Origin of the sequence: Bartonella jaculi (assembly GCF_039543045.1) — a bacterium.
GTDB classification, from domain to species: Bacteria; Pseudomonadota; Alphaproteobacteria; order Rhizobiales; family Rhizobiaceae; genus Bartonella; species Bartonella jaculi.
The window spans coordinates 115,344-173,014 of record NZ_BAABIZ010000001.1 but is presented as its reverse complement, the minus strand read 5'-3'; the positions used below and the strand labels follow the sequence as shown (position 1 = coordinate 173,014).

Annotated in this window: 50 protein-coding genes (2 of these 50 cut by a window edge); 19 read left to right on the top strand and 31 right to left on the bottom strand. The window is 38.9% G+C overall.

Going from position 1 to position 57,671, the window contains the following annotated elements:
* The 3 genes from ABD915_RS00705 to cysS all read right to left on the bottom strand — a co-directional run.
* Nucleotides 1-541 carry the 5' end (the start) of an ABCB family ABC transporter ATP-binding protein/permease gene (locus ABD915_RS00705; RefSeq protein WP_345113722.1) on the bottom strand. 1,343 nt of this gene lie to the left of the window's left edge, so 541 of the gene's 1,884 nt are visible here — the first part of the coding sequence; the start codon lies at nucleotides 539-541; the stop codon falls past the left edge of the window.
* 124 nt (nucleotides 542-665) lie between these two features.
* On the bottom strand, nucleotides 666-1,337 hold the full coding sequence (locus ABD915_RS00700; protein ID WP_345113719.1) for a DUF421 domain-containing protein: 672 nt from the start codon (nucleotides 1,335-1,337) through the stop codon (nucleotides 666-668).
* Nucleotides 1,338-1,379: 42 nt separating this feature from the next.
* On the bottom strand, nucleotides 1,380-2,888 hold the full coding sequence (gene cysS / locus ABD915_RS00695; protein ID WP_345113716.1) for a cysteine--tRNA ligase: 1,509 nt from the start codon (nucleotides 2,886-2,888) through the stop codon (nucleotides 1,380-1,382).
* 497 nt (nucleotides 2,889-3,385) lie between these two features.
* Here cysS and ABD915_RS00690 point away from each other — a divergent pair, with 497 nt between their 5' ends.
* Nucleotides 3,386-3,757, top strand: coding sequence for a TIGR02301 family protein (locus ABD915_RS00690; RefSeq protein ID WP_345113713.1), 372 nt, complete (start codon nucleotides 3,386-3,388; stop codon nucleotides 3,755-3,757).
* Between the two features lie 205 nt (nucleotides 3,758-3,962).
* Here the strand turns inward: ABD915_RS00690 and ABD915_RS00685 are convergent, their stop codons facing one another.
* Complete coding sequence (locus ABD915_RS00685; RefSeq protein WP_345113711.1) at nucleotides 3,963-5,291, bottom strand: dihydroorotase; 1,329 nt, start codon at nucleotides 5,289-5,291, stop codon at nucleotides 3,963-3,965.
* Between the two features lie 64 nt (nucleotides 5,292-5,355).
* Here ABD915_RS00685 and ygfZ point away from each other — a divergent pair, with 64 nt between their 5' ends.
* Both ygfZ and ABD915_RS00675 read left to right on the top strand, forming a co-directional pair.
* Nucleotides 5,356-6,222 (top strand): CAF17-like 4Fe-4S cluster assembly/insertion protein YgfZ, encoded by an 867-nt coding sequence (ygfZ, locus tag ABD915_RS00680; protein WP_345113708.1) that lies wholly within the window; start codon nucleotides 5,356-5,358, stop codon nucleotides 6,220-6,222.
* The gene (locus ABD915_RS00675) at nucleotides 6,222-6,842 is read left to right on the top strand and encodes a YfbR-like 5'-deoxynucleotidase (RefSeq protein ID WP_345113706.1); all 621 of its coding nucleotides are present in this window, start codon (nucleotides 6,222-6,224) and stop codon (nucleotides 6,840-6,842) included. The genes ygfZ and ABD915_RS00675 overlap by 1 nt, the downstream gene beginning before the upstream one ends.
* A 464-nt stretch (nucleotides 6,843-7,306) precedes the next feature.
* Here ABD915_RS00675 and panB read toward each other — a convergent pair whose 3' ends face one another.
* The 11 genes from panB to rpoZ all read right to left on the bottom strand — a co-directional run bounded on the left by panB (nucleotide 7,307) and on the right by rpoZ (nucleotide 16,678).
* Nucleotides 7,307-8,128 carry a 3-methyl-2-oxobutanoate hydroxymethyltransferase gene (gene panB / locus ABD915_RS00670; RefSeq protein WP_345113703.1) on the bottom strand — a complete coding sequence of 274 codons (822 nt, stop codon included), beginning with the start codon at nucleotides 8,126-8,128 and terminating at the stop codon, nucleotides 7,307-7,309.
* The gene (gene panC, locus ABD915_RS00665) at nucleotides 8,115-8,984 is read right to left on the bottom strand and encodes a pantoate--beta-alanine ligase (RefSeq protein ID WP_345113700.1); all 870 of its coding nucleotides are present in this window, start codon (nucleotides 8,982-8,984) and stop codon (nucleotides 8,115-8,117) included. Before panC ends, panB begins: the two co-directional genes overlap by 14 nt.
* A 27-nt stretch (nucleotides 8,985-9,011) precedes the next feature.
* A complete protein-coding gene (recO, locus tag ABD915_RS00660) occupies nucleotides 9,012-9,758 on the bottom strand; it encodes a DNA repair protein RecO (protein WP_345113698.1) in 747 nt (248 codons plus the stop codon).
* Between the two features lies 1 nt (nucleotide 9,759).
* Nucleotides 9,760-10,665, bottom strand: coding sequence for a GTPase Era (era, locus tag ABD915_RS00655; RefSeq protein WP_345113696.1), 906 nt, complete (start codon nucleotides 10,663-10,665; stop codon nucleotides 9,760-9,762).
* Nucleotides 10,658-11,365 (bottom strand): ribonuclease III, encoded by a 708-nt coding sequence (rnc, locus tag ABD915_RS00650; RefSeq protein ID WP_345113694.1) that lies wholly within the window; start codon nucleotides 11,363-11,365, stop codon nucleotides 10,658-10,660. Before rnc ends, era begins: the two co-directional genes overlap by 8 nt.
* Nucleotides 11,346-12,158 (bottom strand): signal peptidase I, encoded by an 813-nt coding sequence (gene lepB / locus ABD915_RS00645; protein WP_345113691.1) that lies wholly within the window; start codon nucleotides 12,156-12,158, stop codon nucleotides 11,346-11,348. Before lepB ends, rnc begins: the two co-directional genes overlap by 20 nt.
* Nucleotides 12,159-12,239: 81 nt before the next feature.
* On the bottom strand, nucleotides 12,240-12,641 hold the full coding sequence (gene acpS, locus ABD915_RS00640) for a holo-ACP synthase (RefSeq protein ID WP_345113688.1): 402 nt from the start codon (nucleotides 12,639-12,641) through the stop codon (nucleotides 12,240-12,242).
* Complete coding sequence (locus tag ABD915_RS00635) at nucleotides 12,638-13,240, bottom strand: DUF2062 domain-containing protein (protein WP_345113685.1); 603 nt, start codon at nucleotides 13,238-13,240, stop codon at nucleotides 12,638-12,640. The genes acpS and ABD915_RS00635 overlap by 4 nt, the downstream gene beginning before the upstream one ends.
* 95 nt (nucleotides 13,241-13,335) lie before the next feature.
* Nucleotides 13,336-13,914, bottom strand: a complete 579-nt coding sequence (gene pyrE, locus ABD915_RS00630; protein WP_345113941.1) for an orotate phosphoribosyltransferase — start codon at nucleotides 13,912-13,914, stop codon at nucleotides 13,336-13,338.
* 26 nt (nucleotides 13,915-13,940) lie between these two features.
* Entirely contained in the window at nucleotides 13,941-16,169 is a 2,229-nt protein-coding gene (locus tag ABD915_RS00625) for a RelA/SpoT family protein (protein ID WP_345113682.1), read from the bottom strand.
* Between the two features lie 110 nt (nucleotides 16,170-16,279).
* A complete protein-coding gene (rpoZ, locus tag ABD915_RS00620) occupies nucleotides 16,280-16,678 on the bottom strand; it encodes a DNA-directed RNA polymerase subunit omega (protein WP_345113680.1) in 399 nt (132 codons plus the stop codon).
* A 588-nt stretch (nucleotides 16,679-17,266) separates the two neighbouring features.
* On the opposite strand from rpoZ, the gene ABD915_RS00615 reads away from it, so the two are divergent.
* Nucleotides 17,267-17,935: a uracil-DNA glycosylase gene (locus tag ABD915_RS00615; RefSeq protein WP_345113938.1), complete on the top strand. Its 669-nt coding sequence runs from the start codon at nucleotides 17,267-17,269 to the stop codon at nucleotides 17,933-17,935.
* A 53-nt stretch (nucleotides 17,936-17,988) separates the two neighbouring features.
* Here the strand turns inward: ABD915_RS00615 and smpB are convergent, their stop codons facing one another.
* Nucleotides 17,989-18,465, bottom strand: a complete 477-nt coding sequence (gene smpB / locus ABD915_RS00610) for an SsrA-binding protein SmpB (protein ID WP_345113677.1) — start codon at nucleotides 18,463-18,465, stop codon at nucleotides 17,989-17,991.
* Nucleotides 18,466-18,482: 17 nt separating this feature from the next.
* Nucleotides 18,483-19,367 (bottom strand): 4-hydroxy-tetrahydrodipicolinate synthase, encoded by an 885-nt coding sequence (dapA, locus tag ABD915_RS00605; RefSeq protein WP_345113675.1) that lies wholly within the window; start codon nucleotides 19,365-19,367, stop codon nucleotides 18,483-18,485.
* 227 nt (nucleotides 19,368-19,594) lie between these two features.
* Between dapA and ABD915_RS00600 the strand changes: the two genes are divergently transcribed.
* Nucleotides 19,595-21,724, top strand: coding sequence for a lytic transglycosylase domain-containing protein (locus tag ABD915_RS00600; RefSeq protein WP_345113672.1), 2,130 nt, complete (start codon nucleotides 19,595-19,597; stop codon nucleotides 21,722-21,724).
* 119 nt (nucleotides 21,725-21,843) lie between these two features.
* Here ABD915_RS00600 and ABD915_RS00595 read toward each other — a convergent pair whose 3' ends face one another.
* Nucleotides 21,844-22,656 (bottom strand): TonB family protein, encoded by an 813-nt coding sequence (locus tag ABD915_RS00595; RefSeq protein WP_345113935.1) that lies wholly within the window; start codon nucleotides 22,654-22,656, stop codon nucleotides 21,844-21,846.
* A 245-nt stretch (nucleotides 22,657-22,901) separates the two neighbouring features.
* On the opposite strand from ABD915_RS00595, the gene ABD915_RS00590 reads away from it, so the two are divergent.
* From ABD915_RS00590 to ABD915_RS00570, 5 genes are all read left to right on the top strand, one after another.
* The gene (locus ABD915_RS00590; protein ID WP_345113670.1) at nucleotides 22,902-25,076 is read left to right on the top strand and encodes a TonB-dependent hemoglobin/transferrin/lactoferrin family receptor; all 2,175 of its coding nucleotides are present in this window, start codon (nucleotides 22,902-22,904) and stop codon (nucleotides 25,074-25,076) included.
* A gap of 271 nt (nucleotides 25,077-25,347) precedes the next feature.
* Nucleotides 25,348-26,391, top strand: a complete 1,044-nt coding sequence (locus ABD915_RS00585; protein WP_345113668.1) for a hemin-degrading factor — start codon at nucleotides 25,348-25,350, stop codon at nucleotides 26,389-26,391.
* A gap of 17 nt (nucleotides 26,392-26,408) precedes the next feature.
* Nucleotides 26,409-27,311 (top strand): heme/hemin ABC transporter substrate-binding protein, encoded by a 903-nt coding sequence (locus ABD915_RS00580; RefSeq protein WP_345113665.1) that lies wholly within the window; start codon nucleotides 26,409-26,411, stop codon nucleotides 27,309-27,311.
* Between the two features lie 5 nt (nucleotides 27,312-27,316).
* Nucleotides 27,317-28,414 carry a FecCD family ABC transporter permease gene (locus tag ABD915_RS00575; RefSeq protein WP_345113663.1) on the top strand — a complete coding sequence of 366 codons (1,098 nt, stop codon included), beginning with the start codon at nucleotides 27,317-27,319 and terminating at the stop codon, nucleotides 28,412-28,414.
* Nucleotides 28,411-29,205 carry a heme ABC transporter ATP-binding protein gene (locus ABD915_RS00570; RefSeq protein WP_345113661.1) on the top strand — a complete coding sequence of 265 codons (795 nt, stop codon included), beginning with the start codon at nucleotides 28,411-28,413 and terminating at the stop codon, nucleotides 29,203-29,205. The genes ABD915_RS00575 and ABD915_RS00570 overlap by 4 nt, the downstream gene beginning before the upstream one ends.
* Before the next feature lie 483 nt (nucleotides 29,206-29,688).
* Here the strand turns inward: ABD915_RS00570 and ABD915_RS00565 are convergent, their stop codons facing one another.
* Nucleotides 29,689-30,669 (bottom strand): phage tail protein, encoded by a 981-nt coding sequence (locus tag ABD915_RS00565; protein WP_345113658.1) that lies wholly within the window; start codon nucleotides 30,667-30,669, stop codon nucleotides 29,689-29,691.
* A gap of 867 nt (nucleotides 30,670-31,536) precedes the next feature.
* Nucleotides 31,537-31,710: a hypothetical protein gene (locus ABD915_RS00560; protein WP_345113655.1), complete on the bottom strand. Its 174-nt coding sequence runs from the start codon at nucleotides 31,708-31,710 to the stop codon at nucleotides 31,537-31,539.
* A 908-nt stretch (nucleotides 31,711-32,618) separates the two neighbouring features.
* On the opposite strand from ABD915_RS00560, the gene thiC reads away from it, so the two are divergent.
* The 9 genes from thiC (at nucleotide 32,619) to ABD915_RS00515 (ending at nucleotide 43,973) form a co-directional block, all read left to right on the top strand.
* Complete coding sequence (gene thiC / locus ABD915_RS00555) at nucleotides 32,619-34,454, top strand: phosphomethylpyrimidine synthase ThiC (RefSeq protein ID WP_345113652.1); 1,836 nt, start codon at nucleotides 32,619-32,621, stop codon at nucleotides 34,452-34,454.
* Entirely contained in the window at nucleotides 34,451-35,401 is a 951-nt protein-coding gene (locus ABD915_RS00550) for an FAD-dependent oxidoreductase (RefSeq protein ID WP_345113649.1), read from the top strand. Before thiC ends, ABD915_RS00550 begins: the two co-directional genes overlap by 4 nt.
* 3 nt (nucleotides 35,402-35,404) lie before the next feature.
* Nucleotides 35,405-35,602 (top strand): sulfur carrier protein ThiS, encoded by a 198-nt coding sequence (gene thiS, locus ABD915_RS00545; protein ID WP_345113645.1) that lies wholly within the window; start codon nucleotides 35,405-35,407, stop codon nucleotides 35,600-35,602.
* A 4-nt stretch (nucleotides 35,603-35,606) separates the two neighbouring features.
* Complete coding sequence (locus ABD915_RS00540; RefSeq protein ID WP_345113642.1) at nucleotides 35,607-36,380, top strand: thiazole synthase; 774 nt, start codon at nucleotides 35,607-35,609, stop codon at nucleotides 36,378-36,380.
* Entirely contained in the window at nucleotides 36,377-36,982 is a 606-nt protein-coding gene (locus ABD915_RS00535; RefSeq protein WP_345113638.1) for a thiamine phosphate synthase, read from the top strand. Before ABD915_RS00540 ends, ABD915_RS00535 begins: the two co-directional genes overlap by 4 nt.
* Complete coding sequence (locus ABD915_RS00530; protein ID WP_345113932.1) at nucleotides 36,973-37,731, top strand: hydroxymethylpyrimidine/phosphomethylpyrimidine kinase; 759 nt, start codon at nucleotides 36,973-36,975, stop codon at nucleotides 37,729-37,731. Before ABD915_RS00535 ends, ABD915_RS00530 begins: the two co-directional genes overlap by 10 nt.
* A gap of 108 nt (nucleotides 37,732-37,839) precedes the next feature.
* On the top strand, nucleotides 37,840-38,658 hold the full coding sequence (locus ABD915_RS00525; protein WP_345113635.1) for a uracil-DNA glycosylase: 819 nt from the start codon (nucleotides 37,840-37,842) through the stop codon (nucleotides 38,656-38,658).
* A gap of 78 nt (nucleotides 38,659-38,736) precedes the next feature.
* Nucleotides 38,737-41,364, top strand: a complete 2,628-nt coding sequence (gene pepN / locus ABD915_RS00520) for an aminopeptidase N (RefSeq protein ID WP_345113632.1) — start codon at nucleotides 38,737-38,739, stop codon at nucleotides 41,362-41,364.
* 287 nt (nucleotides 41,365-41,651) lie between these two features.
* Nucleotides 41,652-43,973 (top strand): ATP-binding protein, encoded by a 2,322-nt coding sequence (locus ABD915_RS00515; protein WP_345113629.1) that lies wholly within the window; start codon nucleotides 41,652-41,654, stop codon nucleotides 43,971-43,973.
* A 7-nt stretch (nucleotides 43,974-43,980) separates the two neighbouring features.
* On the opposite strand, the gene ABD915_RS00510 is transcribed toward ABD915_RS00515, so the two are convergent.
* The 11 genes from ABD915_RS00510 to ABD915_RS00460 form a co-directional block, all read right to left on the bottom strand.
* Nucleotides 43,981-44,505, bottom strand: a complete 525-nt coding sequence (locus ABD915_RS00510; protein WP_345113626.1) for a methylated-DNA--[protein]-cysteine S-methyltransferase — start codon at nucleotides 44,503-44,505, stop codon at nucleotides 43,981-43,983.
* A 698-nt stretch (nucleotides 44,506-45,203) separates the two neighbouring features.
* The gene (locus ABD915_RS00505; protein ID WP_345113623.1) at nucleotides 45,204-46,022 is read right to left on the bottom strand and encodes an outer membrane protein; all 819 of its coding nucleotides are present in this window, start codon (nucleotides 46,020-46,022) and stop codon (nucleotides 45,204-45,206) included.
* A gap of 498 nt (nucleotides 46,023-46,520) precedes the next feature.
* Nucleotides 46,521-49,445, bottom strand: a complete 2,925-nt coding sequence (locus tag ABD915_RS00500) for a bifunctional [glutamine synthetase] adenylyltransferase/[glutamine synthetase]-adenylyl-L-tyrosine phosphorylase (RefSeq protein ID WP_345113620.1) — start codon at nucleotides 49,443-49,445, stop codon at nucleotides 46,521-46,523.
* Between the two features lie 92 nt (nucleotides 49,446-49,537).
* Nucleotides 49,538-50,920, bottom strand: a complete 1,383-nt coding sequence (locus tag ABD915_RS00495) for a sensor histidine kinase (protein ID WP_345113617.1) — start codon at nucleotides 50,918-50,920, stop codon at nucleotides 49,538-49,540.
* A complete protein-coding gene (locus ABD915_RS00490) occupies nucleotides 50,917-51,603 on the bottom strand; it encodes a winged helix-turn-helix domain-containing protein (protein WP_345113612.1) in 687 nt (228 codons plus the stop codon). Before ABD915_RS00490 ends, ABD915_RS00495 begins: the two co-directional genes overlap by 4 nt.
* Before the next feature lie 76 nt (nucleotides 51,604-51,679).
* A complete protein-coding gene (locus ABD915_RS00485; protein ID WP_345113609.1) occupies nucleotides 51,680-53,191 on the bottom strand; it encodes a Do family serine endopeptidase in 1,512 nt (503 codons plus the stop codon).
* A gap of 162 nt (nucleotides 53,192-53,353) precedes the next feature.
* Nucleotides 53,354-53,836, bottom strand: coding sequence for a cytochrome c-type biogenesis protein (locus ABD915_RS00480; RefSeq protein WP_345113606.1), 483 nt, complete (start codon nucleotides 53,834-53,836; stop codon nucleotides 53,354-53,356).
* On the bottom strand, nucleotides 53,833-55,818 hold the full coding sequence (locus tag ABD915_RS00475; RefSeq protein WP_345113603.1) for a heme lyase CcmF/NrfE family subunit: 1,986 nt from the start codon (nucleotides 55,816-55,818) through the stop codon (nucleotides 53,833-53,835). The genes ABD915_RS00480 and ABD915_RS00475 overlap by 4 nt, the downstream gene beginning before the upstream one ends.
* Before the next feature lie 7 nt (nucleotides 55,819-55,825).
* Complete coding sequence (gene ccmE, locus ABD915_RS00470) at nucleotides 55,826-56,305, bottom strand: cytochrome c maturation protein CcmE (protein WP_345113600.1); 480 nt, start codon at nucleotides 56,303-56,305, stop codon at nucleotides 55,826-55,828.
* Between the two features lie 192 nt (nucleotides 56,306-56,497).
* Complete coding sequence (locus ABD915_RS00465) at nucleotides 56,498-57,235, bottom strand: tetratricopeptide repeat protein (protein WP_345113597.1); 738 nt, start codon at nucleotides 57,233-57,235, stop codon at nucleotides 56,498-56,500.
* Between the two features lie 286 nt (nucleotides 57,236-57,521).
* Nucleotides 57,522-57,671: the final stretch of an ATP-binding protein gene (locus ABD915_RS00460; protein WP_345113594.1), read on the bottom strand. The gene runs 1,263 nt beyond the window's last position; only the last 150 of its 1,413 coding nucleotides appear in the window; its start codon lies beyond the right edge, outside the window; its stop codon occupies nucleotides 57,522-57,524.

Here is a 57,671-nt window from a genome sequence, read left to right as displayed (position 1 = left end):
ATACAAATGCTGTCAAAACAAATTCCAAAACCGTTGGTACTGTATTAAGAATTGAAAACCTAACGATAGATTCAATTCCTTTCGTACCACGCTCAATCACACGAGAGAGACCCCCTGTTTGCTTTTCTAAATGAAATCGCAAAGATAACCCATGAATATGCACAAAGGTCTTATAGGCTAATTGACGAATTGCATGTTGACCAACGGTTGCAAAAAGGGAATCGCGTAACTGATTTAATCCAGCCTGAACAATACGTGCAACATTGTACGCCAAAACAAGCATGATAGGAAAAATCCAACTGGATGGAAACCATACGGGAAGCTTAAAGCTCTTATCAAGGGCATCTGTAGCGTATTTAAAGAAAAAGGGTACAGATATGAGAATCAGCTTAGCTAAAACGAGGTAAAATATAGCCCATACTACACGCATTTTTAGATCGCGCCGATCTGCTGGCCACATATAAGGCCATAAGTTATAAAGTGTGCGTAGAGTTTGACCTGTATCTGACGATACGGTTTTTATCACTTCATTCCGTTTCATAAAATCCTTACTTTTCTATTATCTACTCAACAGATGCTATAACACTCCCCCTTGTTGCCCGTTTACAGGCAACATCATCTCTTCTCTACGCTTTCAGTAAGCCATACATATTCGTCATCTAAAGTTAGACTGTTTTTGAAAAAGGAACAAGAAATAATCCACTGTAAAATTTATTATTTTGGTCTGTATGTTCATACCATTCTGCTGCAAATAAATTCTCAGCTTTGACATGCTTTTTTTTCAATTCTGCTTGAAGCCATTTTTTTGATTTACCAATCTCTTTAAGTCCTTCATCAATAACTTCACCATTTTCTACTAAAATAGTAGACTTCTTACCTTCTTCCTTCTTTATAACGGTGCAATCGCCATTGGTTTCTAAACGAACAAAAGCAGCTTCATGTAAACTGCAACCTTTAATACGCAACATTGTAATTAAATCATTGACGCTGATACCCAAACCCTCAATCTTATCTATTTGAAATGCACCATCTAAAACAAGTGTGACATTTCGTCCTGCAACGAGGCGACGAAAAAAAACTGAATAGCGTGCAAAAAAATTAAGAATTGTGACCAAAGTTTGCCAAATAAATAAAACAAGCAATAATTGAATACTGCTAATATTCGGACTATAAATAACGCCTCCAATGATACTCCCCATAACAAAATTACTTACTAAATCAACTGGTGTCATTTGACTAAGACTACCGCGACCTGTTGTTCTTAAAATCAAGAGAAAAGCGATAAGGCCTACAACCAATTTAAGTGTGACATACCCGTAATGATATAAAAATTCCATCAGACTTTCTCCCTTGTTATGAAAGCTGCTAGAATATAGGAATTAAAACCGTTTTATTTCCCACGTGGTTATACGCTCGCCAGTCTGTGGATCCTTGCTATCTTTCAGTGAGACCCCCTCAGCTGCAAGCTCATCACGAATTGTATCCGCAGCTGCCCACTCTTTATTATGGATAAGCTGTAACCTTTCGGCAATGCGCTGTTCAATAAATTTTGAATCAAGAGAAGTTTTTTTCATAAATAATGGACATTCTATATCTCTAATCCAGTCTTGACGCAAAAGCCCAAATAAATACATCCCATTTGCGAGAGCTACAGCATTTTCTGCTTTATAAAATTTTCGCAAGAGAGCAATTGCACTCGGAGTATTAAGATCATCGCTTAATGTATTTATCAAAGAGTCATCTAAAACTTCATCCTGCTCCAAACACCCTCTTTTACAGCGAAGTAACTCATACCAACGATACAATTCGCTACTGGATTGCTTTAAACGCTGAGCTGTCCAATTTAACGGTTCGCGATAATGCGTTTGTAACATCGAAAAACGCGCAGATAAACCAGCCCAACTCTGTTTCACTTCATTTGTTAAAACATGATTGAATTCAAAAAAATCACTTTCTAAGAGTGAGCGAATAGTGATAAAATTACCTAGGCTTTTAGACATCTTCTTGCCTTCAACCTGTAAAAAACCGTTATGCATCCAAAGATTAGCCATTCGTTCAGTTCCAAAAGCTGAACAACTTTGTGCAATCTCATTCTCATGATGAGGAAAAATCAAATCAATACCGCCACCATGGATATCAAAAATATTCGCTGTCGGATCATCACAGGTCAAACCACCGCCATAGGGTACTAACAGTTTTGCCATAGACATTGCAGAACATTCAATGTGCCAACCTGGACGCCCTAAAACAGGAATTCCTGCAGGTGATACCCAACCTGGTTCTCCCTCCGCAGAGGGCTTCCATAAGACAAAATCCATCTCCTCCCTTTTATACGCAGCAACATCAACACGCGCACCCGCTCTCATTTCGTCTAACGAACGTTTTGCAAATGCCCCATAATGGGGAGTTTTTTTTATGCTACTTACAGAAAACAATATATGATTTTCTGCTTTATAAGCATGCCCTTTTTCAAGCAATCTTTCAATCAAAGAGCGCATCTCCCCTAAATGATCGGTTGCGCGCGGTTGACTGGTTGGCAATAAACAACCAAGTGCCACTGTATCTTGCTGAAACTGAGAATATGTACGCTCAGTCAATTGGCGAATAGCATCGTTAAGTGCTAATTCTGGATATTCGCAAGCTGCTCGGGCATTAATTTTATCATCTACATCTGTAATATTACGTGCGTATATAACATGATCATTTCCATAAATATGACGCAATAAGCGAAATAAAACATCAAAAACAATTACAGGACGTGCATTACCTATGTGCGCATAATCATAAACTGTCGGACCACAAACATAAAGACGTACTCTCGTAACATCTATCGGTGTAAAATTTTCTTTTTTACCTGTAAGCGTATTATAAAATCGCAACTCTCTCATAATTATACTCCGTTAGCGATATTACTCGCCGCTTGCCTGCCCAAAATCATCGTATTATTCCAATTTAAATCAAAATTTACACATATCTCATATAAAATTCTCATTACTCCCCATTGCATCTAAGCTGTATCCATCATCTCATACAAAAAGAATTCATTTTATTGAATTAAGCAAGAACATTCTCTGGATAAAAGTCATCCCTCTATTCTTGATGAAAAAACTGTCAGAGGAGAAAATCTTGAATGTGCAAAGACAATACACGCAAACAAATTGCATACAAAAAATCTAAAATTTTTAACCACACAAAGCTTAATCAGAGTTTTTAATATTCCCATGATTATTCCCTTACTGCCTCTCATGCCCTAAATTTTATAACACGTCCGTTGTTGGTAATAATGAATAAATGCGTCATATTTCCTTCAACATATGCTTAATAACCAAACCATTTTTTGCGATTGTATTCGTAGAGAAGTTTATTAAAAGAGAGAAATAAAAAAATGCGTAATATATTGATAAAAATCATTATTTTAACATTTTTTTTAACTTCAACAGCAGCCCTTGCACAACAATCTCTACCATACGATAGAAAATTGCTGCGACTGGCAGAAATTTTAGGATCCCTGCACTCTTTGCAAAATCTTTGTGGCCCCCCAACAAACCAATGGTATAATCACATGACTGTACTGATCGAAGCAGAAAACCCAAACCCACGAAGACGTGCTTATTTTTACGAAGCGTTTAATGAAGCTTATCGTGCTTTTTCAGAAAATTATCATCATTGTACACCGTCAGCAATTGAAGCCAACCAAAGATACGTCAAAGAGGGTAGAGTCTTATCGGAAAGCCTTATTATGAACCTTAACAATTGATCCGTACAAAACTTATCAAGCCATTATTTGTGCTCTACTTAATGGCGATAAACTCAAAAATGAACAGCCTGATCAGCAAAATCCCATTAAGTATGATCGCTTCAATTACTGAAAATAAATTTCCGCAAAATGTTCTGATAAAAGCATTATGAGTGCTTTTTATACGCACAAAATCATTCCACATGACTTACCAATTTTAATCAGATCATACCAAAGTTTCTATAAATTTAACAGGTTCACCTTGTGAAGGTATGACAATTTCACCTTCCCACATAACTCGTATACCACGAATAATGGTTCCGACAGGCCAACCTTTAACCTTTTTACCATCATAAGGTGTCCAACCCGCACGCGAACCAATCAAGGCATTTGTCAGAATCTCTTCCCGTTTAAGATCAACAATAGTCAAGTCAGCATCATATCCAACAGCTAGGCGTCCTTTACGGCTTATGCCAAAAATGCGACTAGGACCATGCGAAGTAAGATCAACAAAGCGTTCAAGAGATATCTTTCCTGCATTCACATGCGTTAGCATAATTGCTACCGTTGTTTGTACTCCTGTCATCCCTGAAGGTGACGCAGGATATGGTTTGCGCTTTTCTTCAAGCGTATGAGGAGCATGATCAGATCCTAAAACATCAACAATGCCCTGTTGAACACCATACCAAAGAGATTCACGGTGGCGACTCTCACGGATAGGTGGATTCATCTGAATCAAGGTGCCAAACTGCTGATAATCATCAGCAGTCAAAGTCAAATGATGCTGCGTGACTTCAATCGTTGCTACATCCTTATGATTTTTCAGAAAATCAATTTCTTCCGCTGTAGAAAGGTGTAACACATGGATGCGTGCTCTCATTTCATGCGCAATTTTTACTAAACGTTGTGTACATTTCAATGCAGCAATTTCATCACGCCAAATCGGATGTGATGATGCATCTCCCTCAATACGCAATATTTTACGCTCTTTGAGCCGTATCTCATCTTCAGAATGAAAAGCTGCACGACGGCGTGTATTTTTTAAAATAAGGCGCACACTCTCATCATCATCCACCAAAAGATCGCCAGTAGAAGACCCCATAAAGACTTTAATTCCAGCAGCTCCAGGAAGTTTTTCTAATTCAGCCAATTCACGTACATTTTCACGCGTTCCTCCAACCCAAAATGCAAAATCACAATGCATCCGGTGAAATCCGCGTCTCACTTTATCGGTCAGCGCCTCTTCTGATATGGTTAATGGATTGGTATTAGGCATTTCAAACACTGCTGTAACTCCCCCCAAAACCGCAGAACGAGACCCACTTTCCAAATCCTCTTTATGTTCATTTCCTGGTTCACGAAAATGGACTTGACTATCAATAACACCAGGCAAAATGTGAAGTCCTGTACAGTCAATTACCTCACCAGCAGATGCACGTGTAAGATCACCAATTTCAGCAATACGGCCATTTGTAACACCAATATCACGCTTGCTGATTCCATCATGATTAACAAGCATTGCACCTTTAAAAATTGTATCAAATGTTTTAGACATAACCGTACTCCTTACTTGTTATCTCTTTACCGATTATGTAACTCTGAGCAGAAAGGCAAGGACCATGATCGAAAAACAATGTGCTATTTGCTTAAAAAATCGTAGAATTATTAAAGTTACGGGTGAAGAAGCAAAAGATTTTCTGCAATCCCTTATCACAACAGATCTGAGAAAAATTCACCCAAAAGAAATTTTCCCTGGTGCTCTTTTATCCCCACAAGGAAAAGTTATCGCCGATTTTCTCATCACTGAAATAAATCAAGGCTATATGTTTGATATTGCTGAATCCTTAGCCGATAACTTCCAAAAACGCCTTCTGCTCTATAAGTTGCGTAAAAAAGTGAAAATTACACAACCAATACAAGAACTTGTTACAGTTTCTTGGAATAATGATTCAGATACTTTAAATTTTGATTCAAGTTTTATTGATAAGCGTTTTCCAGAAAAGGAAAAAATCGTACGAACTTATGGAAAAGTGCCTTTTTCTATTCCAAAATATAATGATAATTGGAATCGACTGCGTGTCCGTTATGCAATCGCTGAAAGCGATCAAGACTACGAAATAGGTAAAGTCTTCCCCCATGATATTAATTACGATCAAATCAATGGACTAGCATTTGATAAAGGCTGCTATATCGGGCAAGAAGTTGTTTCACGAATGCATCACCGTCGCGCAGCACGCCGCCGCGTTTTAGTGGTAAGAAGCCAACATGAATTGACTTCCAAATCTAGTGTTGAAGCAGGAACTAAAGTACTGGGTCACTTGGGTACATGTGCTGCAAACGAAGCTCTCGCTCTCATGCGTATCGATCAGGTCAAAGATGCTATGGATAACAATATCTCATTTACAGTAGATAATGTCCCCGTCACAATAAGCATTGCTGAAAATATGAATTTTACCTTTCCTGAAAGCACTATGGAAACTGATTAATGGCAAAAACTGAATTATCACAAAATGGAGAAGCACGCGCTTGGCAAAGAATGCTTTCTGGCCGACGACTTGATTTATTGAATCCTTCTCCTCTTGATGTCGAAATTGAGGATATTGCGCATGGTCTTGCCCGCGTTGCACGTTGGAACGGTCAAACACAAGGAGAGCATGCCTATTCTGTCGCACAACATTCACTTTTAGTAGAGCAAATATTTCAAAAGCTTTTTCCGCAATCACAGAACAATGAGTGTCTCTGTGCTCTTCTCCATGATGCACCGGAATATGTCATCGGTGATATGATTTCACCCTTTAAGGCTGTCATAGGAAAACAATATGAGTTCATTGAAAAACGCATACAAGACGCTATTCACATGCGTTTTTCTCTCCCCATTACCCCAAATCGAAAGCTCTTAAAAAAAATCAAACAAGCTGACCGTATTGCTGCTTTCTATGAAGCCATCACTCTTGCTGGTTTTAGTACAGAAGAAGCCCTTCGCTATTTTGGTCATCCAAGTGATATCTTACCAGATGAACTTAATTTGAAACCATGCTCCACACAGCAAATTGAAAATGCCTTTTTAATACGTTTTAAGGAGATCGATACTCAGAGACTCTCTTAACAATCCTTTTTGTCACTTATCCTTTGTTATCGCTGGAAAAATCACACAGTACCCTCCCTTTAGGATCACATTCCTTTGATGAAAATATATCATGCAATTATTTATATATTTATAACTTTAGCAGACTACTCTTTCAGCTTTACAAGCAATAATATCCTAAAAGTACACTGAGTCTATTAAAGCATTGCTCTCCTTATAAAACTCTTTGCATACAACTTATGAAAAGAATTTTCATCCTTTCAGGCTCTACCATCCTTCAAAAGAAAACATCACTAAGCGCAAACATTCTCTACAATACGCCATCAATAATACCAAAAAACATTATGATCCCATTGGCCATTACATGGACCATATAAAAAATTAATAAATCAAATTGGGCATAAGAAAAACGTGTATAAAAAAACCTGCTTATATTAAGCTTCAGTAAAAAACACTCTTTCTCATAAAAACCTTTTATCTTAGTCTTACTTTTGTTTAAGCTTATAAATTTCTGCCTCAGAGGGAAAAGCACGTGATTTAACATCATTGGCATAATTTTTGATCGCCGTCTCCATTTCCTGTTCAAGAGCACCATAACGGCGTACAAATTTAGGAACCCAAGCGCCGTAACCCAACATATCTTCCATAACCAATATCTGCCCATCGCATTGATTAGATGCCCCAATACCAATAGTAGGGAGAGAAAGCATCTCTGTAAGCTTTACCGCTAGTGGTTCCACAACCCCTTCTACAACAACAGCAAAAGCACCGGCTTCTTCAATCGCTGCTGCGTCCGCTTCAATCTGCCGCCAATTACTTTCATCGCGTCCTTGCGTCTTAAAGCCACCAAAACGATTCACTGCTTGGGGTGTGAGACCAATATGGCCCATAACGGGAATCCCGCGTTTACACAAAAAATCAATCGTTTCCGCTACATAAACACCACCTTCAAGCTTAATTGCACCACATCCTGTCTCCGCAAGAATACGTGACGCATTAGAAAAAGCTTGTTCTGGACTTTCCTCATAAGAACCAAAAGGCATATCAACAACCACTAATGCCCTCTTAGAGCCACGCATCACTGCCTGCCCATGCAAAATCATCATATCCACGCTAACAGGCAGCGTTGTATCAAACCCATGCACAACCATGCCAACGCTATCACCAACCAAAAGCACATCGCAATATGGATCAGCAATGCGCGCACTATAAGCCTGATAAGCCGTTAAAGAAACAATCGGTTCTTGCCCTTTTCTTGACCGTATTTCAGAAGCAGTAATACGCTTTATGGTTTTATGTACACTCATTTCGAGCCTTCTCTTGCAATATATATTGATCAATAAGTCTCACTGTACCAAAACGGACAGTTAATAATAAAACTGCAGGTTTATCTAAGGTTCCTTTCATTACCGATAAAGTTTCCATATCTCGTAAATCTATTGATTCAATAATCGCACGCGATTCACGCTGTAAAATATTACGAATACTCTTACATAATTTATCAACAGAGCGCTCCCCTTGATGATAAAGCCTTTCAGCAGCTTTACCACTTTCGGGAATAATTTTTGCCGCTTTGCGATCTTCTAATGTTAAAAGCTGATTACGTGAAGAATACGCTAAACCATCCGCTTCGCGTAAAATAGGCACTCCAACAATTTCAATAGGAAAAGCTAAATCCTCAACCATCCGACGAATAATCAAGATTTGTTGAAAATCTTTTTCCCCAAAAAAAGCCTTATCTGGCTGAACAATATTAAAAAGCTTAGCAACAACACTGGTCACACCGCAGAAATGTCCTGGGCGCAATCTTCCCATCAAAATACGTGATAATTTTTCCACCTTTACAATGGTCTCATTTCTCGGTGACCACATTTCTTCTACAGAAGGTGCAAAAACATATTCAACACCTGCTTTTTTCAACAAAGCACAATCGCCCACCAAATCTCTTGGGTATTTATCAAAATCCTCATGGGGACCAAATTGCTTTGGATTAACAAAAATAGAGACCACTACTCGATCACACATTGCCTTTGCCTGCTCCACCAATGCGAGATGACCATTATGCAATGCCCCCATGGTCGGCACAAAACCAATAGATCGTCCTAAATGTCGTTCTTCTCTCATAGAGCGGTGAACTTCAGCAATTGTTTTTAAAAGTTGCATATTTACATTTATCCATTCTCATCAAAATCAACAAACTAATGCTTGCGTGCGAAATCGCCGTTCAAATAATTCTATCAAATGAGTGCGAACTGATGGCTGTTTTATCCCTCGTGGCTCCCAAACATGACGTGTTAAAAAAAAGTCTGTTAAAATAAACCCATTTTTTATGTCACTAAAATCAACAGGGCGACCAGTTCTTTGTACGAGAAATTGTGGTAAACGTAAAAGCTTCTCTCTCCAAGGATAACCTGCTTCCTCACATACAGAACGCCCGGATTTTGGTGAAACATAATGAAGCCTTTCCTGACGGCCCGTTGCAGCACAACGAGATAAATCAAGGCCAAAACCAAGCTCTTCAAGAAGCCGCATCTCAAAACGCACCAATAATTCAGCATTTATAATCGGCTCATCAAAATGCTGCATAAAAAGATGTAAAATATCATATAAAATAGGATGAGGATCACGCTCAGGAAGAAGACGTAAATAAAATGCCATTAACTGCAAAGCATAAAGGGCCTCTGGTAAGAGTATTAATCGCGCAGCATAGTGCTCAAGTGCTTCAATTCTGAAAAGCCCCAAATGTTCATCTAAACGCGCCCACCACTCAGCTTGAACAAAATTTCCAAGTTGGAGAACAGCAGCCATACGACGTGAACGTCCCCCTTTTACTACCCCCATGTAACGACCATGTTCACGCGTCATAATTTCAAGAATAACACTTGTTTCACCATGCTGACGCGTACCAAGAATAATCGCTGTTTCTTTCCATTTCATTTTATTTTAAAAAATCTAATCCCATTTCACGGTAACGTTCTGGATCGGTATCCCAATTATCTCGGACTTTTACAAACAAAAAAAGATGAACCTTCTGAGCTAGAATTTCCATTAATTCCTTACGCGCAGCTTGACCAATTGTTTTAATTGTATCGCCTTTTGCCCCCAAAACAATTTTTTTCTGGCTATCACGCTCTACATAAATAACCTGATTAATTTTAACCGAACCATCTGGACGTTCTTCCCAATTTTCTGTTTCAACTGTTGAAGAATAAGGGAGTTCATCATGGAGGCGAAGGAAAAGTTTTTCACGCGTAATCTCAGCAGCAAGATGACGCATAGGCATATCAGAAATCTGATCTTCTGGATAATACCATGGTCCCTTTTGCATCATCATACTCAACGCGTGAAGCAAATCCTTACAACCAGAACCATTCAATGCCGAAATCATAAATGTCTGCGAAAATTTTACGCGCTCATTAATTTTTGCGGTTAATGCTAAAAGGGATGATTTAACAACTGTATCAACTTTATTAAGGACAAGAATTTTATCTTTTCTGATATTTTTTACAATATCTAACATCATACAAACTTCATCTGACAGACCATTCTGAGCATCAATCAAAACTAAAAGGACATCGGCATGCTTAGCGCTCCCCCAAGCCGCAGATACCATGGCCCGCTCTAACCGTTTGTGGGGACGAAAAACACCTGGTGTGTCAATCAATACAATTTGCGTATCATCATGCATGACAATACCGCGGATTAAAGCTCGTGTCGTTTGCACTTTATGGGTTACAATTGAAACCTTCGTTCCAACTAGCTGGTTAACCAATGTCGATTTGCCAGCATTAGGCATCCCAATAAGTACAACAAAACCAGAACGCGTGTTGATAACGTCATCCATGATTATTTTTTTCCATTTTTTCCCATATACCCTCTCGTCGTAAAATTTTTTCAGCTGCTATTCTTTCAGCATAGCGTTTAGAGCTACCCTGCCCAATTTCCGGAGCAAACCCCAAAATACTTACTTCTACCATAAAAATAGGATCATGATCTGGACCAGAACGCTTTATTACCCGATACTGTGGCTGTACACCGCCTTGTACATGCGCCCATTCCTGCAATTCTGTCTTGGCATCACGCCGACCAGCATCCATCTGCTTTGCTCGACTTTGCCAATATTTTTGAATGAAGGGCCGAACACTTTTCAATCCTCCATCAAGGTATATGACAGCAATCAAAGCTTCAATCACATCAGCATACATATTCGTGAGCCGACGACCCTTTAAGTTTTTCATCTCAAAACCAACGTGGATCACATCAGGCAAACCCATTTCTAGCGCTATATCAGCACATGTCTGCGCATTTACCAAGCCATTCAAACGTACTGACAATTCACCTTCACTTGCCTGTGGAAACAATTTATACAGCATTTCCGCAATCAAAAGCCCCAGAACACGATCACCTAGGAATTCTAACCGTTCATAATTGCCCTGTTCCGAATCATGTACACTGGAATGTGTTAATGCTTCTTTTAATTTCTCTTCATTTTTAAAACGATGCCCCGTTAGTCTTTCAAGCTGATCAATGACTAGATGATTCATCATTGGTTCCTTGCTTGATAAGCGGCAAATCATGAACAGTATTGATAAAAGAGAATAAACGACTCCAACGTACATCAAACGGCCAGCGCCAAATCTGCCAAGCACTTGAACCTTTGCTAATAGAGAAAAAAATCAAACTTGCGCGACCAATAAGATTCTCTTCTGGAACATAACCTACATCCAAACGACTATCATCTGAATTGTCACGGTTATCTCCCATCATAAAATAATGCCCTAGTGGAACTTCAAAGACTTTTGTGTCATCAACTCGCGGGATAAAAGCTAAATCAAGTGTATCGTAGCTAACACCGTTATCCATCGTCTCACGATAAACATCAACAGGATAGTTAGCCTCTGTTATATCAAAATTATCAATCTTTCCCATAAAGTGGCGTGAAACAGCTTCATCATTGATATAAAGAACACCTTGACGGACCTGTATACGATCACCGGGAAGACCAACAACGCGCTTTATATAATCAATATCCGGATTACTCGGTAAACGAAAAACCACAACATCTCCACGCTGAGGTTGAGATGCCCAAATACGTCCCGAAAAAATAGGCGGCGAAAAGGGTATGGAAAAATGAGAATACCCATACGCGTACTTAGAAACAAATAGATAATCCCCCACAAGCAAGGTAGGACGCATCGAACCGGAAGGAATACTGAAAGGCTGGAAAAGGAGTGTACGAATAAGTGCTGCTAAAAAAAGAGCCTGTATCAAAACCAAAATAAATTCAAAAATTCCGCCTTTTTCTTTCTTTTTATGCATTTTCTCTTTCTGGATCATCACCAAATACCTTCCCATCACAGATATAACTTTTTTTCATCATAATGTTCAAATAGTAAAAGCACAATCTCCCCCCAATATCTATCCCCGTGGAAGTGCTTCGATAATAACGAATGCCTGTGCCCAAGGAAAATCATCCGTTATGCTAAGATGGATGACAGCATCGTGATGAGGAGGCAATAACTTTTGAAGTTGCATTTGCGCACGATTCGTTAATTTCATCATTGGTTTGCCGGAAGGTAAATTAACAACTCCCATGTCTTTCCAATTTATACCGCAAGCAATTCCCGTACCCAGAGCTTTAGCACATGCTTCTTTGGCAGCAAATCTTTTCGCATAAGAAGAAGATTTTTTTTTGAGATTTTCAGACTTATTTTGCTCCATATCCGTGAAAATACGTTGAACAAAACGGTCACCATAACGAACCAACATTCTTTCAATACGTCTTACATCAATCAAATCATTTCCAAGACCAACAATCATAAGATATCACCCGAATTTTCCTTGCAAAGACGCTTTTTTTGTATAATCTTTTGATATCGTTTTTGTTGAAAACGGGCAATTGCTCTGTAAACACCTATATAAGATAACCCTGCAAAAATAAAACCTAAAAGAGTACCACCTAAAATCATCGGTCTCATGATTGATTCCCATGCACCCTTAAAAAGAAGAGGTACGTTTGAAAGCGTCAAGCCATCAAAAAGAGTGCGAATTTGAGAAAGAGAAATCTCATTCACATCGCTAAAAAGTGATAAACAAAGGTAGCCTATCTTATAATCAGCCATAACAATCAACAAAAATGTAAGTGGATTAGAAAAAATCGTTCCGATGATTGCTGCTGCAAAATTGCCACGCAAAATCCAAGAAAAAAATATTGCCAAGACAATATGCATGCCAAAAAGAGGAGAACAGGCTAAGAATATGCCGATAGCAAACCCTAACGCTACTTTATGCGGCGTTGCCGATATCCGCAAAATACGTTTACGTATGTAAGAAAATGAACGAGAAAATGAACGACGTGGCCATAACCAAAGCCGAATACGCTTTACAAAATCTACTGGTTCTCGACGACGAAAAAGCATATGACTCTCATACATACTGTGACAATGAAATAATCCATATCATTCAAATTAATTGCGCCAAGTCTTTGCACAAAAACAAAAAAAGATAAAGAAAATTAAATATTTCGACTTCCTGGTTTGACTGCTGGAAGCACAGCAAGTTCAGCAGGGAGCTCATCACTCGCATAAGATGCTATCTCATATTCAGCAAGCGCAATCAACGGAACTCCGACATCAACCTTACCACCAGAACGATCAAGAATACATGCACTTGCTAGAACATCTGCTCCTGCTGCAACCAGAGCCTCAATGGTCTCACGAATAGAAAGACCTGTTGTCATAATATCTTCAACAATTACAACTCGCGCGCCCTTCTTGATTTCAAAACGACGCAACTCAAATACGCCATTCACACGCTCTACCCAAAGAGAAGGAACACCAAGATGACGTGAAGTTTCATACGAAGGAATAAGACCACCAATCGCAGGACCAACGACATAATCAATTTTTCCATCGACAGATTTTTTGATTTTCTCAGCCAACCCACGACATAACTTTTCCGTCAAGTCAGCATGCATGAATACTTTTGCCTTCTGCATATAAGTAGCACTATGACGACCTGATGTCAAAATAAAATGCCCTTCCAGAATAGCATCTGCTTTTTTAAAAATATCAATCACATCTTGTGTATTCATCGCAAAGTCTCTCTTTTTCATCCATTTCATCCATGAACCCGACGCACTGTACTAACCGAGCCTGCTTCTTTTAACTGAGAAAAAATACGATTCAAATGTTTTAAATCCCAAACTTCCAGATCAATCATAATTTCTGTGAAATCTGGTGCTGTATGGATAAAAGATAAATTTTGAATATTGGCATCATTGGCAGAAATCACTTGCGTAATTTCAGCTAAAGAGCCAGGACTATTAACAGCTAAAATATTAATCCGAGCAGGAAAACGTTCACTCATCTGAGCATCTATATCCCAGCGGACATCAATCCACCGTTCTGGTTGATCATCATATGCCATCAAAGCCGAAGATTGTATCGGATAAATAACAATCCCCGCACCTGGTTGCATAATGCCAACAATCCGATCCCCTGGTACAGCCCCTTCAGGAGAAAACCGTACGGGAATATCTCCATGCGTTCCTCGGATAGGTAATGCTTTGGATTGATGACTCTCCTCTGAAGCTATACCCTTTTCATTTTCTGGAACTTTAAAAATCATCCCTTGCGCATTTTCAATGTTGAACCAACCTTCTTCCCCAGGCCTAAAAGATGACTTCTGCACCACACGATGATCTTGATAATCAGGATAAACCGCTTTAATCACATCGCTAGAGGGCAATTCACCACGCCCAACAGCTGCCAATACGTCTTCAACATCTTTGCGTGCCAAACGGGGCAAAACTTGCTTCAAAACATCATTTGAAAATTGTTTTCCCATATATTCAAATGAACGTTCGAGTATACGATATCCCAAACCCGAATATTGTTTACGTACCGCTGCACGGGTTGCTCGACGAATGGCTGAACGCGCTTTTCCGGTTACGACAAGAAATTCCCACGCCGCTGGTGGAATTTGAGCTTGTGAACGTATAATATCAACTTCGTCACCATTTTTTAATTTGGTCATCAAAGGCATAATACGCCCATTGATTTTTACCCCTACACAAGAATCACCAATATCAGTATGAACGGCATAAGCAAAATCAATAGGTGTGGCGCCCTTTGGAAACGCAATTAACCGGCCTTTCGGAGTAAAACAAAAAACTTGATCTTGAAAAAGCTCAAGCTTTGTGTGTTCTAAAAACTCTTCAGGATTATCTCCATCTGATAAAGATTGAATCGTCTGACGCAACCATGCATACGCATTCGTCTCGTTTGATAATCTCGAAGCAGAATAATTGGAACCTCGCTCTTTATAAATGGAATGTGCCGCAACGCCATATTCAGCAATTTCATCCATAGCAGCAGTTCTAATCTGCAGTTCAACGCGTTGTCTCGATGGTCCCACAATCGTTGTATGAATAGAACGATAATCATTTTGCTTTGGTATAGAAATATAATCTTTAAAACGACCAGGTACCATCGGCCATGTCGTATGAATAACACCAAGAGCACGATAACAATCATTCACTGTTTCAACAATCACGCGAAATCCAAAAATATCAGATAATTGTTCAAAAGAGAGTGCTTTACTTTCCATTTTACGAAAAACTGAATAAGACTTTTTCTGACGACTTTTGACATCCGCTTTAATGCCATACCGAAGAAAAAGTTTTGTTAATTCGTTTTCAATTGTGGAGAGCAAATCGCGGTTGCGTTTTGATAATTCCGAAAGACGATTGGTTATCGTGCGATAACCTTCTGGATTTAAATAAAAGAAAGAGAGATCTTCTAATTCCTCGCGCATGTCTTGCATACCCATACGACCAGCAAGCGGCGCATAAATATCCATTGTCTCCTCAGCAATTCGCCGACGCTTATCATCACGCATAACACCAAGAGTGCGCATATTATGAAGACGATCAGCAAGTTTGACTAAAAGAACACGCACATCATCAGAAATAGCGATAAGAAGCTTACGAAGATTTTCTGCTTGTACCGCCTTCTTCGATACAAGATCAAGCTTATTAAGCTTTGTAAGCCCCTCAACCAACTTACCGATTTCAGAACCGAAAAGTTGATCAATTTCTGCTCGTGTAGCGCTCGTATCTTCAATTGTATCATGGAGAAGAGCAACAGCAATTGTTGCCTCATCCAACCGCATATCTGTTAAAATAGCGGCTACCTCTAAAGGATGAGAAAAATAAAGATCACCCGAAGCACGCTTTTGATGAGCATGCTTTCGCATCGCATAATCATAGGCCTTATTTAATAAAGCCGCATCCACGTCAGACTTGTAACGTTGAACACGCCCAACAAGTTCACACTGACGCATCATACGAGCATATCCTCTATCTTTTCACAATCTAACCCTTATTAAAAAAGACAAGAAAAATAATCACCACCGCATGACAACGTATATCCATTGCCAAAATATAATCGCCGGAATTAATAATCGTCGCTTTTCTCCGGAACCACCAAACCCTCGATACCAGCTAAAAGATCTTCTTCTGACATATAATCGAAAGAAGAGCCCTCTTCTTCCGATGATGTACCCAAAACACTTTCAGATTCACCTGAATGAGAAATAAATTCATTTGCCATTTCTGGCTCATCCACTTCCACATGCTTCTGCAACGAATGAATAAGGTCTTCTTTTAAATCAGCAGGAGACAAAGTTTCTTCTGCTATTTCACGCAAAGCAACAACGGGATTCTTATCATTATCACGATCAACAGTAATCTGTGCGCCCTGTGAGATCTGACGAGCTCGATGCCCCGCTAAAAGCACTAACTCAAAGCGATTATCGACTTTATCAATACAATCTTCTACCGTTACGCGGGCCATTTATGTCTCTTTCTTAAAGATTAAAAAATTTCACAGTGGGTATGAAGTATATACAATAATCAAAATAAAACACAAGAAAAACAATACAACCTTTAATATTTTTTTTCTTAAAGAGCTTATTGAAGAAAATCCTTGGAAGCTTTACAATAAAGCGTATAGCCTATCCAAGCCAGCTATAAATACCGCTCTAAAATAAAAGGGGTTAAGAGTATCGGATTTAAACAAAGAAAGCAGACTCGCTTGAAAAAATTACTCTTTCTGGAGAATCTATCTTTTAAAAGAATATCGACCTTTCAAAATTATTAAAAATCTTTCGTAATAACAACAGTCTAATGCACACTCTTTATGATAAGATATTCATAAAAATAAGAAGTTTATCCTATGAAACACCGTGTTCATTAACATCTTATTAATCTAATAAATTACTAAAAGATTCTCTCTCTTTGCACAATAATCGGTAATGATTTTATGTTAAACTATGCTATAAAGAGCCAGTTTGTATTCATCATAGGTTGTTTACAAAGGCATTATCGGTCATATATCCCCACAGCTCAAAAGAATTTATAAAAATGATTGATTTTTGTCACCATGGATAGCCAACTAACATCGCTTTGCCCAGAACCTCCAAAAAATTGCAATTTATGCCCCCGTTTACACAAGTTTATCGCTCATTGGCGTATAAAAGAACCGAGTTGGCATAACGCACCAGTAAGTCCGTTCTTCCCCTATAAAGGTGCAGCCACAACACGCCTTCTCATTGTTGGTCTTGCTCCTGGATTACGGGGAGCAAATCGAACTGGACGCCCGTTCACTGGTGATTATGCTGGGCACTTGCTTTATTCTACTTTAAAAAAGTTTGGTTTTGCCCAAGGCACCTTTGAAGAAAGAGCAGATGACAATCTTGAACTGATTGATACAGCAATTGTTAATTCAGTGCGTTGTGTTCCACCAGAAAACAAACCCACTGGTGTTGAAATCAACACTTGCCGATATTTCTTTTCACCCCTTTTAACAAATCTTCCCAAGCTTAAAGCCGTCATCACCCTTGGCACCATTGCGCACTCTTCAACCATACGCGCCCTTAATGCAAAAATTTTAGCACACCCTTTTGGACATGGGAAAATAAGTAACATCGGTAGATTGCGTATCTTTTCAAGCTATCACTGTTCACGCTATAATACCAATACAGGACGCTTAACAGATGCTATGTTCCATCAGATTTTCGAAGCAGCAAAAACATACCTAGATCAATACTAAATTTTTCAGCAGCGCTAAAAAGCACTATAAAAAAGATATACAAACCAATTCTGTTATCCATATCTTTTTAAAAGTCGTGCTTTTTCACGCCCCCAATCACGTTTTTTTTCCGTTTCGCGCTTGTCATGAAGCTTTTTCCCACGTGCCAAAGCAATCTCCAACTTAGCACGCCCTCGTTCATTAAAATAAAGTTTGAGGGGAACAAGTGTCATTCCTTCACGAGAAGTCGCGTTAAAAAAACGCGCCATTTCACGTTTTGAAATTAATAATTTACGCAAACGACGCGGCTCGTGGTTAAAACGATTCGCTTGCGTGTATTCAGGAATATAACTGTTAACTAACCATAGCTCCCCATTTTCAAAGCTGGCATAACTTTCGGCAATATTCGCGTGATTGGAACGCAAAGATTTTACTTCCGCTCCCTGAAGTACCAGACCGGCCTCAAGATTATCGAGAAGCTCATAATTAAAACGGGCTTTACGATTATCCGCAATTATCTTTCGTACTGGTGCGTTCCTTTTTTTGTTCATGGCTACATCAATGTCATTTATTCTTTAAGAAGACCAGCATGGTGCAGAGCCGCATCAATAATCTTCTTTGTGGTATCCGACAACGAAACAATCGGTGAACGAACAGTATTACCACAAAGCCTCAATTTTGCGGCAGCATATTTAATACCTGCTGGGCTTGGCTCAATAAATACTGCACGATTAAGAGGCATCAAACGATCATTTAATTCTAGTGCTGTTTTATAATCACCACGAAAACAAGCAGCATGAAGCTCTGCACATAGCTTTGGAGCAACATTGGACGAAACCGAAATACACCCCATCCCCCCATGAGCGTTAAAACCTAATGCTGTGCAATCATCACCGGAAAGCTGTACAAAATCCTTACCACACTTTTCTCGTTGTTCACTGACACGCTCAATTTTACTCGTTGCATCCTTGACACCAATGATATTTTTAAAATCTCGACAAAGGTCCCTCATAGTTTCCACAGCCATATCGATAATGGAACGACCGGGAATATTATAAATTATAATCGGAATAGAAATAGCTTTCGCAATGGAAGAAAAATGCGTATATAGTCCCCTCTGATTAGGGCGGTTATAATAGGGGGTCACAACCAAAACTGCATCTGCACCCGCTTTTTGCGCATGCTGTGCAAGCTCTATAGCCTCACTTGTGCTATTTGATCCTGCTCCAGCAACAACAGGAACACGTTTAGCAACCTGCTCAACACACAATTCTATAATCCGCTTATGCTCCTCATGACTTAAAGTCGGCGATTCACCTGTCGTACCAACAGGGCTTACACCATTGATACCTTGTGTAATCTGCCACTCAACAAAATTGCAAAATGCTTTTTCATCAATAGCGCCATTATCATCAAACGGTGTGATAAGCGCGGTTACGGCTCCCTTGAGCATGATAAACTCCCTGTAATGTTCGCTTTTGTTTTTTTATCGCCTTTGTCAATTAGCAATGATAGAACATAGTCTTGCTCTATCATTGAAGCAAGATGAATTTCACACAAGCTCTCAAAAGATTAGCATCTATCTTTAAAGTATTAGCCATATATTAACCCGTTTTTCACGCTTCTGTTTTAGGAATTCTTGAGTGTTTTCAAAAAGCAAGGTCTTAAGGTCTTTTCTCTATGCGTGTATCTCTCGCTTCTCTTTTCGTATCAACCTTTACTGCATTTGTACTGACAGAAACAATTTTATTTTCAAATGCATGTGCAAAAACACCTCTTTTGCACGGAAAAGCACCGATCCCTTTGGTTCGCCCTACCCCCTTTTTCACGAAAAAAGAAGCTCAGAAACCTCTTGAACAGTTTCATACAACAACGAACAGTCTTCCTACGCCTAGTAATAATCCTACACTCAAACAACTTAAAGCTGGACTCGATGCACTTTCAAACAACAATATTGCAAAAACAATCAGCCTTCGTAATTCAATGGAAAAGAATAGTCTTGATCGCCATATTTTGACATGGGCGATCGGTATATCAAACCAACCCAATGTCCCAAGCTATGAAATATTCAATGCAATCAACGAACTAAAAGGATGGCCAGGCATAGCCACTATGCAACGTAATGCTGAACGTGCTTTTATCAATGAAGTTAATTCCGCACATGTCATCCTCCAAAAATTTGCTCACCATCCCCCTCTTACGGCGCAAGGTATGGCTCTATTTGCTAAAGCACTTATTGCAACTGGACAAACTACCCGTGTACGCCAAATTATTGCACCGTGGTGGCATACAACAAAACTCAATGCACAAGAAGAAGAACTTGTTCTTAAAAATGCAAGTGCTGCGTTAAAGACTATTGATCATCTAAAACGCATGCAATTTATGCTTTACACACATAGGTTCGATTCAGCTGAGCGCGTTGCAAAATTAGCCCATGCTCAATCTCTTTTTAATGCTTTTGTTGCCGTTGAAAAAAATGATCCTCAAGCCACACAAAAATTACGCGCTGTGCAGCGATTATGGCAAAAAGATCCTCTTTTACAATTTGCTCAAATTCGCCATCTTCGCCGAACTGGACAATATAGCGCAGCTGCAACACTCATGATGAAAACCCCCAAAAATGTATTAAAACTTATGAACCCTCATGCATTATGGAAAGAGCAACGCACCCTTTCTCGCGAAATGCTTGATTTAAACAAACCTAAAATTGCTTATCAAATCGTTGCCACCCACATGAGTATGACATCTTCATTGGCGGTTGATGCTGAATTTCATGCAGGATGGTATGCACTACGGTTTCTTCATGATCCTCAATTGGCAATGCACCATTTTTCACGTATTCCTCAATTATCTTCTGCACCTCTTTCCGCATCCCGTGGATACTATTGGATGGGACGAACAGCAGAAACTCTAGGTGAACATAAAAATGCCCAGCATTATTTTCATCGTGCAGCCCATTTTAGCGCAACTTATTATGGTCAATTAGCAGCTTCTAGGCTTAATCAAAAAAAACTCGAATTCTTTTTTCCTAAACCAACGACTGCTGAACGACAACATTTTAGCACACGAAAAGCCATTAAAGCAATTCAACGCCTTGAAGCAGCTGGCTATGCGGATTTTGCTAAAATTTTTTATAAAGAACTCGGAGAAAAAATAGAAAGTCCTGGTGAATTAGCTCTGCTGGCTGTTATGGCAGAAAAAAATGGTGATTATTATACCAGCCTAAAAATTGGGAAAACTGCTGTGTTTCAGGGGAAAAACGTCGGTGCACTGTCCCATCCTCTCGGTGCTATACCAGCCTCTGCCAATATTTCTACTGTAGGAAAAGCGCTTGTCTATGCCATTGCACGCCAAGAAAGCGAATTTAATCCAACAGCCATATCAAAAGCAGGCGCACAAGGTATACTCCAATTGCTCCCTACGACAGCAAAAGCACTTGCAAAGAAGTATTCGATTGCGTGGTCACCGAAAAAATTCAGCAGTGATGCCAGTTATAATGCTACATTAGGCGCTCACTTTCTGGGAGAACAGTTGGAACGTTTTAACGGATCTTATATATTGACTCTTATCGCTTATAATGCAGGCTCCCGTCGTGTCAGTGAGTGGATACAACGTTACGGTGACCCTCGAGAGCAATCTCTTGATAAAGTCATCGATTGGATTGAGCGCATCCCCTACACAGAAACACGTAATTACGTTATGCGTGTCATGGAGAATTATGAGGTTTACAAAGCCAGACTTACGGGAACAACAGACATAAAAACCGACCTTATTTCCGGACGATGGAAGCAACATAACCTCCCCCATTGAAAAATGGCTTATCTTTCTTCCTTATTCATAAAGCCTAAACACAACATAAAAAAACAGCACTATAATAACCCTAAAAATAATAAGCAGTGTGAAAATGAAGTTGAAAAATTGTGTCACAATCAGCTAAATATTAAGGATACCCTGATAATTTTGTTCGCTTTTGATGCTGGGGGCGGTGGAAAATTGCCAACACGTTGGAGCGCTGCCATAGCTAATCGATCAAGTTCCGGATCACCAGCAGAAACTACTATACGACTAGAAAAAATACTCCCCTGCTCATGCACCATAAATTCTAACTTTACCGTTCCTTTTGCACGACTGGTACGCTGTCCCACAACATATTTTTTTTGCCTTTCTAACTGCGCCTGCACCTTTGCCAACCATTCCACTAACAACGCATCCTCAAGTGCTGCCGTGTCGCCACCCTTGCTGGAGGAAGAAGAACGTATCGCTTTTGCATTGGAGCGCCTTACTACAGCCTTTGGCATCGGTATTGTTTTTTTGATGAACGCTTTATGCTCCACTTTTTGAGGAAGAAGTTCTTCTAAAGATTTGAAGTTATCTTTTTCTACAGTATGCTGAACTTCTTCCGGTTGAACTTCTTCCGGTTGAACTTCTTCCGGTTGAACTTCTTCCGGTTGAACTTCTTCCGGTTGAAGTTCATCTACAGTTTCCAATCTCTCTGACTCCTGCTCTAAAAGATCAGACTGTAAGACTTCTGGCTCTGTATTAATATCCGATAAGTCTTTATCAACATCTAGACCTACAGCCTCTTGCGCAAAAGTCAGCATAATCTCTGATGAGAGCGAGCCATTACTTACACCAGTACTTTGAAAATAAAACTGTGCTCCCAATAATACATGCAAAAAGAAAGCTCCAATAAATGCACCAATCCAAAGAGTTAATAATTGCTTCGTATTTGCAAAATTCATCGTTTCTTCTGCCACTTTTTAAACTTAATATTGCTGTTCAATCTCATTAAAACAGGCTATTTTGAAATTGCAACTTTTTTCTTGACTGATTTTGTCATGTTTAATATGGTTTTCCAGTGATTTTGTTCTGTCGTCAAAATCATTTCTGTTTGGCTGGCGAGTTTTAATCAGCGAGTCCAGCCTTTTTGTATGTAATAAAATTTCAAAACTTAAAGAGGGGATGTTTAAAAAGGTTATGATGTGTTATGCAAATAAGACGAAAAAATATCTATAAAAGCTGTGTGATTTTAACTGCGTTATCGGTCTGTATACCTTCATTTGTTTTTGCACAGAGTAAAGATAAGGATGCTGTAACTGAACTTAAACCAATTGTTATTGAAGAGAAAGCAAGGGCGGCCTTGGATTCAGTAACCATTCTGACAGATCGGAAAACTGCGAAGGATATTAGTGAAAAACAAATAACTGATGCCTATGATATTAGTCGTCTTGATCCGTCCGTAGCCTATAACCCAGGGAATAACAGTTTTGTCATTCGTGGTTTAGAGGCAAACCGTGTTCTTACAACAATGGATGGTATTGTTCTTCCATGGTTCGACGATATATTGCGCGGAAACGGTGGTAACACAACGTTTGACTTTAGTGCACTTTCCACACTTGATATTGTTCAGGGATCAGATTCTAGTCTTTATGGATCTGGTGCGCTAGGAGGAGTTGTTGCTTTGCGTACCCTTAATCCTGAAGATCTTATCACAGGAGAGAAGAATTGGGGTGGTCTTATAAAAGGTAGTTATCATTCTGTTGATAATAGTTGGCACGTAGATCAAGCTATTGCAGTGCGTGCTCGACAAACGTTTTTGCTTTTCCAAGGGTCTTATGCAGAAGGGCATGAGCGCAAAAATATGGGAACCATAGAGGGTTATGGAGAACGCACACGTAAAAACCCCGCTCATTTTGACAAAAATAATTTGCTCTTTAAAATTCACCAATACTTTAATGATAATCACCGCCTTGGTTTTACCGCGGAGCGTTTTGGTCACAATGTTGACACGCATTCATTGGATGCATCTAAAAGATATGCCCCCGGTTCCGTTTATGATAAAGACAACAAACTCCGTGAACGCCTTTCTCTCTCTTATGATTATAATGGCAATGAAGATGCTGTTTTTGATGCGTTTCGTGGACAGATTTATTGGCAAAGACAGTCAAATCGTTATGTTCTAACTGGATTCCGTGTTGCAGCACCTAAAGGGGATTATTTGAGAGATAATTTTTTGCGTAATACCAATTATGGTTTAAATGCTGATGCTCTCAAGAAAATTCATATTGGCACTGTAGATCATACGTTAAAGACTGGCATTAATATTTTGTCATCTCAATTTCATCAGTATTTGTTAGGTAAAGATAATTGTCATTTAGAGGAAAATGCACGAGGATGCCTCTTTGTGCCCGCTAATCGGTCAGATTCACCGGATACGAATGGCTACAATTTTGGTTTTGTTCTTGAAGATGAAATTGGCTTTGCTGATAACCATTTCCGTATAACACCTGGAATTCGTTATGATTGGTATAAGTATATCCCTCAGAAAACGGCTCCTTATGAGAAAGCACTGATCTCTGACAAATTTCCTCCAGAAAGAAGTGGTTCACGTTTTTCTCCCAAATTACGTATGGAATGGGATGTTCATAATCAAGTAACGCTCTATGCTCAATGGGCGCAAGCTTTTCGTGCACCACGTGTTTCAGAACTTTATGTCTCTTATATAAAACCCTCTGCTTATTACTCGAAGGGAAACCCTGATCTTAAAGCAGAAACAAGCAATGGATATGATGTTGGTATAAGATATGGAAATGAAAATTTCGGTGGTTCACTTAGTGCCTTTTTCAATCAGTATAAAGACTTCATAGATACTATAGATAAAGGGCCATCTGAAGAATTCAGATTTGCGCGTCGCCATTACACGAATCGTGCGAATGTGCGTATTTACGGCGCCGAAGCAAAAATACATTTTGCTCTTAACTATGGATTCCATAGCAATTTTGCTCTTGCCTATTCGCAAGGAAAAGATCTTGATAAAGATGAATATCTTAACTCAATTCCAGCTTTAAAAACGATTGTTGGAATCGGGTATGCAAAAGAAATCTGGGGAGCAGACCTCGTACTTACCTCATCTGCCAAACGTGATAAAGTTGCTAAGGGATCAGACTATCAAAAAATTCCAGGATATAACATTGTTGATGTGTCAGGTTGGTTGAAGCCATTTGGTGAAAAGGGGCCTGTTATAAGGGCTGGTGTTTACAATCTGTTCAATCAAAAATATTGGAATGTAGCAGATCTTCCTTCCGGTAAAAGTACAACACCGAAGGATTATTATAGCCAGCCTGGTCGTAACTTTAAGGTTTCGTTCGTGCAAAAATTTTAGTCACTTTTTTAACCATTAGATCAATGAAAAAGGTTATATCGATAAAAAATAAACTATTGTGTTTTTGTTCTCATTGTTCTTTGAACAATAAACTTTGAGGTAAGCAGTTTAACAGTTTGTAATTTATCGGTTTTTATTGTTCTATTGTTGATAAAATAAGGGCTTATTGGGTGGTGGGTTGAACCATTAGTTGATAATGGTTCAACTTATCACATTCGAGTTGTAAAATTTAAACCATTAACCCTCAAATAGGTAAAATAAGGATAAGCCCATGTCATACACAGCCGAGATAATTATTCGCTTGCGTGAAGAAAAAAAAGAAATGCGTAGCCGTGATTTCGCGGTCTCTATTGGTATATCGGAAGCGGAACTTATTGCGGCTTATTGTACAATTGGAAAAGCAAAAAAACTACGCGCTGATGTCGCTACTTTCTTGGAAAATGCTCCTAAACTTGGAACAGTTATGGCATTGACACGTAATGAAAATGCTGTCCATGAAATAACTGGATGTTTTGAGAAGATTGTTCAAAGCCAGAATATCCCGATAACACTCGGTGAAATTGACTTGCGTATTTTTTCAAAACAATGGAAGTTTGGTTTCGAGCATGACGTGACTATTCTCGGAAAACCTATGAAAAGTCTGCAGTTTTTTGATCAATATGGTATTGCTATCTTCAAGCTCTATTCTAAAGAAGCGACAAATATGGAAGAATGGACTGTACTCGTTGAAAAGTTGCTTCATGACGATCAGTCACCTGTACTTGATATTCCTCCCGTTCCTACTTCAGTACAATGTGATACGGCAAAGCTGGATGTTGAAAAATTTCAAGAGCGTTGGCGACAGATGACTGATGTGCATCAGCTTCATGGGATTATTTCTGAACTAAAAATTAATCGACATGATGCTGTAAAGCATGCCGGAAATGAATTTGCCGATGAGTTAAAAACTGAAGCGGTTGAGATGATGCTCAAACAAGCTGCACAGCAAGAATTACCCATTATGTGTTTTGTTGGTAATAAAGGATGTATCCAAATTTTTACTGGGCAAATACAAAACATTAAGCAAATGGGACCTTGGCTTAATATTCTCGATCAGAAATTTCATCTCCATTTACTCGTTTCCGGAATCAATAAGGTATGGCGTGTCCGCAAACCTACGAGTGATGGTTATGTCAGCTCACTTGAAGTTTTTGATAAAGATGATGAGATGATTATTCAATTCTTTGGCATACGCAAAGAAGGTCAAAAAGAACGTGAAGATTGGCGCTCTTTATTGAATGGTTTACCATCATGCCAAGAAAATAGCAGTAACTAAGTAAGGTAAGGTCGGACATGTTTATATCTCTTTTGCATAGGTTATTAAACATTTTTCTTATGTGTTTACTACTCTCCCTTACCTGTCTTTCTAAACAAGTGATTGCTGAACCCACAACGCGTTTTCCTGAAAATGCTCGGATTGTTTCTATTGGCGGAGCACTTACAGAAATTGTCTATGCATTGGGAGCACAAGATCAACTTGTTGCCCGTGATAGTACAAGCGTCTACCCGCAAGAAGCGCTCAAGCTCCCTGTGCTTGGGTATATGCGCGCTCTTTCACCTGAGGGGGTTTTATCAGTTGCCCCAGAGGGTATATTGCTTGTCGAAGGAAGCGGCCCTGCTTCAACAATTGAGATTCTCAAAAAAACATCAATACCTCTGGTGATTATACCAGAAAACTACTCCCGTGAAAATGTGATGGAAAAGATTCGTCTCGTTGGCCAAGCCATTCATCGGGAAGTGCAAGCAGATGCATTGATTGAAAAATTAAAGCGTAATTTTTTAGATAATGATGCGCTTTTGGCGAAAGTAACAAAACCAAAGCGTGTGCTTTTTGTTTTATCCGTGCAAAATGGACGCGTCATGGCATCTGGGACAGGTACAGCAGCCGATGGTATGATAAAACTTTCAGGTGCTATCAATGCTGTCACCGATTATAAAGGATATAAGCTTCTCAACAACGAAGCATTATTGAAATCAGATCCCGATGTTATTTTGCTTGTAAAACATGGTGCAAAATCCACTAACATTGATAAAATTTTAGCCATACCAGCAATTCAAGCAACAACTGCTGCAAAAAATCATGCCATTAAACAGATGGATGCTATGTATCTTTTGGGATTTGGTCCACGCACTGCAGACGCATCAAAAGAGCTTATTGATATACTTTATGGTGCAAACCAAAACAGTAAGAGCTGATAAAAATGGTAGACAGTACATCCATGATGCATATACCTGAAACAAGAGAAAATAAAAAAATAAACCGTTCAAAACAGGGGAAGATTTTATTATTAAGCTTAATAATATTCCTTGCCTTCAGCATTTTTGGCGGGCTCTTGAATGGCGCATCAAACGTTTCTTTCGTTGATCTCCTCCATGTGATGCTTACACAAGATTTTTCGGTAAGTAGTAAAACGCGTGATTACCTCGTGCTTATCGACATAAGGCTTCCCCGCATTATCTTGGGGTTGTTGATTGGAGCAGCTTTAGCTGTCTCCGGTGTTCTCATGCAAGGGCTTTTCCGTAATCCTCTTGCCGATCCTGGAATTGTAGGTGTATCAGCAGGCGCTGGTCTTGGAGCGGTCTTAGCAATTGTTGTCGGTCTTGCCTTTCCTTCTTCATTGGCGCCTTTTTTAGAACCTTATAAAGTGATCATAGGTGCCTTTTGTGGCGGACTTTTATCAACGATTATTCTCTATGCAATAGCAACGCGTCATAGTTGTACTTCTATTGCAACAATGCTTCTTGCCGGTATTGCCCTTGGTGCTTTAAGCAGTGCTGTTGTTGGAACATTGATTTTTATAGCAAATGATCAACAACTTCGTGATATTACCTTTTGGAATCTTGGCTCTCTTGCTGGAGCAACATGGCTGAAAATTTGGCTTATTTTGCCTTTTATTTGTGCTGGTCTTCTTTTTTCCCCCTTCCTGTCACGTGCACTTAATGCCCTCTCTCTTGGAGAAGCTGTTGCTGGTCATGTTGGCTTCCATATCCAACGGGTTAAAAATATCGCTATTTTCCTTGTTGCGCTTATGTGTGGTAGCGCAGTCGCTGTCAGTGGTGGCATTGGTTTTATTGGTATTGTTGTTCCGCATATTTTGCGTCAACTGATTGGCCCCGATCACCGCTATCTTATTCCCTGTTCTGCTCTCTTGGGGGCGGCATTACTCATTTTTGCCGACACATTTGCACGCCTAATTGTTGCCCCCGCAGAATTGCCAATCGGGATTGTTACAGCACTTTTTGGTTCCCCTTTTTTCCTTTGGATCCTTATATGCAAACGAGGAACACATCTTTCATGATCAAAGCAGTCAATATTTGCGTTCAACGTGGAAAAAAACAGATCCTTAATTGCGTTGATCTTCAAGCCAAAAGTGGTGCTCTCACCGTCATTATCGGCCCTAATGGATCTGGGAAAAGTACTTTTATCAAAGCACTGAGTGGAGAGATCCCCTACAGTGGAAAAATTACCTTAAATGATCATGATGTTATCCAGACAAAAGCTTATGAAATGGCAACAATGCGTGCTGTGCTCCCGCAATCAACAACATTGGCATTTCCATTCTTAGTCCATGAAGTAGTAGAACTTGGTCTCTCCGCAAACAAATCTACCATCGCAAAAAATGAATTGCAAAACCTTACCCAAAAGGCTTTAGAACGCGTTGGTCTTGCTAACTATAGTGATCGATATTATCACCAATTATCAGGCGGAGAACAAGCTAGAGTACAGCTTGGCCGTGTACTTTGCCAAATCTGGAAACCTGTTCATAATGGAATTCCTCGCTGGATGATCTTAGATGAGCCTATTGCTAACCTCGACATCCAACACCAGCTTATTGTTATGGATATTGCCAAAAATTTTGCCCGTTGTGGCGGTGGCGTTCTTGCTGTTCTTCATGATCTTAATATCGCTGCCCATTACGCCGATAAAATGATATTGCTAAAACAGGGGAAGATTTATTGCGAAGGAAATGTCTCGGCCGTTTTGACAACGCAAAATCTGCGCGATGTTTATCATTGTTCCTTAACCGTTTCTGAATTACCAAAAGCGGATATTCCTTTTATACTGCCACAGACAGCACTCCTCTTATGAAATAGCGTATTTTTTTAGAATTTTTTTGATGAAATTAAGAAATCAAGCTGTGTGGCAAAATACAATACAGAGCCATGTTCGAGATTTGTCTTGTTTTAGAATTAATTCTTCCTACAAATAGCGTCACTCAGCATTTACAAATATGCTCATCTCTTTTTCTCTACATAGAAAAATTTTACAATTTTGTATGCTTTAAAAACAACGTGACCAAAAGGTATACCTTCATACGAGCCACTTATTTTCTGAGCAATCCTACCTCGTTACAAAAGAAAAATAACTTTGACTGATTATTTTCTCATAACACGCTACATCCTACAAATTAAACTACCTGAGGCTGTTAATTGAAAAATTATTTAATTAGCATTTTAGCATCCTCCCCCCCAAGACACACGAGGCATTTATTACTCGTGGCAAAAAGTAACGCGGATTTGCTCCGCGTCAACAACAACCTCAATAGACGGACTCATATTCTTCCGAATAGCCTTATGATTTTATGGCATACACAACCGTTGCATTAATAGGACGTGTTTCTGTTTCACCCGTTGAAGAAATCGTTACCTTATGCGTGTGCATACCAGCAGCTTCTGTTGTTCCTGTAAGGGTTTGATAGTGATAACTTGGGTTCCTTCTGCCAATATCATTGGCGCTCCATCCAACTCCAGCATACTGAAAGTTGTGTGCATGCTGCCCCGCCGATTCAACGCTACAAGCATGCATATGCGATTTAAAACAATCTTGCTGTATATCGGCAAATTTTCTACTTCTATCCAAGCCACGACCATCATCAAAGCCACGTAAAAATATCCCTCTAAAGTCAGGAACCCTAAAGGTTATATTACTGTCTTTTCCCCATTTATCCCCTATTGCCTTGAATAATTGCGGATAATCTTTGCGCATATAAACAGCACCATCGCATAAAAGCCAACCGCTTGGTATTTCTTGCATAGCAAAGGTCGCAATAAACCCTGAAGGAAAAGTTTCTACCTTTGGTGGTGGAATGGGTGTGGGATTTAAGAGATACCAACCATCGCGATCTTCTGTTGAAACATCATCATTATAGACTATTTCATAAATACCATTTGTTTGTAGCTCACCACCTTCTAATGCTACAATCCCCATGTTAGTGGCTTTATAGAGTGGCTTCTCTCCTATTCTATTAACGGTTACTGTTGTCATGCCAATGTTCACGCCATGCGCCTTAAAACGTATGATGATATCATTCTTGTATGTTGCTATAGGTGAAGCTGTAGTCAGTGTAATTGATGTTCTCTTGTTTTCTGGATTCACCATAAACTTTGAATCAATAGAACCACCACTATCTGCAAGATACTCACGCACACGCTGCATCATCGCTCGCGCACTATCATTGACAGAACTAGGCGGCTGGCCTTCCGCCCAATTAATAATGCTATCTGAATTCGCATTTTCATCAGCCGTTAGCGACCAATCGTAAATATTAGACATGATAATCCCCCGTTGTTCTTAATAACTCGTCTTGCAATTTCTTTTGGCTGATTATATGAGATAGCTATCCCCTCTCTGAACAATGATGCTAAATCTGCGAATGCTCACTGGAATTCTTGCTATCATTATCAGTTGATGCATCATTTCTATTGCATCACCTGTGCTTATTAGAGGTTTTTTCTTTGTTTCCTCCGCTTAAATGAAATGCTCTCACTATACTTTTTTTAATAAAATCAATATCAATACCTTTCTTTTGCAATGTAATCTCTGGCTTTGTGTTGATCGTCTATTATTTCCTCGTTTTAGTGGTGTGCGATCATATTTTAAAATCTCTCATCTTGTTATAAACTTATAAACACTGTTCATAAAATCCCTTCTTGCGGAGTCAGATACAACAACCGTTGAGTATAATCGCCTGTCAACCAGAAACTTGCCAATATCTTCGAAGTCGTGATGAAACTTGCTGCACTTGGCTTATGCTTTCAACGCTTCAAAATTATTTCATCAGAATATTCTGTAATACGTACCTATGATATTTCGCATATGTGTTTTGAGAATTGTACAAATAACCTCAATCTCTTGCACTGTTATCGCAAGATCTTAATAAACTGTTTCACTCTTTTTATAAGAAATGGACTATAATTTTTTTAACTGTTTTCATCATAATCAAAACCAACGGCTCTTCTTGAACGTCCCCTTTTCTCACTCTTAACGCACCACCACGGATGCGCTCAATATGAGACCCACTCCTTTGACTTAACCTCGGAATAACATACCCAATACGCTAAAGACGCATCACATAGTGTTCAACAAATCTAAAATATGCATCTGATTTTCTAGGTGAGCCGAAAAACTCTGCTCTGCTGGCTACTCTGTACAAAAATCGTACCTTAGCTTTTGGAGATCCCCACTTGCGGTAATACCCGCCTGCCCCTTATATTCAGCCCCCCTACGCACCTCATATTCGCATATTTTATTATATGTAAAGCTTTTTTGCAAGAGCAATAAATCCTTTTGCGCAGCACCTGAAATTGTAGTCATTGTCTTTCCTCAAGCAATATTAAAATAATTACAAAAACTTTTCAGCAACTGCTTTCGACTTATTATACCTACAGGAAAAAAGTGCTCTATATTGGTACTTGCAATATTACAATCAGAACTAGAGAAAAGAAAAACTCCGCAATCATTGAGAAACTTAATCTATGATTTGCTCCCTTCCTTATAATAATCCTCTAAAAAGTCTATGGGATTTTCAATTGCTCGTTTAAGCTATTTCAGAAAACTCTCAGCAAGCAAATTGTTAAACTAACGGACACGTGCTCTATTTCGCCTATACTATGCCAATAGTCTTGCAAAGCTGTCATTAAAACGAACGATCTTGTTTCCCCTAAATTACGTCTTCCGCAAAAACTTTAGCCTTTCCTGCAAAAGCAAAAGAAGCTTTAAGTCCATGTTTTATAAAGCATACAACCAAGGGAAATATCGAAAAACTAATACAAAAATGAAAAAAGTGTAGAGAAAGAAACAAAATGCTTAAGCGAAGTCATAATTATCCCCCTCGTTTTTTTAATAAGTTATTGATTTTATTTTTTTGTTATAAAAGTACTTCCAATATTATAAGCTGATTACTTATCATGCGTTCTACTTTTATTCCCCCAAAAGCTCACTAAAATCATTAAAAATATATCTTTTCTATTGACAATATAGATATTTAATCCAACCATATTCCTATTAAAAAATACTTTAAAGTGGGAAGGGGCATGCAAATATTATAAGAGATATTGCATCAATTTTTCAAAATAAATTTTCTCGAGCTTTATTAGGTTTATCTTTCTATAAAACAATATTAATGATTCTCTTCATTGAAGCGCGCATGATTGATAATTTGTATGCACTCCCATTAATATAGCAATCTATTTTTAAACTATGTGCCTATAAGGAAAAAATTTGTGCAGAAAAATACCCCATCAATCAGTTGTAGCCCCTTTCCCGCTTCACGCAAAATTTATCAACAAAGTCTTCTCTTTTCTGATATACATGTACCATTGCGTGAAATTTTATTGTCTGATGGCAGCGGTGAAAAACCTTTAAATATCTACGATACTTCTGGTCCCTACACCGATAAAGATATGATCATTGATATTACAAAAGGATTGCCCGCAATTAGCTTGCCTTGGCTCTCTAAGCGTGATGATACTGAAACTTATCCTGCACGATCAGTAAAACCTGAAGATAATGGATTGACTTTTGATAAAAATCTTACACCAGCCTTTAAACAAAAACGGCCTATTTTACGAGCAAAAAATGGCAAAGCAATTACACAAATGGCTTATGCGCGCGCAGGCATTATTACAGCGGAAATGGAATATGTGGCTATACGAGAAAATGAAGGGTTAGCAGTAAAAGAACAGCAGAACGTATCATCAAATGAAACATTTGATGGATCAATACCAGAAATTTATACTGCGGAATTTGTTCGCAATGAAATTGCCTGTGGACGCGCCATTATTCCACAAAACATTAATCATCCAGAATGTGAACCCATGATTATTGGGCGTAATTTTCGTGTTAAAATTAATGCCAATATTGGCAATTCAGCAGTGACTTCATCTATGGAAGAAGAAGTTGATAAAATGGTTTGGGCCATTCGCTGGGGAGCAGATACAGTTATGGATCTCTCAACAGGGCGGAATATTCACAATATTCGTGAGTGGATTATTCGAAATGCCCCTGTTCCCATTGGAACTGTTCCTCTTTATCAAGCACTCGAAAAAGTACAGGGTATTGCTGAAAATTTAACATGGGATATTTTTCGCGATACCCTTATTGAGCAAGCAGAACAAGGTGTTGATTACTTTACCATTCATGCGGGATTAAGATTACCCTTCATTCCTCTAACCATTGACCGCGTAACAGGTATCGTCTCACGGGGCGGTTCAATTATGGCAAAATGGTGTTTGCATCATCACAAAGAAAGTTTTCTCTATGAACATTTTGATGAAATTTGTGATATTGCACGCACATATGATATCTCTCTTTCCTTGGGAGATGGATTGCGCCCTGGCTCTATTGCTGATGCAAATGATGAAGCGCAATTTGCTGAACTTAAAACTTTGGGAGAATTAACAAAAATTGCTTGGGCAAAAGATGTACAGGTTATGATCGAAGGGCCTGGGCATGTCCCAATGCACAAAATTAAAGAAAATATGGAGCAACAATTCAATCTGTGTCATGAGGCGCCTTTTTATACTTTGGGACCTCTTACCACCGATATTGCTCCTGGTTATGACCATATTACATCTGCAATTGGTGCCGCTATGATTGGGTGGTTTGGAACAGCTATGTTGTGTTATGTAACGCCTAAAGAACACCTAGGTCTTCCCAATAAGAATGACGTAAAAACTGGTGTGATCACTTATAAAATTGCTGCTCATGCTGCCGATCTTGCCAAAGGTTTGCCTAGAGCACAATTGCGCGATAATGCCCTCTCACGCGCACGATTTGATTTCCGATGGCATGATCAATTCAACCTATCTCTTGATCCAGAAACAGCCTGCACCTTTCATGATGAAACAATGCCTAAAGAAGCCCATAAATTGGTGCATTTTTGCTCTATGTGTGGACCAAAATTCTGTTCTATGCGTATTTCTCATGATATTCGTGAAGCAGCAGCAACAGTAAAAACAAAAGGGGAAGGTATGATCGCCATGGCAGAGAAATATCAAAAAAATGGTGATCTTTATATGAAAATTATTCCTCCCCAAAAAGAGAAAGTAAACGGTTGAAGAACATTCTTATCAAAGGTGCGGGGGTAGGCGGTTTAACAGCTGCCTTTATGTTACAACAAAAAGGCATTTCTGTTACTGTATCATCTCCCCCTCATTCTCCTATAGGAACTGCTAGTTGGTACGCAGGAGGAATGCTAGCACCTTACTGTGAAAGAGAAAATGCGGAACAAATTGTTGAAGATCTTGGTATACAAGCCATAAAATGGTGGCGCAAGACACTCCCCAACCTTGTCATACAAAAAGGCACTTTAGTGGTTGCACCTACACGAGATAGAGGAGAGCTTGAACGATTTTCAGTGCGCACGCATAATCATAAAACCATAAGTAATACAGAAATAGCACATCTTGAACCAGATCTTGCGGAACGCTTTAGCTGCGCACTCTTTTATGAAAATGAAGCTCATCTTGATCCTCGAAAAGCTCTTGTCACTTTAAAAGAACACCTGATAAAAAATGGAGCCTGTTTTGTCGATGTAGAAACGGATAAAACAAATTTTGATATTGTTATTGATGCGACAGGAATAGCACGTTTAGGAAAAGACAAAAATATACGGGGCGTACGTGGTGAAATGCTTCTCGTGCGCAGCACTGATATTAAAATTTCTCGTCCAATTCGTCTTCTTCATCCACGGATTCCACTTTATGTCGTCCCACGACAAAATAATATTTTTATGATTGGCGCAACGATGATTGAAAGTGACTTTGATGGTGCAATCTCAGTGAGATCAATGATGGAACTGCTCAACGCAGCTTATACTTTACATCCCGCTTTTGCTGAAGCAGAAATTATTGAATCCGGCGTTGGTGTTCGTCCATGTTATCCTGATAACTTCCCTTCCGTGCGTAAACATGGTAACTGTATTTCTATTAATGGATTTTATAGACATGGTTTTCTTTTGTCTCCAGAAATGGCAAAACGAGCAATGAAATTGGCATTGGAATAAAACATGCAAATATTTGTTAATGGTGAAACAGTCCAAACAGAAGTCACCTCTCTCAATCTCTTGCTTGAAGAATTGGGGTATGAAGGAAATTGGCTAGCAACTGCTGTTAACGCTGAGGTTATTCCCGTAGATGCACGAAGCCAATTTATCTTGCATGAAGGAGATAAAATTGAAATTTTAAGCCCAATGCAAGGAGGCTAAAACTATGCTGAATCTTTATGGACGACAATTCTCTTCCCGTCTTCTATTAGGTACAGCTCAATATCCTTCACCAGCAATCCTTCGTGATGCTATTCATAAATCGAATACAGAAATTGTAACTGTTTCCTTGCGCCGAGAAACGGCAAATGGAAAACAAGGTGGACAATTTTGGCAATTTCTTCAAGAACTGGGAGTAACAGTGCTTCCGAACACCGCAGGTTGTTATACTGTCAAAGAGGCCGTAACCACAGCGCAATTAGCACGAGATCTTTTTAAAACAGCTTGGATTAAACTCGAAGTCATCGGTAATCCAGACACCTTACAGCCAAATGTCTTTTCCTTAATCGAAGCCGCACAAATTTTAAATAATGAAGGTTTCAAAATTTTTGCTTATACAACAGATGATCTTATTGTTGCTGAAAAACTTGTAGACGTTGGTTGCCGTGTTATTATGCCTTGGTGCGCTCCTATCGGTTCTGCCAAAGGACCTCATAATACTGATGGATTGCGTTCTATCCGCGCTTACCTTCCTGATGTTACTCTTGTTATTGATGCCGGTATTGGACGCCCATCACATGCCGCTATTGCTATGGAACTCGGTTATGATGCGGTACTTCTTAACACCGCGGTTGCTAAAGCAGGTGATCCTGTCTTAATGGCTGAAGCATTTGCTAAAGCGATCCAGGCAGGACGTATGGGATATAAAGCAGGAATGCTGGAAGCACGCAATGTAGCAGTCCCTTCAACGCCAGTTATTGGAAAAGCAGTATTTTCATGAAACTGGATCCCTTTTACCTCATCGTTGATAACGCGGATTGGGTTGAACGTTTGGTCCCTCTTGGAGTTAAACTCGTACAATTGCGTATGAAACATGAAAATCCAAAAATAATCACTCAACATATTAAGCGCGCAAAAAACATATGCGATCAATTGGGAGCACAATTAATTATTAATGATTATTGGGAAATAGCCATTGATGAAAAGTGTCATTTTATTCATCTGGGACAAGAAGACCTAAGCAATGCTGATCTTCACGCAATTCGTAAAAGTGGTATAAAAGTTGGTCTGAGTACACATGATGAACAGGAATTGGATATCGCGCTCTCTGTTAATCCTGAGTATATTGCACTTGGTCCTATTTATCCGACAATCTTAAAAAAAATGAAATGGATGCCGCAAGGACTAGAAAAAATCAAACAATGGAAAAAGCGGATTGGTGCTTTACCTTTGGTTGGTATTGGTGGTTTAACACCTCAACGCGCAATTGGTGTTTTAAAAGCAGGAGCAAATAGTGCCGCTGTTGTGACCGATATTATTCTCCATAAAAAACCAGAAGAGCGTGTTAAACAATGGATAAAGATGACACACGCATGGCGTTGATACCTTCTCTTCTTATCGTTGCGGGCACTGATCCAACAGGGGGTGCTGGTGTTGTCCGTGATATAGAAACAGCTGCACATTTTAAAATAAAAGCAAATTTAGCAATCACTTGTGTTAATGTACAAGATGACAACCACGTTGTTGAAATTGTTCCAATGGATGGGGAAATCGTCGCCGCGCAAATGCGTATAGCTCTAGAAGCAAATCCCATAAGCGCGATAAAAATCGGTATGACAGGGACAAAAGCGATTATAGCAGCAATCTGTAACGTACTCAAAAACTATCCCCATATTCCAGTTATTCTGGATCCTGTACTTGGCGCTTCATCAGGTGGAAAACTAACAATGGAAACAATCATCGACACTATGATCGATAAACTGCTTCCTCATGTTGATCTTTTAACACCGAATAGAGAAGAACTCGCTCTTCTTAGCCAAAGTCCATTAGCATCTCATTATGAAGAAACAATACAACAAGCAAAAAAACTTCTGTCATTTGGTCCACGCTCTATATTGATAAAAGGCGGACATGCTGACGGTCCCCTTGCAATCGATAGCTTTATTGACAAAGATGAAATCATAAACATTTCTGCGCCACGCTTAACAGGAACAATGCGAGGAACAGGTTGTACCCTTTCCAGCGCTATTGCTGCACATTTGGCGCTAAATGAAACTATGACTGAAGCGGTAAAAAAAGCAAAAGCATATACCCACACATTACTTTTAAACCACTGTCACAAAGAGTCCTAAACTTAACGGCATTCTTATAATAAAATTAGCAACGAAAACATCATAAAGCTTGAAGAATAATTCTGTCTGCTCTATTCATGAGTGGATCGATGAGTAAGAAAAAATACAATGTTAAACCAAACTCAGTACTCAATCTCGTATGAAGAACTTCTGAGATTCTACAAAGAAAGTGGTGTTGATGGTGTGCTGACTGATGCACCCATTGACCGCTTTAGTCAACCAGAGAAAAAATTAAAGAAGGTAATTGACAGTCCTCATCACCAACAAGCACCACCTATCATAAAACAGCATAGCTCCCCATTGCCTCATTCCGATATTACGCAACACGCACTCTCAGCCGTAGAAATGGCAAAAAAGGCGAATACACTTGATGAATTAAAGTCTGCTCTTCTCGCTTTTAATGGCTGCTCCTTAAAACTGACAGCGAAAAACACCTGTTTTTCAGATGGAACAGCGGGAAGTGCACTCATGCTTATAGGAGAAGCACCAGGACGTGAGGAAGATATACAAGGTATTCCTTTTGTAGGAAAAGCTGGTATGCTGCTTAATAAAATACTCGCAGCAATCGGATTGACAAGACAAAATGTTTACATAACCAATACTATCCCATGGCGTCCACCAGGAAATCGCACACCAACACCAAGAGAAGTTGCATTATGCCGCCCTTTTGTTGAACGACATATTCAACTGGCTAAGCCCCGTGTCCTCATAGCACTAGGAGGCGTTGCTACGCAATTTCTTACCGGAACTCAAGATGGAATTATCCGAACAAGAGGAAAATGGCTCACCTATGTGGGGAAAGATGAGGTTGAAATACCTGTTATGCCAACTTTTCATCCCGCTTATCTGCTCAGAACTCCAAGTCAAAAAAAGCTTACATGGATAGACTTCTTAGAAGTAAAAAACCGCTTAAATAATCTCTCGTAATTCTTTAACCTTTACCCACCAATACACACATACTTTTTCGTTAATTCGCACTCTTAAAATATAAATCAGGAAAAAATTATGCAACAATCAGCCCCCCCCATGTATCGTTTAGAAGATTACCAACCAACACCTTACGCTATTCCTAAAACACAGCTTTATTTCCGTTTAGCACCAACAAAAACCTCTGTGACAGCAACATTGTTCATTGAAGCGCGCCAAAATACAAAAGAAAGAATGCCTCTTGTGCTTTCTGGTGATGATCTTACTCTCATTTCTGTTGCTATCAATGGAGAAGTATTATCTGAAAACGCTTATAAAAGCACGCCTTCACGTCTAGAAATTACAACCCCACCAGCAGCCCCTTTCACGTTGCAATTGGTCACAGAACTGAATCCTGAAAATAACCGCCAACTCATGGGACTTTATCTTTCAAACGGTGTCTATTGCACACAATGTGAATCGGAAGGTTTTCGTCGTATGACTTATTTTTACGATCGCCCAGACGTTCTTTCTACTTATACAGTAACAATTGAAGCGGATTCTCAGGAAATCCCTATCTTGCTTTCCAATGGCAATCTTGTGGAAACAGGAACTCTTGAGGATAACCGTCATTTTGCCACTTGGGAAGATCCTCATCCCAAACCATCATATCTCTTTGCTCTTGTTGGCGGTAATCTTGATAAATTGGAAGACCATTTTATCACTGTATCTGGTCGACGTATCGAACTTGGTATCTATGTTGAAAAAGGAAAAACCAAACGTGCAACCTACGCAATGGATGCTCTCAAACGCTCCATGCGTTGGGATGAACAACGCTTCGGGCGCGAATATGACCTTGATGTTTTCAATATTGTTGCTGTTTCCGACTTTAACATGGGTGCAATGGAAAACAAAGGGCTTAACATTTTTAATGATAAATATGTTCTGGCCGATCCTGAAACCGCAACCGATCAGGATTATAGAAATGTTGAACGCGTCATTGCACATGAATATTTCCATAATTGGACTGGTAATCGTATTACTTGTCGTGATTGGTTTCAGCTTTGTTTAAAAGAGGGCTTAACTGTCTACCGTGATCAAGAATTTTCCTCAGATCAAAATGTTCGTAGCCTACAGCGTATTGAAAATATAAAAACATTGAAAGCTCGGCAATTTACTGAAGATTCTGGACCACTTGCCCATCCTGTCCGCCCTCGCCAATATAGCCAAATCAATAACTTTTATACCGCAACCGTTTATGAAAAAGGTGCAGAAGTTGTTCGCATGGTACATACCATTTTAGGCCCTGCTCTTTTCCGTAAAGGTATGGATCTCTATTTTCAACGTCATGATGGACAAGCTTGCACAATTGAAGATTTCATTGCCTGTTTTGCTGAAGTCTCTGATCGAGACTTCTCACAATTCATGCTGTGGTATGAACAAGCCGGCACACCCCATGTAGAAATTGACCACCATTATAGTGATGGCGTTCTCACGATTCATGCAAAACAATATATTCCAACAACACCGCAACAAAATATAAAAAAACCTATGCTTATCCCTATCGCTTTTGGACTCTTAGGAGATAATGGAGAATCTCTCACCTATGAAACTGACGCGGATATTCAATCAGATACTATGCTTCTCTCCAAAGAAAACCAAACATTCATATTAAGAGGAGTGAGAGAAAAACCGGTTTTATCACTGCTTAGAGACTTCTCTGCGCCTATCAATCTACAAACTCCATGCAATGAAAGCGAACTCACCTTTCTTGCACAAAATGATAGCAATCAAATTAATCGCTGGCAGTCACTTAACCATTTGATGACGCAAGCCCTCATTCAAGCCATTCAAGATAAAACACCAGCAATAGTAGACATGCCCTCTGCCTTGCTAAAATTGACGGAAGCTATCATTAAAGATGAAAGCCTTGAACCAGAGTTTCGCGCATTTTGTTTAAGTTTACCGAGCGAAGTTGAGCTTGCCCATACAATTGGTAAAAATGTTGATCCAGAACGTATTCACCATGTGCGCAATCAGTATTTAGCTTCCCTTGCACATACACATCAAGAACTCTTCACAAAAGTTTATATGCAAATGGAGAGCAATGAGCCCTATTCACCAAGTACTGCACAAGCTGGAAAACGAGCATTACGGAATATAATACTCGACTACCTTTCCATAGCAGAAGCTCAACCAAATCGTGCTGCTACACAATATGCAACAGCTGATAATATGACTGACCGCATGGCTAGTATAACCACGTTAGTAAAACGCTTTAACGAAAGTGAGCAGGCGCAAAATGCCTTAAATGATTTTGAAAGCCGATATCAGCATGACCCTTTGGTTATGGATAAATGGTTCTCCATTCAAGCAATGGTTGCAGGTCTTTCAACACTCGATCATGTTCAAAAACTCATGCAGCATCCGCTCTTTTCAAAAGATAATCCCAATCGGGTACGAGCCTTGATTGGTGTCTTCGTCTCTCACAATCTCACGGGTTTTCATAGAGTTGATGGTGCCTCCTATGATTTTCTTTGCCAAATCATTTTGGAAATTGATAAAAAAAATCCACAACTTGCTTCATGGTTATTAACAACCATGCGCTCTTGGCGACAATTAGAGCCCATTCGGCAACAAAAACTTGAAACCGCATTAAAAACAATTGCAGCGGCTCCTCAATTGTCAAGCGATGTGGCTGATATCATCTCTCGTCTCCTCGCTTAAAGGTAAAAAAATATTTATAATCAGTATGTTACAATATCATTGATAAAATAATATCAAAGCATTACGCGAGTAATAATCCTCCTATAAACAGGTTCCTTCAACCTGTTTATAGGTCATTTTAAAGTTCCTTTTTATTTCCGTAATCCACACCCCATAAAAGTAAAATAGCTTTTTTTAAAAAAAGACTGGACAGAGGACTCCTGTTTTGATTCATTGCCCCTATGGGGTTACTATGAATATCGAAGCAGTTTTTAAATTACATTATTCCATAATTAAAGGAACTAGAAATGGCTAAATTGGACGCATATCATGCTCCAACGGAGGTATGTGCTGATTCAAAGTCGAGCGCTCAAAGTCACAAAGCGCGTACAGAGCGTACCGATCTGTTTTCTGGTTCAGCCTATCAAAAGCTTCTCTTTATTGAACCTTGGCTGCGTCGTTCACTTCCATTTGTAATTATTGCATTTCTTGTTGTGCTAGCCGTAACTCGTTTTGTGTTAATCTATGATTGGCGCAACACTCTTGATAAGAACACGCGTTCTACCATCACTCTCTTAGCTTCTCATATCACCAATACAATTGACCGTGACTTACTTGCCGCCACTCGACAAGGAAAAGCTGCTGCTCTTTCTCACAACCATTTACAAAATATTCTTACCAATTTTCGTAACAAAGGTTTTATCAAAAACAGCACTGTTATTGCTATTGTCGATCAAAAGGGAAATATTCTAGCTTCATCCAGTTCAGAGATAGTTTTAGGAAAACCTTTACAAGATTTCACTTCTGAAAGCATTGCTTTACGTTCTCTGGGACAAGACGCTGGAATCATGAAAATTACAATAGGAAAAGATACCCCTGCTCTCGCTTCATTCAGCCAAACAGAAAATAGACAATATGGTGTATTCATCAGTGAAAAAATGCAACATATTTACATAGAATGGCGGAAAATTCTCTCGTTAAATATAACTCTGTTCATAGGAACTAGCGGAGTTATCCTCGCTCTTCTCTATGCTTATTACAATCAAATTGTACGAGCACGTAAAACGGATCTTGTTTCAGAAAAAATTCAAAACCGCATTGATATGGCAATGATGCGTGGACGCTGTGGACTGTGGGACTGGAATATGGCTAGTGGACGTGTGTATTGGTCACGAGCAATGTATGAAATGCTCGGCTATGTGCCTCAAGATGCACTGCTGTCAATTTCCCAAATCACCGCCATTATTAATCCAAATGATGCGAACTTTTTTGATCTTGCTCAGGAATTAATGAGCGGTAAAAAAAAGCATATCGATATTAACGTTCCCATGCGCCATGCCGATGGCCATTATGTATGGATGCGCATTCGTGCCGAAGTTACTGAAGAAGAAGAACCCCATTTGGTTGGTATTTCCTTCGATATTAGTGAGCAGCGTCAATTCGCTGAACAAACAGCGCAAGCCGACCTTCGTATTCGTGATGCTATTGAAAATATTTCGGAATCTTTCGTCTTGTGGGATTCAGAGGGACGTTTAGTCATGTCCAACAGCAAATTTTGCGAATATGCTGCTATCCCTAAACAGGTTCTACAATCAGGCATCCAACGTGCAACCGTCGAAGCTATGGCTCGCCCTGCAATCAGTGAATATCCCCTCAAAGATGACGGCACTGGTAACTTAACCAGCATTCGCCAAACAGCAGACGGCTGTTGGCTCAAAATCAATGAACGGCGCACCCAAGATGGCGGACTTGTCTGTATTGGTACGGACATCTCGGAGCTTAAGCAACAACAAGAAAAATTTGAAGACAGTGAAAGACGTCTTTTTTCTTTCATTCAAGAACTCAAACGTGCACGAGGAAATGCTCAGCAACGTGCAACAGAAGTTGAAAAACTTAATAAAAGTCTGCAAGCAGAAAAAGAGCGCGCAGAAAGTGCAAACAAAGCTAAATCAGAATTTTTAGCCAATATGTCCCATGAATTGCGTACTCCACTTAATGCTATTCTCGGCTTTTCAGATATCATGTTGCAATCTACCTTTGGCCCTCTTGGTTCAGAACGCTATAAAGAGTATATGCACGATATTTACAATTCAGGAACTCATCTTCTAACACTCATCAATGATATTCTTGATATGTCTAAAATCGAAGCAGGTAGATTTACCCTTGATTGTAAAAATATCGATCTTGAGCCCATTATTAGCGAAGCAGTGCGAACACTCACACCACAGGCTCAAGAAAAAAATATTTCTGTTACAACAAACATTGCTCCAGAACTGCATGCAGAAGTTGATGGCCGTGCCATGAAACAAATCTTCCTTAATCTCATTTCGAATGCTGTTAAATTTACACCTTCTGGTGGCAGTATTGATGTCTGCGCTTTTCAGAAAAAAAACAATCTTGTCTTTAAAATTAAAGATACAGGAGTTGGTATTCCTCAATCAGCGATAAAAAAACTTGGACAACCTTTCGAACAAGTTGAAAATCAATTTACCAAAACGCATACCGGATCAGGACTTGGGTTGGCCATCTCACGATCTCTGTTAGAATTACACAAAGGGAAACTTGAAATCATCTCCAAAGAAATGAAAGGTACAACTGTAACAATTACAATGCCAATCAAAAAAAGTTAAATCTGTTTTAAATACCCTCTTTTTGTTCTCGTTGTAGCAAAATCTTTTTCCGCCCGACACCCCAGCGATAACCTGAAATAAAGCCATTTTTGCGCACCACACGGTGACAAGGAATAACCAACGCTAATTCGTTACACGCGCAAGCATTAGCAACTGCACGGAAAGCTTTAGGCATACCGATATGTTGTGCTAACTCTTCATAAGAAATTGTTTCACCACATGGTATTTTACATAATGCAGCCCAGACTTTTTGCTGAAAAACTGTGCCATTTATATCTAAGGGAAAATCATGTCGCCTTACCAACTTGGGCGTTTCTATCATTGCTATAATATGCGCAACTTCTCTCTTAAATATTCTGTTATCAGTCACTTGTTGCGCATCATCAAAGCGGATCGTAAATTCCTGTAACAATTGTTCTGTCGTATTTCCCAATGCTATATTGCAAATCCCTTTTTGAGTTTTTGCCACTAAAAGTCCTCCTATCGATACATTTTTAAGACAGAATATTCTCTTTTGGGAAATGTTCAGCATTATGACTCTCTTTATATTTTAAAAAGATTTTGAAACCCATAAATAAAATAAAGAAAGGGAATTTTCTCCTTACATTCTATAAGGCGAGGAAAAATCTTCCTGAAGTCATCTTCTTAACCATTGACGAAAAACTACATTGTAAAAGTTTTATGGAATAGCACAATAAGAAGCTAACCTGTTCTTTCAGTACTGAATTCTAATGAGTATAAGCAATCAGACCGATGACCATTTTAAAGCATGTAATTTTAGTATATTAGATACCAATGTACTAAACGTTTTTGCCTATAGCTTAAAAAAGTCGTTTATCCTTTGATATGAAGATATTAATCCATACTCCATATGAAAACATGAAAACACTTTCTGAAAGAAAAAAGGGGGAATCAGATAGTGCCGATGTATCGGTCATATCTAAAGAATACTCTACATTATCGGTATAACACGTGTTGAATTGTGTTATAAAGGTGATTTATTATCTCACAAATCCTGTATTTGCGTTTTTTATACTTTTTAGATGAAGAATTTTATAATAACAGAAATACAAAACAAGTTCCTAAAAAATAGAAAAGTGGATTCCACTAAAAATACTCCGAATAAGATTGACACCTCTCTTATAAAGAGAAAATTTTACAGCACATATCTAAAAAACAAAAGCCCCATTCTAAAATGGGACTTTCTGACAATTTAACCTACACAACAAATTAAAATTTGTACGCTACACCAGCACGGAAATCATTCGTTTTGTAACCAATTTCAATTTTATCATTTGCTAATTTCTTCTTACCATAATCTGAGTAACGATATTCCGCACGTACAATAAAATTATCAGTTATTGCAAAATCAAGACCACCTCCAAGGGTATAACCAACCATCTTTTTCTTCTCATCATGCAACAAATCAAAAGCACCAGCTGTATTGTCTGCCTTCTCATAAATATTTCGAAGCTGCGTATAAGCAACGCCGCCTGCGACATAAGGCATTATACGATCAGTCGAAAAACCAATTCGCACGCGCGTAGCACCAAACCATTTTTGTTTTAAAGTATGATGCACAATTTGATCAGATGCCGCCCCATCTTCTTCCGTAGGCTCTTCTGCTCGAATCATTCTTGCTCGTTTTTCTGATGCTTCTTCGGTTTTCTCTTTCCCCGGTGCCTTAACATCTTTTGTGTCTTTTTTATCAGACCACATTATATCCGTATCAATACCTATAATAACACCATTATCTACATCAACATTATAACCTGCATAAATACCACCTACGAAACCAGAAAGTTTAGGCAAAAACTCCTTTCCAACTGGAGTCCAGTTTCCTGTATCCTTACCTTTTAAATAACTTGAAGTAGTCTTACCTGAAAAACCACCAATCTGGCCCCCAAGGTAAAAACCTGACCAAGAAAAGGACGGAGCTGCAATAACAGGTGCTGCTGGCTGTTCAGGAACTACAACGTCCGCTGCCTGTACTGCAGAAACTGAAGTTAAAATAAAAACAGATGTTGTGATTAAATATTTTGTAGTCATAATTGCTCCCCTAAAAGCTAATGTGACACATAATACCGCGGATGGTTTCATATTTTTTTCAAAAAATCTGTAGCAAAAATATCACAGTTGCAAAAAAAATGAAATTTTAATGGCAAAGTGTAAGCAACTTTAAACAGAATATGATACGAAAATTGTTTGGTTCTTTATATCTTGGCTCGAAAATTATCTTATTAAAAATTTTCATAGACCGTATATCTTTTTAGCATTGCTCGGCACTGTTCGAATAGCCGTAACATCATATTTGAAAGAAAATGAGGATTTCTAACACGGTAAATAAAGCTTCTTACCCCACTTTGCTCGATATGTTTCCGTGGTCAAAATGCATAAGATAAACTTATGAAAGCAACAATTTATAAAAAAATATTTTTTCAATAAATTACTGATTTGGTATATTATTTTTTTACATCCCGTCATAAATTTTTTGATATTTTATCTAGAAACCATGTGCAATTTTCTCATAAATTAGCATGGAGCATGTCAAGCTTTTATTACCTGTGTGAAAACTAAACGTACGGTTTGCCCCATCTCTTCGATTAATTTTTCAATACGAGGCAAATCAGGTTCTCCAACACTGCTTAACAAAAGATCGCTTAATCCAAGTGGTATATCATTAGGATTAAGAGCTTCGTTTAAGCAAAGGCGTATAATTTGACTTAAATTTGTATAGAGATCATAGGCGCGACGTAAATCAGAAATAAATGATTGATTAAGAAAACTGTTTGGTAAACGCGCTAAAATATCTGCTGTCGTCGCTCCAATTTGAAACTCAATCACGTGAGTAACAACAGCAAATTGAGCAATGAATTCTAGATCCATGATACCACCAAGCATAGTTTTTAAATCCCATTTATTTTCCGGTGGTTTTTCTTTTTCAATCAACGTACGCATGTCACGCACTGCTTTTGTAACGCTTTTCTTATCACGAGAAAAAGCAATAATTGTACAAACTTCATTTTCTAATTTTTGCAAAAAATCAGCATCCCCAGCAACACCCCGCGCCCGTGTTAAAGCAAGATGTTCCCATATCCACGCTTGCCCGCGATAATATTTCCTAAAAAATTGAAAAGAAACAGCAACAGGCCCCTTATTGCCTAATGGACGCAATCTTAAATCAACAGCATAAAGAATACCTTGGCTTGTAGGAGTAGATAAAGCCGCAACAAAACGCTGTGCTAAACGGGTGTAATATTGAGAAACATAAAGCGGCTTCTCCCCATCAGATATTTCTGCATCCTCATCATGTTCATAAAGAAAAATAAGATCAACATCCGAACCCGCCGTTAATTCACGACTTCCAAGCTTCCCCATCCCCAATATGCCAACACGCCCACCTTTAATACTACCATGAAGACGAGAAAAATCCTCTTGGACAGCAGTAAACGTTTTTACAATTATAAGATCAGCAAGTGCAGTAAATGCAAAACCTGCTCTATTTCCCGTAATTGCACCATTCAAAATCCGAATACCAATCAAAAAACGTTGCTCATCAGCGAAAATCCTTAAGTGATCGAGAATTTCTTCATAAGAAATTACGTCTTCAAGAAAATATTCAAGTCGATTTTCTAAATAAGTTCTTGTTGGCAACTCCGAAAAAATTTTTGGATCCAGCATTCCATCAAAAACATGTGGTTTTCGTGTAATAATTTCCGCAAGACGTGGAGCAGCTCCCATGATAAGCACCAACATATCCAACAAAGAGGGATTAGACTGCAATAAACTAAAAAGCTGTATTCCTGAAGGCAACCCCTGTAAAAAACTATCAAAACGCAACATTGCTTCATCGGCTCGTTTTGTTGCGCCAAAAGCTTTCAAAAGCGCTGGGGTTAATTCTGTTAATCTCTCACGTGCTTCAGCAGATTGAGTCGCTTTATAACGCCCACAATGAAGTGTGCGCATAATACGACAAATATCACTTGCTCTTTCAAAACCTAAACGGCTTAATGTTATTAATGTCTCCGGATCATCTTTTTCACCTGTAAAAACTAAATTTCCAATTTCTAAACCAAGCTCTTGCTCGTTCTCAAATAGCGCTGCATAATGTCTTTCAACGACCTGAAGCGTTTTTAATAAATCGCGGATAAAGCTGCTAGTCTCTTGATAGCCCATCAAATATGCAACACTCGTAAATTGCAAAACATCATTGGGGAGAAGATGCGTTTGTTCATCTGCAAGCATCTGAATACGGTGTTCCACATTTCGTAAAAAAGCATAACTTTTTACAAGATTATCTTTCGTTTTCTCACTGATCCAACCAAGCGTGTGAAGTTCTTCTAACATTGCAACTGTCTGACGTCCCCGTAATTGGGGAAAGCGTCCACCAGCAATGAGTTGTTGTGTCTGAACAAAAAACTCAATCTCACGAATACCACCTCGTCCTAATTTTACATTATGACCATAAGCAGCAATTTGACCATAATTTTTATACGCATGGATTTGACGTTTAATCGAATGGATATCAGCAATCGCGGCATAATCTAAATATTTCCGCCACACATAAGGAAAAAGCTCTTTGAGAAAGTTAACGCCTGCCCTTTTATCGCCAGCAACTGGACGTGCTTTAATCATAGCTGCTCTTTCCCAATTTTGTCCACGCCCCTCGTAATAACGCAACGCAGTCCTTACCGGTAAAGCCAAAGGGGTCGAACCTGGATCTGGTCGAAGCCGAAAATCAAGACGAAAAACATATCCATCTGCAGTACGTTCTTGAAGAATACGGATCAATCGGCGTACCATTTTAGAAAATACATCGATACTTTCAGAAAGAGCACCAATATGCGGTGACGTCTCATCAATGAAAACAATAAGATCAATATCTGAAGAATAATTAAGTTCTCCTGCCCCTAATTTTCCCATCCCTAAAATGATTAAACCACAATCTTTTTCTGGATCATCACGGTTTGATAAACTTATCTTACCATGATCATGTGCTTCTCTTAAAAGAAAACGGAGAGCCACACTTAATATTACTTCTCCCAAACGGGTCAACCAAGCACATGAAATTTCGTGAGTAAAAACACCACTCAAATCAGCTAAAGCAATGAGGATATGTGCTTCCCGTTTTTTGTGTCTTAAAGCAGCCATCAATGAAATTTCATGTATAGATTCATCTTTATCGATGAGCGCAATATCATCTATAATTTCTCTTAGCCTTGTCTCTATATCAACATTCAATAGGGGACTAAGATACGATGGATTAGCGATTAAAACCTCCCGCAAAAAAGGAGATAAGGTCATAACCGCGCTTATAAAATCAGTCTGCTTTCCCTTGTCTGAAAGGTAAGAAACTAGCGATTCTAAATTTTCTTTTCTCGCTTGTTCTTCAATAGCTTTCAACCATTGAGAACCACTCTCATTAAGAGGACATAAAGGGAGAAGCTGTGTTTTTAAAAAAGCATTTTCCATCTGCACTCCCCTCAAAAGCATTTTGCTTTCCTTTTTATTGTCTTATACTCAAAAAAAATTGGTGTTACGTATAAAAAGAGCAAAAATACCTTTTAAGGAAATAATAAAACAGCCCTAAGTCCTGGATTTGCATTTTCAAGTAATAGTTCCCCCCCATGCAGTTTCATAACAGCTTTTGCTATACTTAAACCAATACCAAAACCAGGCTGTGTACGACTTTCTTCAAGGCGAACAAATCGTTCTGTTACTTTTTCACGTTTATCCGCTGCAATTCCTGGACCATTATCGCTAACAACAACCAACAAATGTTCACCACGATATTCCATCGATAAGCAAACCTTCGCCTTCCTTCCATCTTTAGATGCATATTTAATCGCATTATCAATAAGATTAAAAATCGATTGCGCAATAAGCTCACGATTTAACTTAAGCTCTTTATCAAATGTATCCCCTAACCAAAGTAAAACACCTGACTCTTCAGCAAAAGGTTCATAAAGTTCAACAGCATCTTCAAGGATTAGCTTCATATTCATCATCTCAAGATGCTCAATTGTACTGCTGGCTTCAATGCGGGAAATCATTAAAATAGCATTAAAAGTGCGAATGAGCTGATCTGATTCAGCAATAACATTCTCCAATACTTGTCGATATTCAAATCCTGTCTTTTGTCCTGAAAGCGCTTCTTCAGCGCGATTTCTAAAACGCGTCAGCGGGGTTTTAAGATCATGAGCAATATTATCCGATACTTGACGCAAACCAATATTTAATTCCTCAATGCGATCTAACATAACATTAAGATTAGCCGATAATCGATCAAACTCATCGCCCACTCCTGAAACAGGTAAACGTCCACTGAAATCACCCTCCATCAAGCGCTGCGATGCAGCCGTTACATGATCAATCCTCTGCAATGCCCGCCTTCCAACAAAAAACCATATGAGTAAAGCCCCCGCCACCATTGCTGCAAGAGCAATCATTATAGCTTTACGAATAACCGCCACAAATCGTTCCGGTTCATCCAAATCACGACCGACAAGAAGCTTCATACTATTGGGTAAATCAACAACAATAGCTAAAGCACGATGTTCGCTTGTTGTGCCAAGTTCTCCAAAACGTGAATACAAAAAAGAATTAGAAAAAAAGCCATTATGTTTCAGGAGTCCAACCTCGATACGCGCAACATTCCCCGCTAAAATGCGCCCCATAGGATCTGTAACAAGATAAAGGAAAGCTCCTGGTTGTCGTGAACGGTAATCAATAGTGCGCATCAATAAAGGGAGACCACCATAATTATAAGCGCTTTCGATACGTTCTAACTCTTCACGCAGAGCTTGTTCAGTTTGCTCTGTTAACAATGAAGCAGAAAACGCCGTCATATAAATAGAAAGCCCTGTTGCAACTAACCCAAACAGTAAAATATAAAGTGCAGAAAGCCTTAGCGCAGTTGTGCGCATTATACTGATTAAACGATTCATATTTTTTTGTCTGATGCTCTCAGCATATAACCAGCTCCACGCACAGTATGGAGAAGCGGAACATCAAAATCTTTTTCAATCTTTGCTCTCAACCGCGATATATGGACATCAATCACATTTGTTTGCGGATCAAAATGGTAATCCCAAACATTCTCTAAAAGCATAGTGCGTGTAACAACCTGACCAGCATATCGCATCAAATATTCAAGTAAACGAAACTCTCGTGGTTGAAGTATAATATTTTTATCACCCCGTTTCACTGTATGTGCTAACCGATCAAGCTCAAGATTGCCTACGCAATAAACAGTTTCTGCCTCTTTAGGATTTTTCCGCCGTTGCAATACTTCAACGCGAGCAAGAAGCTCTGAAAACGCATAAGGCTTTGTTAAATAATCATCCCCCCCTGCACGCAAACCCATCACACGATCATTCACTTGCCCTAAAGCTGAAAGGATAAGAACCGGTGTTTCATTACCTTTAGAACGCAATTCAGTAATAATAGAGAGACCATCACGATGCAAAAGCATCCGATCAATAACCATAACATCATAATTTTCTGTTTCAGCTAAAGCATATCCAGTATCTCCATCATACGCAACATCAACTGAATGTCCTACCTCCAAAAAAGCTTTCTCAAGATAACGCCCCGTCTCATGATCATCTTCAATAACGAGTATTTTCATAAAACGCATCTCCGTTATTTTATCAAATACCGTTGGAGGACAGAAGTCTACAAAACCTCTGCCCTACCACAAAGTATTATTTTTTTAAAATTGGAAGGGGAACAAAACGATTCTGCCCATTTGTTTGCACTTGTAGGAGTATGGCTGTTCGCCCTATTTTTTGAGCATTCTTTATTGTCGTGGTAATATCAGATATCTTTTTAACAGCTTTATTATTCACTGTTACAATCACATCACCAGGGCGTATTCCTTTATCTGCAGCATCGGAATCTGAATCAACATCAGTTACGACCAAGCCTAAACCATCATCAGAAGGAGTAACAATCAAACCATAATCTTCCAATGTTTCATCTGAATCACTCCGCTTATTCGAATATTTTGAAGCCTCTTTTTCGCCTTCATCTTCAGGCATTGAAGTCAATTTAACTTTAATACTTTCCTCTTTACCAGATCTCAAAATACCTATGGACACCGTTTCTCCTGGTTTAATACTTGCAATACGTTTTCCCAGATCACGGGTATCATTAATCTTTTCATCATTCACTGAAATAATTACATCACCAGCCTTGATACCAGCCTTTGCTGCTGGCCCTTTTAAGGTATCAGTAACTAAAGCGCCTTTGGCCTCTTTTAAACCTATCGAGTCAGAAATTTCCTTCGTTACAGGCTGTATCTGAACCCCAAGCCAACCACGCTGAACTGAACCTTTTTCAATAAGTTGCTGCACAACCTGCTTCGCTGTCCCTGCCGGAATAGCAAAAGCAATTCCTACGTTTCCTCCAGAAGGAGAAAAAATCGCTGTATTAACTCCAACAACCTTTCCATTAAGATCAAAAGTTGGACCACCAGAGTTTCCTCTATTCACAGCAGCATCAATCTGAATAAAATCCCCATAAGCACCAGTACCAATATCACGTCCACGCGCCGAAACAATACCTGCTGTTACAGTTCCACCAAAGCCAAATGGATTACCGATAGCAACAACCCAATCACCAACGCGAAGCTTTAAATCATCACCAAAATCAACATACGAAAATTTTCTTTTGTCATTTACTTTCAATACTGCAAGGTCAGTTGGTAAATCTGTCCCAACGAGCTTTGCGTCCAATTCTGTACCGTCATCAAGAACGACAGAATAACTTTTGCCGTCAGCAATCACATGATTATTAGTCACAATATAACCATCAGACGAAATAAAAAAACCCGATCCAAAAGCTATAGGATGAAGTTTATGCGAACGCTGTGAAAACTTTTTTTTAGGTCTATCAAGCTCATAAAACTCTTTAAAAAACCTTTTCAAAGGATGTTGATCTGGTAATTGGTCAATGCCCGGACCACTAAAAAAATTGCTAAAGGACCATTCTTCTTTCTTTTTATCACCCTTCACTTGCACTGCAACAACCGCAGATTTTACTTTAGAAACAAGATCTGCAAACCCTTCCTGTTGCGCTAACGAAGTCAATACAGAATTTGCACGAGCCTCTGTCGTCCACAAGCTTGATCCACATCCACTAAAAAACAACGCAGCCTCCAAAGCCGCAGAAAAACTTACTGCCGCTAATGTTGTGAAAAAAGTTTTTTTAACCATTTGGTATACGCTCCTATTCAGTCATATTTTTTTACCAGATCCCGATCACTTATAAAACACTAGACCTTACCATTTCCTGTCTAAATTATTAAAATTTTGTAAGATTTAAAGTCACAACAATGCACAGTTATCAATAAAGCTGAATTCCTAATTTCAACGACCTCATTTTTCTTCATGTAACATCTCTTTTAACCCAGTGGTATTTTGGGCTGTTTTTTTATCAGCATTTAAAGTAATTATTTTTTTATATCTGTATCGTCTTATCCGAAAAAAGATAATACTTGCGCTCATGGTGATAATGATCAAAGGTGATAACCATAAAAAACAAGTTGTTTTATTAAATGGTGGTTTCAAGAGGATAAATACACCATATCGCTCAACGAGAAAATCAATCACTTGCTGATCGCTCTCTCCCATTTTCAGTCGTTCACGGATCAAAAGCCGTAAATCACGTGCCAGTACAGCATCTGAATCATCAATTGATTGGTTTTGGCAAACTGGGCAACGCAGATATGATGAAATCTCACGCGCACGTGCTTCCAAAGCTTTATCCTGTAAAATTTCATCTGGCTCCACTGCTCTCGCTAACGGCAGAAAAAAAAGAGTGACTAAAAAAAGCAAAGTCCAAAACAGTCCCTTTGTCATCTCAATGCCTTTTCAACAAATTTAAAGCAAAAGGCTATACGTCGATGTAACTCAATACGAAACCAATACCCCAAAAGAGAAAGACAGCCCCCCATAGCCATCATCAATCCCCCTAACCAAACACAAATCACGTAAGGCTTCCACCAGATATGCACAACAAGTCCCTGATCATCTATATGTCTCGGCACAATATATAACTGAGATAAGCCATGATTTTGAATACCAACTTCCGTTGTTGACGTATTCTGACTTGAATAAAATCGCTTTGATGCCATTACATTACGAACTGCATTTGTATTTTCATATATTTTAAAATTAAACTCCATTGCAGAATAATTCGGTCCAGCGCCTTCATGCACTTTTTCAAAGCAAATCGTTTTATCTGCTATTGTAACCCTATCTCCTACATGCATCGTTAGAATACGCTCTTGTGAGAAAGTCGCAACACAGGTAATACCAAACAATGTAATGCCTAAGCCCATATGCGCCATTGCAGTGCCAAAAACGGACCATGGTAATCCAATGAATCTCTTAACCCTAACCGACAAGGCTATCTTCCGATGTCCACTCTTTCCCCAAAGATCAGCTAAACTGGCTAAAAAAACAAAAGCTGAAAGCCCTACCCCTAAAGCTGCCAAAATATCGCGCAAAGACGCTGCATAAAATGTTATAAAACAAGTTGCACAAACTAATATAAAAACAAACCACAATCGCTCAACAACCGCAAGAAAATCACCACGTTTCCATGCCATCATTGATCCAAAAGGAACTGACAACAATAATAACACCATTAAAGGCCCACAGGTAAGGTTGAAAAAAACAGCACCTACAGAAATTCTTTGTCCAGTGAATGCTTCAATAAAATAAGGATAGAGTGTACCAATTAATACTGTTGTTGTTATTGTTGTAAGAAATAAATTATTTAAAACAATAAAACCTTCACGCGAAATTGGCTGAAATAATTTCCCTGCTTTCAAAACAGGTATGCGAAACGCCAAGAGAAGAAAAGCTCCTCCCGTGAAAAAGAATAGAAATGCAAGAATTACCCCACCACGTGCTGGATCAACAGCAAAACTATGAACAGACATTAAGAGACCCGAACGAACAAGAAAAGTTCCCATTAAAGAAAGAGAAAAAGTCAGAAGTGCCAAAAATAAAGTCCAACTTTTCAATGTCTCCCGCTTTTCAAGAACAAGAGCAGAATGTAAAAGGGCCGTTCCTGAAAGCCAAGGCATAAACGAAACATTTTCAACTGGATCCCAAAACCAATAGCCCCCCCATCCCAACTCATAATAAGCCCAATAGGACCCAACCGTAATACCCAATGTCAAAAAACACCAAGAAAGAAGAACCCAAGGACGTACCCAACGTGCCCACTCCCCATCGACATGCCCCCTAATCAATGCAGCTATTGCAAAAGAAAAACAAAGTGAAAAACCAACATAACCTAAATAAAGAAGTGGTGGATGAATTGCCAAAGCGATATCCTGTAAAAGAGGATTAAGATCATTTCCCTGCAATGCTGGTGGATTAACACGTAAAAATGGGTTCGATACAAAAAGAATAAATAAAAGAAAAGCGCTTGTAATCCAACTTTGGCATATTAAAACGAGTGCCTTAAATTGTTCTGGCAAATGTTGGCTAAATAATGCCATCAATGTACTAAAAAAAGCGAGACTTAAAACCCATAACAACATGGATCCTTCATGGTTTCCCCAAACACCGGTGATTTTATACAGCAGCGGTTTTTCTGAATGAGAATTCTCAACAACATTCAAAACAGAAAAATCAGATACGATATGGGCATGAACAATAATCAAAAAACATAAGAGTAGTAATGCAAAAGTGATATATGTTAAGGGAATTACTGTCTGCATCAACGAACGCTCTTCCCACCAAACACCCAAAGCCGGTAAAAATGCCTCTAATAAACTCACTGCAAACGCTGCGGCTAAAAAAATATGACCCAGTTCAACAAGCACGATCGAATTATTTCTCCATACTGTTATGTTTGTTCAAGCGATCAGCTGTTTCTTTAGACATATAAGTTTCATCATGTTTTGCCAAAACACGCTTACCAATAAAAAAACCCCGTTCATCAAAATACCCTTCCACGATAACACCTTGCCCTTCACGAAAAAGATCAGGTAAAATACCATCAAAAATAACTTTTTCGTGTTTTGCATTATCCGTTACGAAAAAAGTAACTTTCATCTTCCCAAGATATTGAACCGTTCCTTTCTCAACAAAACCGCCTAAACGCAAAGAGCGCCCCATGAGAATATCTTCTTTTGTAATTTCAGAAGGCATCCGAAAAAAACTCACCGCATTACGCATTGCGTACATGATAAGACTTGTCGCAATTCCCACAACAAAAAAGCATAAGAAAATCATCAGCAACCGGTTTTTTTTCCGCTGCTTTAAAATAACTTTCAATGAAGGAGAATTCTTAAAAGATTGACTGTTCATAGACACTCTACGAAAAATACTTTTATAAATGCGTTGTATAAACATTCATTCATTATTCTTATGCCTTATTTTTTAAGAGCCTCGCATATCTTGTATACCGGGACAACTTCTTATCCAATATCCCTAACCTCCTGAATGTTTCTCTCCTAGTTTTAATGATCTTAAACTGGACATACTCACTTTCTGAGTATTTTATTTTGATAAATCACGTAACTGAATTATCTTCTCTTCAACACGCAATCGCCCTACAAAATCCTTAGGCATTGTATCAAGAAAATTTTCTAAAAACTGCACTGCCTGTACAGACTTACCCTCTTGGCGAAGCGCTTCAGCTAACAATAAACGAGGATAAAAATCATTTGGCGCCAAATCCGCAGCCTTTTGAAAAGCATTTTCTGCTTCTTGCGTAATCATTCCCTCCTCATAACCAACTAATGCTAAACCATACCCCACAAGTCTTGGAGCTGTTTCTCCATTTAAGCGAAGTGCATCTAAATAAATGTTCACAGCATCCTGAAAATGACCTTCCTCGAGGTATCCTACTGCCAACGCGTCCGCTAACCTTCCATCATTAGGTGTACGAAGAAAAAGCACATGCAAACGAACAAGTTGTTCATGCTTATTGAGCGCCTTTGGATCCTTATCCATTAACTCACTAAAAAAATAACTTTTAACTTCTGGATTGCCTGTTAAAGCATAAATGCTCCATGTCATAAGAAGAACAAACAAAATACCAAGAGCTTTAATAGTTCGTATAGTTTTACAATGCTTGCAAAACTTATCAGATTCAACCAGACGCATACAACTTCTGTAAATATTAGTAGCTGAAATGCACCTATTTGGGGGAGATTCACAGTTAAAATGCAACGAGAAAAAAAGAGAAATCGTTAACAAAATAAAAAAAAGTGCAACCAAAATTAACAATAGCATAGCACGTTGGTACCGACACAAGAATTAAAAAACGTAATCAATGATCCTACCCCTCTCATTCGTTAGAACATTGACGTAAAATGATAGAATACTACTTTTTCACATATGGAATTGTAGAGTTTACCATCAATTTTTTCTAAAAGCTTATTTCTCTATTCTCATTACAGATAAATACCGGCCTAAAAATCCTGCAATCATTCCCTGCTTCACGCATTATGTGCACAAATATTACTCCATTCTTACAAATTTTAATATATACATGCCCTGAATAAGAAATAAAATACGTTTATCTCCTTGGTAATAAAACTTTTGCACATAACCCGCCAAAGTCAGAACGCGATAAGAAAAGATTTCCGCCATATTCGTTGACCATATCTGAAACAATCGCTAATCCTAAACCTGTCCCCGGCTTACTTTCATCAAACCGCCAACCTCT

Excerpts from the sequence above, each read along its gene's own strand:
- ABD915_RS00700 (WP_345113719.1), bottom strand. The coding sequence starts at position 1,337 with ATGGAATTTTTATATCATTACGGGTATGTCACACTTAAATTGGTTGTA.
- cysS (WP_345113716.1), bottom strand. The coding sequence starts at position 2,888 with ATGAGAGAGTTGCGATTTTATAATACGCTTACAGGTAAAAAAGAAAAT.
- ABD915_RS00690 (WP_345113713.1), top strand. The coding sequence starts at position 3,386 with ATGCGTAATATATTGATAAAAATCATTATTTTAACATTTTTTTTAACT.
- ABD915_RS00685 (WP_345113711.1), bottom strand. The coding sequence starts at position 5,291 with ATGTCTAAAACATTTGATACAATTTTTAAAGGTGCAATGCTTGTTAAT.
- ygfZ (WP_345113708.1), top strand. The coding sequence starts at position 5,356 with ATGATCGAAAAACAATGTGCTATTTGCTTAAAAAATCGTAGAATTATT.
- ABD915_RS00675 (WP_345113706.1), top strand. The coding sequence starts at position 6,222 with ATGGCAAAAACTGAATTATCACAAAATGGAGAAGCACGCGCTTGGCAA.
- panB (WP_345113703.1), bottom strand. The coding sequence starts at position 8,128 with ATGAGTGTACATAAAACCATAAAGCGTATTACTGCTTCTGAAATACGG.
- panC (WP_345113700.1), bottom strand. The coding sequence starts at position 8,984 with ATGCAACTTTTAAAAACAATTGCTGAAGTTCACCGCTCTATGAGAGAA.
- recO (WP_345113698.1), bottom strand. The coding sequence starts at position 9,758 with ATGAAATGGAAAGAAACAGCGATTATTCTTGGTACGCGTCAGCATGGT.
- era (WP_345113696.1), bottom strand. The coding sequence starts at position 10,665 with ATGGATGACGTTATCAACACGCGTTCTGGTTTTGTTGTACTTATTGGG.
- rnc (WP_345113694.1), bottom strand. The coding sequence starts at position 11,365 with ATGAATCATCTAGTCATTGATCAGCTTGAAAGACTAACGGGGCATCGT.
- lepB (WP_345113691.1), bottom strand. The coding sequence starts at position 12,158 with ATGATCCAGAAAGAGAAAATGCATAAAAAGAAAGAAAAAGGCGGAATT.
- acpS (WP_345113688.1), bottom strand. The coding sequence starts at position 12,641 with ATGATTGTTGGTCTTGGAAATGATTTGATTGATGTAAGACGTATTGAA.
- ABD915_RS00635 (WP_345113685.1), bottom strand. The coding sequence starts at position 13,240 with ATGCTTTTTCGTCGTCGAGAACCAGTAGATTTTGTAAAGCGTATTCGG.
- pyrE (WP_345113941.1), bottom strand. The coding sequence starts at position 13,914 with ATGAATACACAAGATGTGATTGATATTTTTAAAAAAGCAGATGCTATT.
- ABD915_RS00625 (WP_345113682.1), bottom strand. The coding sequence starts at position 16,169 with ATGATGCGTCAGTGTGAACTTGTTGGGCGTGTTCAACGTTACAAGTCT.
- rpoZ (WP_345113680.1), bottom strand. The coding sequence starts at position 16,678 with ATGGCCCGCGTAACGGTAGAAGATTGTATTGATAAAGTCGATAATCGC.
- ABD915_RS00615 (WP_345113938.1), top strand. The coding sequence starts at position 17,267 with ATGGATAGCCAACTAACATCGCTTTGCCCAGAACCTCCAAAAAATTGC.
- smpB (WP_345113677.1), bottom strand. The coding sequence starts at position 18,465 with ATGAACAAAAAAAGGAACGCACCAGTACGAAAGATAATTGCGGATAAT.
- dapA (WP_345113675.1), bottom strand. The coding sequence starts at position 19,367 with ATGCTCAAGGGAGCCGTAACCGCGCTTATCACACCGTTTGATGATAAT.
- ABD915_RS00600 (WP_345113672.1), top strand. The coding sequence starts at position 19,595 with ATGCGTGTATCTCTCGCTTCTCTTTTCGTATCAACCTTTACTGCATTT.
- ABD915_RS00595 (WP_345113935.1), bottom strand. The coding sequence starts at position 22,656 with ATGAATTTTGCAAATACGAAGCAATTATTAACTCTTTGGATTGGTGCA.
- ABD915_RS00590 (WP_345113670.1), top strand. The coding sequence starts at position 22,902 with ATGCAAATAAGACGAAAAAATATCTATAAAAGCTGTGTGATTTTAACT.
- ABD915_RS00585 (WP_345113668.1), top strand. The coding sequence starts at position 25,348 with ATGTCATACACAGCCGAGATAATTATTCGCTTGCGTGAAGAAAAAAAA.
- ABD915_RS00580 (WP_345113665.1), top strand. The coding sequence starts at position 26,409 with ATGTTTATATCTCTTTTGCATAGGTTATTAAACATTTTTCTTATGTGT.
- ABD915_RS00575 (WP_345113663.1), top strand. The coding sequence starts at position 27,317 with ATGGTAGACAGTACATCCATGATGCATATACCTGAAACAAGAGAAAAT.
- ABD915_RS00570 (WP_345113661.1), top strand. The coding sequence starts at position 28,411 with ATGATCAAAGCAGTCAATATTTGCGTTCAACGTGGAAAAAAACAGATC.
- ABD915_RS00565 (WP_345113658.1), bottom strand. The coding sequence starts at position 30,669 with ATGTCTAATATTTACGATTGGTCGCTAACGGCTGATGAAAATGCGAAT.
- ABD915_RS00560 (WP_345113655.1), bottom strand. The coding sequence starts at position 31,710 with ATGACTACAATTTCAGGTGCTGCGCAAAAGGATTTATTGCTCTTGCAA.
- thiS (WP_345113645.1), top strand. The coding sequence starts at position 35,405 with ATGCAAATATTTGTTAATGGTGAAACAGTCCAAACAGAAGTCACCTCT.
- ABD915_RS00540 (WP_345113642.1), top strand. The coding sequence starts at position 35,607 with ATGCTGAATCTTTATGGACGACAATTCTCTTCCCGTCTTCTATTAGGT.
- ABD915_RS00535 (WP_345113638.1), top strand. The coding sequence starts at position 36,377 with ATGAAACTGGATCCCTTTTACCTCATCGTTGATAACGCGGATTGGGTT.
- ABD915_RS00530 (WP_345113932.1), top strand. The coding sequence starts at position 36,973 with ATGGCGTTGATACCTTCTCTTCTTATCGTTGCGGGCACTGATCCAACA.
- ABD915_RS00525 (WP_345113635.1), top strand. The coding sequence starts at position 37,840 with ATGTTAAACCAAACTCAGTACTCAATCTCGTATGAAGAACTTCTGAGA.
- pepN (WP_345113632.1), top strand. The coding sequence starts at position 38,737 with ATGCAACAATCAGCCCCCCCCATGTATCGTTTAGAAGATTACCAACCA.
- ABD915_RS00515 (WP_345113629.1), top strand. The coding sequence starts at position 41,652 with ATGGCTAAATTGGACGCATATCATGCTCCAACGGAGGTATGTGCTGAT.
- ABD915_RS00510 (WP_345113626.1), bottom strand. The coding sequence starts at position 44,505 with ATGCTGAACATTTCCCAAAAGAGAATATTCTGTCTTAAAAATGTATCG.
- ABD915_RS00505 (WP_345113623.1), bottom strand. The coding sequence starts at position 46,022 with ATGACTACAAAATATTTAATCACAACATCTGTTTTTATTTTAACTTCA.
- ABD915_RS00500 (WP_345113620.1), bottom strand. The coding sequence starts at position 49,445 with ATGGAAAATGCTTTTTTAAAAACACAGCTTCTCCCTTTATGTCCTCTT.
- ABD915_RS00495 (WP_345113617.1), bottom strand. The coding sequence starts at position 50,920 with ATGAATCGTTTAATCAGTATAATGCGCACAACTGCGCTAAGGCTTTCT.
- ABD915_RS00490 (WP_345113612.1), bottom strand. The coding sequence starts at position 51,603 with ATGAAAATACTCGTTATTGAAGATGATCATGAGACGGGGCGTTATCTT.
- ABD915_RS00485 (WP_345113609.1), bottom strand. The coding sequence starts at position 53,191 with ATGGTTAAAAAAACTTTTTTCACAACATTAGCGGCAGTAAGTTTTTCT.
- ABD915_RS00480 (WP_345113606.1), bottom strand. The coding sequence starts at position 53,836 with ATGACAAAGGGACTGTTTTGGACTTTGCTTTTTTTAGTCACTCTTTTT.
- ccmE (WP_345113600.1), bottom strand. The coding sequence starts at position 56,305 with ATGAACAGTCAATCTTTTAAGAATTCTCCTTCATTGAAAGTTATTTTA.
- ABD915_RS00465 (WP_345113597.1), bottom strand. The coding sequence starts at position 57,235 with ATGCTATTGTTAATTTTGGTTGCACTTTTTTTTATTTTGTTAACGATT.